The sequence below is a fragment of the Teichococcus aerophilus genome (assembly GCF_014490485.1).
Taxonomy (GTDB): Bacteria; Pseudomonadota; Alphaproteobacteria; order Acetobacterales; family Acetobacteraceae; genus Pseudoroseomonas; species Pseudoroseomonas aerophila.
The window spans coordinates 1-54228 of the sequence record NZ_JACTVA010000021.1; the positions used below are offsets into that span (position 1 = coordinate 1).

Here is a 54228-nt window from a genome sequence, read left to right on the forward strand (position 1 = left end):
CGCAGCCAGCGCCGCCGCCTGGCCGCGCCGCGCCGCCACGCTGGCCATGCGCCAGCCTGCTTCCTCGCGCAGCACGGCACCGGGGGCGCCCGTCGCGACGCCATGCCGGCCCGGCCGCAACAACCCGTCCAGCGGCGAGCGGGCAAGAAGAGCCAGGTCAGCCATGCAGGCGCACTCCTTCCGGATCGACGAAGACCGGCGAGACGATCTCTACCTCGATATCGCCGCCGCGCACCGGGTCCCAGGCCCGCACCACCTCGCCCAGCCGTTGCGGTCCGTGCGCGATCAACCCCAGCCCGATCCAGTGCCCCAGCGTGGGGGAGAAGGCGACGGAAGTCATGTAGCCCTGGTCATGCGCGGCGGTCTTCTCCGCCGCCAGCGGCAGGAAATGCGCGCCCGCCCGCAGCCGTGCCGCACGGTCCACCGGCCGGAAGCCCATCAGCACCGGCCGCGCCGGGTCCACCAGCCCCGGCCGCTGCGCCATCGCCCGGCCGAAGAAGTCCTTCTTCTTGGACATCATGCGCCCGAGGCCGAGATCCCCCGCCGTGGTCTGGCCGTTCAGCTCGTTGCCGGCGGCATGTCCCTTCTCCACCCGCAACACGCCCAGCGCCTCGGTGCCATAGGGGATGATGCCGAAGGGTGCGCCCGCCTGCATCAGCCGCCGCGCCAACGCATCGCCATACCGCGCCGGCACCGCGATCTCGTAGGCACGCTCGCCGGAGAAGGAGAGCCGGAACAACCGACCCGGCACGCCGCCGCAGACCGTCAGCTCGGCGCAGGACATGTAGGGGAAGGCCGCGTCCGAGACATCGAAGCCGGCATCGACGATCTTCTCCATCACCGCGCGGGACTGCGGCCCGGCCACCGCCAGCTGCGCCCATTGCTCGGTGACGGAGACGGTCTGCACATCCAGCTCCGGCCACAGCCATTGCTGGCAGAACTCCAGATGCTGGGCCACCTTGGCGGCATTCACCGTCGTCGTCGTCATGACGAAGCGGTCCTCGGCCAGCCGGGCGGTGGTGCCGTCATCCATCACCATGCCGTCCTCGCGCAGCATCACCCCATAGCGGGCGCGGCCGACCGGCAGATTCTTCCAGCTATTGATGTAGACGCGCTCCAGCAGCGTCGCCGCATCCGGCCCCTGGATGTCGATCTTGCCGAGGGTGGTGACATCGCAGATCCCCACCGCCTCGCGCACCGTGCGGGCCTCACGCGTCACCGTCTCCAGCCAGTCCGCCTCGCCCGCGCGGGGGAAGTACTGCGCCCGCAGCCAGTAACCGGTCTCGACGAAGACGGCGCCTTGCTCCTTCGCCCAGTCATGCGTCGGCGTCAGCCGGGTCGGCTTGAAGTCACGGCCGCGATGGTGCCCGGCCAGCGCCCCCAGCGCCACCGGCGTGAAGGGCGGGCGGAAGGTGGTGGTACCGGTGCGGGCGATGTCCTGGCCCGACAGCTCCGCCATCAGCGCCACGCCGTTGACGTTGGAGGTCTTGCCCTGGTCCGTCGCCATGCCCAGCGTGGTGTAGCGCTTCAGATGCTCGATGGAGCGGAAACCCTCGCGCTGCGCCAGGGCCACATCGGCATCGCCCACATCGTTCTGGTAGTCGACGAAGGCCTTGCCGCGACCACCGCGCACCCGCCACAGCGGCCGCACGGCCGTGCTCTCCTCCTCCGTCGCCGGCAGCGCCGGCAGGCTGGTCTGGAAGCCTGCATCCCCAGCCGCCTCGGCCCCCGCGCGGGCTCCCGCCGCCAGGCACTCGGCCAGCGAGAACGCGCCCGCCGCCGCGCCGGCCACGCCCATGCCGGGCGGCAGCCGCTCCGGCGGCAGGAAGGCGGCACGCGCCTCGTCCCATACCGGCTTGCCGCCGTGATGGGAGGTCAGGTGCACCGTCGGGCTCCAACCACCGGACACTGCCAGCAGGTCGCAGTCCAGCGCATGCCGCCGCCCGGCCGCGTCCGTCACCTCGACGCCGCGCAGACCCAGCCTGCCCTGCACCCGCGTCACCGCCCCGCCGGCGAACAGCGCCGCGCCCGCCGCTTCGGCCATGCGGCGCACCGCTTCCGATGGCTCGGCCCGCGCATCCACCAGCGCCACCACCGCCACACCCGCGGCGTGCAGGTCGGCCACGGTTCCGGTGGCGTCGTCGTTGTTGGCGAAGACCACCGCCCGCCGCCCCGGCGCCACGCCATAACGGTTGATGTAGCTGCGCACCGCGCCCGCCAGCATCACCCCCGGCCGGTCATTATCGCCGAACACCAGCGGCCGCTCGATCGAGCCCGCCGCCAGCACCTGCCGCTTCGCCACGATGCGCCACAGGCGCTGGCGCGGCTGGAACGGGTCCGGCACGGCCAGATGGTCCGCCACTCGCTCCACAGCGCCATAGGCGCCGTCGAACACCCCGAACACGCTGGTGCGGGGCAGGATGCGGCAATCCGGCGTTGCTTCCAGCTCGGCCACCGCTTCGCGCACCCAGTCCAGCGCCGGGCGGCCGTCGATCATGCGCCGGTCGGACAGCAACCGTCCGCCAAGCAGCGCATCTTCCTCGCACAGCACCACCCGTGCGCCGGACCGTACCGCCGCCAGCGCCGCCATCAGCCCGGTGGGGCCGGCGCCGACCACCAGCACGTCGCAATGCGTGGTGCATTTCTCGTAATGGTCGGGATCGTGCACGCCCGCCGCCCGGCCCAGCCCGGCGGCGCGGCGGATCAGCGGCTCGTACACCTTTTCCCAGAACGCTGCCGGCCACATGAAGGTCTTGTAGTAGAAGCCCGCCGCCAGGATCGGCGCGAAGAGCTGATTCACCCCCATCAGGTCGAAGCCCAGCGACGGCCAGCGGTTCTGGCTGACCGCTGCCATGCCCTCGAACAGCTCCGCCATGGTGGCGCGCGTATTCGGCTCCCGCCGTGCACCGCCGCGCAGTTCCACCAGCGCGTTCGGCTCCTCGGGCCCGGCGGAGAGGATGCCGCGCGGCCGGTGATACTTGAACGACCGCCCGACCAGCCGCACTCCGTTGGCCAGCAGCGCCGAGGCCAGCGTATCGCCGCGATAGCCGGTGTAGCCGCGGCCATCGAAGGTGAAGTGCAGCAGAGCGCCGCGATCCACCGACCCGCCCGTGCCCAGGCGGAACAACTGGTTCGCGCCCATCACGCCACGTCCCCGCCGCCGGCCAGCGCGACATCGCGCGCCGGCGTCACGGAAAAGATCTCATGTGTCCTCGTGTCGCGCTCCATCACCAGCCAGGCATGGCAGCCGGCGGCGTGGTACCACAGCTCCCGCTGCCGTCCGGCCGGGTTATCGCGCAGATAGACGTAATCGGCCCAGGCCTCCGGCGCCGCATCCGCCGCCGGCCGCCGCAACGTGGCATCGCCGTGATAGGCGAATTCCTCGGCGCCGCGCACGCCGCAATGAGGACAGTTGATCCGCATCGGCTCAGCTCCTCAATGCAGGTTCGGCTGCGCGCCGACACCCTTCTCGTCGATGACATGCCCGCTGGCGAACCGATCGAGCCTTAACGCCCGCGCCACCTCATGCGGCTCGTCCCGCGCCAGCAGATGCGCGAAGCACCAGCCGGAGGCCGGCGTCGCCTTGAAGCCGCCGTAGCACCAGCCGGCATTGAGATAGAGGCCCTCCACCGGCGTGCGGTCGATGATGGGCGAGCCGTCCATCGACATGTCCATCACGCCGCCCCATTGCCGCAGCAGCCGCAGCCGGCCCAGGCCCGGCATCAGCGCCATGCCGCCTTCGGCCACATCCTCCACCACCGGCAGGTTGCCGCGCTGAGCGTAGGAATTGTAGCCGTCGATATCGCCGCCAAACACCAACCCGCCTTTATCCGACTGGCTGACATAGAAATGCCCGGCACCGAAGGTGACGACGCCATCGACCAGCGGCTTGATCCCTTCCGAGACAAAGGCCTGCAGCACATGGCTCTCGATCGGCAGCCGCAACCCCGCCATGGCGGCGACGCGGGAGGAATTGCCGGCGCAGGCCAGCCCGATCTTCTTCGCTCGGATGAAGCCGCGCCCCGTCTCCACGCCGACAGCCCGCCCGGCCTCGACGCGAATGCCGGTGACCTCGCAATTCTGGATCATGTCGACGCCGCGCCGGTCCGCGGCGCGGGCATAGCCCCAGGCCACCGCGTCATGCCGCACCGTGCCGCCGCGCGGCTGCAGCAGCCCGCCCTGGATGGGGAAGCGGGCATTGTCGTAGTCGAAATGCGGGTACATGCGCCGCACCGCCGCCTGGTCCAGCAACTCGGCATCCACGCCGTGCAGCCGCATGGCATTGCCGCGCCGCGCATAGGCGTCGCGCTGGCCATCCGAATGGAACAGGTTCAGCACGCCGCGCTGGCTGACCATGGCGTTGTAGTTGATGTCCTGCTCCAACCCCTCCCACAGCTTCAACGAATGCTCATAGAAGGGGATGTTGCCCGGCAGCAGGTAGTTGGAACGGACGATGGTGGTGTTGCGGCCGACATTGCCGCTGCCCAGGTAGCCCTTCTCCACCACCGCCACGTTGGTGATGCCGTGCTGGCTGGCCAGGTACCACGCCGTCGCTAGCCCATGCCCACCACCGCCGACGATGACCACGTCGTACTCGGCCTTCGGCTCCGGCTCCCGCCACACCGGCTTCCAGCCCTGCTGGCCCCGCAGCGCCTGTGCCAGCACGGACACGATGGAATAGCGATCAGCCCACATCCCGAGACCCCACCTGCCCTGGCGTCCTCACCAGGTCCGGCTCAGCCTAGGCAGCGCGCCGGCCAAGGCCCATATAGGATTTTCCTATACTCCGGCCGTCCCATGTCCGACCTCGCCGCCCTGCCCTTCGACCTGCGCGCCCTGGAAGTGTTCCTGGCCATCAGCGAGGCCGGCAGCATGGTCGCCGCCGCCCGCCGCCTCGGCATCACCCAGCCCTCCGTCTCCCAGACCGTCACGGAGATGGAAGCGCGCATCGGCGTGAAGCTGTTCGACCGGCAGATCCGCCCCATCGGCCTGACCGCGGCCGGCGCCCTGCTGCGCCAGCGCGCCAGCATGCTGCTGGCCGAAGCCCGGCAGATCGGCCCCATGCTGCGCCGGGTCGGCGAAGGCCGTCTGCCCTTCCTGCGCGTCGGCCTGGTCGACTCGCTCAGCCGCGCCCTTACCCCCACCCTCGCCGGCTTCCTGGCCGAAGTCGCTGAGCAATCCTCCCTGCTCTCCGGCCTCACCGCCAACCACACCGCCGGCCTCATCACCCGCCAGCTCGACCTCTTCCTCGGTGCCGAGGAGGTCGAAGACGCCGAAGGGCTGGAACGCCACTTGCTGCTGCAGGAAGCCTACATCCTGCTCGCTCCCGCCACCCTGCCGCCCCCCACCAGCGTGGAAGACCTCGCCACCCTCGCCGCCCGCCTGCCCCTGGTCCGCTTCAGCGCCCGCTCCCGCACCGGGCTGGAAATCGAACGCCACCTCCGCCGCCTGCGGCTGGACATCCCCCGTCACCAGGAATTTGACACTCCCCTCGGCGTCGCCGCCGCCGTCGCCGCCGGGCTCGGCTGGGCCATCACCACCCCCCTCTGCATGGCCGAAGCCGCCCTGCCGGAGGATGGCACCACCCACTGCCACCCCCTCCCCGGCCCCACCCTCAGCCGCAAGCTGGTCCTCATCGCCCGGCAACGGGAGATGGGAGACCTGCCGCGCCGGCTGGCGGGGCTTTGCCGGGACGCGCTGGGGGGTGTGGGGGAGGCAGGAGACAGGTGAAGGCTGGGGAAGGAATTCCCCATCAAACCTACAGGTTTGATCCTTCTTTTCTTTTTTCGAGTTTTTCGGGCGTGGCTGCTGGAGGGCGCAGTCTTGGGAGACGGCTGGGTGCGCCGGAGGTCCTGGACCTCCGGCGACTGACGGCTCAGCCCGCGTGACCCATTATTAAAATCATCAGGCAGCGCGCGCCCTCAGTCCTGAAGCGCTTCGCAAAACTCGCGGAAGAAAGATGGGGTCCGGGGAATTCCTTCCCCGGCCTTTCTTGTCACCATCCCGACCTTAAGCGGCCGGCAGCAGCGAAGGCTCGGTCTCCGGCAGTTCCAGATCGTCTTCTTCCAGCACTGGCATGGTTTCGAGCGGCGCCAGGGTGGTGACGTTGCTGGTGGGGTAGAAGGCGACCATCCAGGCCTTCAGGGGCGTCTGGCCGGCCGGCTTAGGGAAACCTTTGTCGAGCGAGCGGCGCAGGCGCGGGTCGATCAGCGCGATGCCGAAATCCGGCAGGCTGCGCTTGTGGGTGGAGTAGGCGGCGAGTTCCGCCTTGAATCGGCGCAGGTCCTGCGTGGTGCCGACGCGGTTGCGCAGCTTGGACAGGTTCATGCGGAAGCCGCCGGGCGGGCCGCTGCGGGCGATCTCGTACAGGCGCTTGGCGACCGGCGGCAGCTCGAAATATTTCGGGCTGTAGGTCAGGAAGTGCTTGTCCAGCACCATGGCGCGAAACAGCCAGGCACAGAGCGTCAGCTCGACGGCGCGCATCTGCTTCTGGCCGTCTTTGCCGCGGCGGTAGAGGATCTTGTATTCGTCCAGCCAGCCGAAGCCACGATCCTCGCCTTCGCCACCCGTCTCGATATTGGTGCGAATGAAGGTCGATTTCAGCCGGGCGAGGGATTCTTCCAGCCGCTCGTAGGCGGAGCCGCCGGGGGTGGTGCCGGTGGTGATGAAGAAGTCATGCGCGGTGAAGGTGATGCGCGGCTGTGGGCGCTCACCACGGTTCAGCTTGTCGGCGATCAGGGATGCCGAATAGACCAGCAATTCCTTGTCCCAGATCGAGGCGACGCCGTGCTTGGTGCCGACCACTTCGATCCAGGCCTTGCCGTCGTCGTAGCGCGGCAGCTCCGTCTCCTTCTCCCGGCGGAGGGAGAAGAAGTTGTACCGCATGGTGTTACGGTCGCCCTTGACCTTGCCCACCAGGGGGCTGTCGGTCGGGCCGAACTCGAAGGTCTGCTGCTGATCGTCCATCGATTCGCGCATCCTGTCTTCACGCGGCTGCCTGCTGCGGGACGGTTTTGGCGAAGCCGGCAGCCGGATACCAGCGTGACGGACAGGTTGTCGGCGTGGCGACGAGTTTTTATGGCTTTGGACTCGTCGTGACGCCGACATAACTTCGTCGCGACGCCGACAGCCCCAGTGTGGCGCAGGAGAATCGGCGAACCGCCAAGTTATCCACAGGCGCTGGCTCGTCGTGACGCCGACACCCTGCCAGGCCGTCGTCGCCACGCCGACAGAGACTCGATGTTTGGCCGACGCAGACACGGCGCCACGGCGACGCGATCTCGTCGCCCCGCCGACGCAGACTCGTCGCGAGGCCGACGGGAAAAGGGGTTATCGCGCTGAAATCAAACGGGAATTCAGGCACTATAACTCTGTGACTCTATGACCTTGTGATTCTTTGACTCAGATTCAAAAGGCCAAGGGACGTTACGAGAGACCGGTCCCGCAAGCCCCATCCAGGGACGCCCTTGGCGCGGAAACGCCCTGAAAAGCCATGTCGGCAAAAAGACGAGCCGAGTCAGCGGGATATCGGGCGATTTTATCAACGTATGGTTGATAGACATGGGCTGCGCGAGGGAAAGATTTCGCGTTTGGCAGCTTCGCCCCCAGACTCGTCTTTACGGCGACACCCTTGGCTGAAGAGCCCTCCTCGATACCGCTCATGGACAGGGATTTCTCAAGTCGATACAGCCTCGTAGAGGCATTGAGAGAAACATGCTGGAGGCCCCGCTTAGGCTTAGCCAGACGAGCCACCGCAAAATACCATGGGAAATTAGCGGTTCTGAAACCCTCGTTTTCTATGATCCAGCTGTCGGCCTGAAAGGCTGAAGGTTCCGCTTCCGCGGCCAGATCCATACGGGAGAATCCCATGACCCCTGCGCGCCTCCTCGGCCCACTCACCATGCTGGCCGGCGTCCTGTTCTACGGCTCCTCCTACAGCATCGAGGGTCAGGTCGACCCCTTCGCCATCCAGGCCGCGCTCGCCCTGTTCGCCGCCGGGGCCATCCTGGCGTTGGCGGCCCGGCATGAGCTTGTCATGTCCTGGCTGCGTAGCGTCCTCCCGCAGAAGGAGGGCGATTTCTCCACCGCCCCCCCTGCCCGCCGGGTCACAATCCGCATACGTTGCCACCGCTGAGAAAACCCCAGCAGCAAGACCCATCGGCATGACCGCGCCAGCCCCTTGGCCCGCCTTGCAGGAAGAGGACGACAATGAGCAATTCCACGAACAACCGCGAGATCTGGGTGGTCTGGGGAGGCATCTTCCGCGACACCAGCTTCCAGGAGCTCGAGGCAGGGACAGAGGAATTGCTCGGTCCGTTCCATTCCGCCGAAGCCGCCGAGAAGGCGTGGCTGGAGCGGATGCGCCGCATGGTGGACATCGCCTCCCACCGCCTGTTCGTCATGAAGGCGACGTCCGAGAGCAAGGCCGGCTGAAGCGCGGGCGGGGTGGCGGCCGGCTGGCGGCCATCCTCGCCGCCGGGCGGACCCTGCTCGCGCGTTTTCAGCCTCGTCGTTACGCCGACTCCTCCGCCCGGGCCGCCGCGCTCGAGCATGTGCTGGAGGAGATGACGGATCGCGTCGCCCGGGCCGAACTGGCCGCCGAGCGCGAGACCCGCCGCGCCAGCCAGGAAGCCGGACGCGCCCAGGCCGCCGAAGCCGCGCTTATCCGCCTGCAGGATACGCTGGACCACCTGCGGGCGCGGGACCGGCAAGCCTCCGAAGAAGCCCGCCAGCCCCTGGTATCAGCCGATCGACATCAGGCTCGCATTGCCGCCCGCCGCCGCCGTGTTGGTGCTGACCGAACGCTCGCTGAGCAGCAAGTCGAGCGGATAATCCTCCATACCGGCCGCGAGACCGGCGGGACTGGCACCGAAGACCGGAAGGATCGCACCCTCCTGCCGGGCCAGCCGCACCGAGAGGTCGCGTAGCGCGTCGCTATCGCCCTCGAACAACGCGGCATCGGCGCTGCTGCCGTCAGGGCCTGACAGCAGCGTCACCATCTCGGCCAAGGCAGCGGGCAAGCCGGCCAGCAACTCACGCACCGGTGGCTCGGCCCAGACCAGCGCCTTGTTGCCGGTGGCCAGCGCCGCACCGACCTGCGCATAGGCACCGAAGGCCGAGCATGGCAGGCACAGCAACGATCCCTTCGGTTCCAGCCGGTACAGATTTGTCTCGCCAACCGGCCCGGGCAGTTCCAGCCGCAAGCCAAGCCGGCTGTCGCGGGCGTAGTCGACACACCGCGCGGCCGCCGCCTGCTCGCCACGCCCTTCCAACCAGCTCCGCCAGCTCTCCAGCGCCGCCAAAGGCGTGGGCGCCGGCGGCAGGCCGGTATCGGCCGGGCGCAGGGCCAGTAGGCGGCGCAGATACAGCGGCCCGCCCGCCTTGGGCCCGGTGCCGGACAGGCCGTGGCCCCCGAAGGGCTGCACGCCGACCACGGCGCCGATCAGGTTGCGGTTGACGTAGACATTGCCCGCCTGCACCCGGGCGGTCAGCCGGGCGATGGTCTCGTCGATGCGCGAATGCACGCCGAAGGTCAGGCCGTAGCCGGTCGCGTTCACCGCCTCCAGCAACGCGTCCATCCGGTCCCGGCGGAAGCGCAACACATGCAGCACCGGGCCGAACACCTCCCGCTCCAGGTCGGACAACGCACCGATCTCGATCAACGTGGGGGCGGCGAAGGTGCCGTGGCGGCAGGCATCCGGCAGCTCCAGCGCATGCACCGCATGGCCGCGCTCCCGCATGGCGGCGATATGCCCCTCCAGGTTCCGCTGCGCCTCGGCGGTGATGACCGGGCCGATATCGGTGGAGAGCCGGTCGGGGTTGCCGACCGCCAGCTCCGCCATGGCGCCCTTCAGCATGGTCAGCACCCGGTCGGCCACATCCTCCTGCACGCAGAGCACACGAAGCGCGGAACAACGCTGGCCGGCGCTGTCGAAGGCCGAGGCCAACACATCGCCCACCACCTGTTCGGCCAGGGCGGAGCTGTCGACGATCAATGCGTTTTGCCCGCCGGTCTCGGCGATCAGCGGAATGGAACGCCCCTCCGGGCTCAGCCGCTCCGCCAGCTGCCGCTGGATCAGCCGCGCCACTTCGGTGGAACCGGTGAACATGACGCCACGGGTCCGCGCATCCCCCACCAGCGCCGCGCCGATCTCGCCGGCGCCTGGCAGTAATTGCAGCACGGCACGCGGGATGCCGGCCTCGTGCAGTAGCCGGACGGCCGTGGCGGCGATCAGCGGCACTTCCTCCGCCGGCTTGGCCAGCACTGGGTTGCCCGCCGCCAGCGCCGCGGCCAGCTGCCCGGTGAAGATCGCCAGCGGGAAGTTCCACGGGCTGATGCACACCACCGGGCCGAGCGGCCGATGCGTGTCGTTGTCGAATTTCTGCCGGATCTCGGCACCGTAGTAGCGCAGGAAGTCGACGGCCTCGCGCACCTCGGCGATGGCGTTGGGCAACGACTTGCCGGCCTCCCGGACGATGATGCCGAGCAGCGACGGCATGCGCGCTTCCATCAGGTCGGCGGCACGCGCCAGGCAGGCGGCGCGCTCCTCCGGCGGCGTCGCCTGCCAGATGGGGGCAGCATCCACCGCCTGGGCCATGGCGGCATCGACCAGCTGCGGCGTCGCCAGCACCACCCGGCCGACGATGTCGCGATGGTCGGCGGGGTTGCGGACCTCGGCGGCGGCACCATCCCGCTCGCCATCGCCCAGGATCGGCGCGGCGCTCCAGGACGCATCCGCGCCGGCCAGCAAGGCGGCAGAGAGCGAGGCCAGCCGCTGTTCGTTCGACAGGTCGAGCCCGGCCGAGTTGCGCCGCTCCGCTCCCAGCAGGTCCCGCGGCAGGGCGATGCGCGGATGCGGCGCTCCGACCGGCACGATGGCCGCGGCCTCCTCCACCGGGTCGCGGATCAGCGCCTCCACCGGCACATTGGCGTCGCCGATGCGGTTGACGAAGGAGGAGTTGGCGCCGTTCTCCAACAGGCGGCGCACCAGATAGGCCAGCAGCGTCTCATGCGTGCCGACCGGCGCGTAGATGCGGCAGGGCCGGTTCAGCCTGACGCGGCCGACGACCTCCTCATAGAGCGGCTCGCCCATGCCGTGGAGGCACTGGAACTCGTACTGGCCGACATAGAAATTCTCGCCCGCCATGGCATGGATGGTGGCCAGCGTCCGCGCGTTGTGCGTGGCGAATTGCGGGAAGATCGCGTCCGGCGCCGCCAGCAGCTTGCGGGCGCAGGCGATGTAGGACACATCCGTGTGGATCTTGCGGGTGAAGACCGGGAAGCCCTCCAGCCCGTCCACCTGGGCGCGCTTGATCTCGCTGTCCCAGTACGCGCCCTTCACCAGCCGCACCATCACCCGGCGGCCGCTGCGGCGGGCGAGGTCGATGATGAAGTCCAGCACATGCGGCGCGCGCTTCTGGTAGGCCTGCACCACGAAGCCGACGCCGTTCCAACCCGCCAGGCGCGGGTCGAAGCACAGCGCTTCCAGCAGGTCGAGCGACAACTCCAGCCGGTCGGCTTCCTCGGCATCGATGTTCAGGCCGATATCGTATTGCCGCGCCAGCAGCGCCAGGGTGGTGACGCGCGGTAGCAGCTCGGCCATCACCCGGTCCCGCTGCGCGCGGGCATAGCGCGGATGCAGGGCGGAAAGCTTAATGGAAATACCGGGGCCTTCGTAGATTCCGCGCTTGCCGGCGGCCTTGCCGATGGCATGGATCGCCTGCTCGTAATCCGCGTGGTAGCGGTCGGCATCGGCGGCGGTGGTCGCCGCCTCGCCCAGCATGTCGTAGGAATAGCGGAAGCCCTTGGCCTCCATCTTGCGGCTATTGGCCAGCGCTTCCGCGATGGTCTGGCCGGTGACGAACTGCTCGCCCATCATCCGCATCGCCATGTCGACGCCCTTGCGGATCACCGGCTCGCCACCCCGGCCGATCAACTTGGTCAGGGCGGAGGACAGCCCGGCCTCGCTGCTGGTCCCGGTCAGCTTGCCGGTGACGACCAGGCCCCAGGTGGCGGCATTGACGAACAGCGAGGGCGAGTGGCCGACATGGCTGCGCCAGTCCCCCGTGCTGATCTTGTCGCGGATCAGCGCATCGCGCGTCGCCCGGTCCGGAATGCGCAGCAGCGCTTCCGCCAGGCACATCAGCGCCACCCCCTCCTGGCTGGACAGCGAGAATTCCTGCACCAGTCCTTCGACGCCGCCGCGCCGTGGCTTGGCCCGCAGCGCCTCCACCAACCGGCGGGCCAGATCCTGCGACTGCGCCGCCTGGGCCGCCGGCAAGGTGGCATTGCTGATCAGCAAGGGCAGGCACTCTTCTTCCGGCCGACGATAGGCGCTGGTGATGCGGGCGCGCAGCACGGTCTGCGGCTGAACCCCCTGGGCGAAGTCCAGGAAGGGCTGCGGCGAGACGTCGGTTGCACCCTCCTCCTCCAGCTGAAACACCGGGCCGCCATCATCGGCATGGCCGAGGCTCGCGCCCCGATCCAGCCGGTCCAGCGCCAGCAGAAGCGCTTGCTTCACAATCCAATGCGGCGTCCGCCCCTGGGCCTCGGCCGCGGCCTTGAGGCGGGCGCGCAGTGCGTCATCCACCTTGAGGCCGATTGTCGTGCTCGCCATGGCCAGGGTCTCCTGCTCTCTCGCCCAGGCAGCATGGTTAACCCAAATTTGAATAGGTGCAACCGGTTCGATGGTGTGGGTTGCACCTTTGTGCGTTCGCTTCTGGAGGAAGGCCAGGGGAGAAGGAATTCTCCCCCCGACCACCTCTCCTTTTCGTCTGTCAGCCTGAGAGGCGCGGGGGGCGAGGTGGGGGCTGGGCGAGAGAGGGCGTGGCCGGCCTGAAACCGAAACTCGGCAGCACGACCGTCCCGATTCAGCGCGCGGCGCGATGCGCGCGATCACAGCAAGGCCCGCAGAATACTCCATGAGCGCGCCCTGACTGTCCGCAGCCAGGGGTCCGCGACGTATAAGCTGGAGCACCAAGCCTCCAGCCTTCCCAGGAACGCCGGGAACCACAGCGGCCACGCACCTCCAGGTTCGGGGCCGCTTCGTCGTTCTGGCACAAGCTGCATCAGGCGTCGGCTGCGCGGTGGAGCGGCGGCGGAAACCCGCCGCCGCTCCACTATCCGGCCACCCCTACCGACCCATCCCGCCGGAACACGGCACCGCGCCCGGCCAGGATGCCCTGCACCTTCACCAACGTGCGGCTGGTGACATTGCCCTCGCTCTCGATCCGGCTGAGGGTGTTGACCGATATCCCGGCAATGGCGGCGAGTTCCCGCAGGGTCATTCCCAGGGCCGCGCGCGCCATCCGGCACTGCGAGGCCGTCATCAGCATGGCGGCCACTTTGTTCAACGCCCCGGCGTCAGGTCGATTTCGATCTCCCGCACCTCCAGGCGTGGCGAGGTGCCGATCCGCACCCGGACCTGCCCTCCCCTGGCCAGGCGGCGGATCTCGCGCAGGCAGGCATCCTGGATGCGCTGGGTGATATCCTCACCAAAATTCGCAAGACGGTCGCGACCGATCTGGGCGCGCAGCCGCGCGGCGGCGAGGCTGGCCGACTTGCGGCGATGGTGGATCAGGCTGATCAGAGCGGCGGCCATATGAGGGTTCCTGGGGTCAGGCGTGGCGGAACAGCCGGCGCAGCAAACCGCGCTGCGCCGTTTCCGTCAGGGCGGAAAGGAATCCGGCACCCGCCATCTGCGGGGCACGGTAGGACTGGGCGATGCCGTGGCGGGTCTCGGCCAGGAAGCTCCTGGCGGCGGCCCGGTAGGCGCGGCCGGCATCGGTCTTGCCGTCCAGGCTCGCCGGGCGGCCGGCATTGGAGGATCGCAGCACGCTGTCGCTCTCCGGCACCACCGCCAGCAGCGGCATCACCAGAATGTCCTGGATGGTCTCCAGGGACAGCATCTCCCCCTTCCTCACCCGCTCCTCGCTGTAGCGGGTGACGACCAGGTGCTCCCGCACCGGGGACAGGCCCGCCTGCGCGCGGCGGGAACGGGCGGCGATATAGCCCATGATGCGGTCGGCATCGCGGACCGAGGTCATCTCGGGGTTGCAGACGACGATGGCATGGTCGGCATGATGCAGCGCCATCATCGCGCCGTGCTCGATGCCGGCGGGGCTGTCGCACAGGATGTAGTCGAACTCGCCGCGCAGCAGGTTCATCACATGGTCGATGGCCTCATGCGTCAGTTCCTCCTTGTCCGCGGTCTGCGACGTGGCGAGCAGGAACAGGTTCGGCACCCGCTTGTCGCGCACCAGCGCCTGGGAAAGGTTGGCGGTGCCATGCGCCACATGCAGGAAGTCGTACACCACCCGCTTCTCCACCCCCATGACGAGGTCGAGGTTGCGCAGGCCCATATCGAAATCCACCACGCAGACGCGGTGGCCTTCCAGCGCCAACGCGGCGCCGAACGCGGCGGTGGTGGTGGTCTTGCCCACACCCCCTTTGCCGGAGGTAACGGTGATGACGGTCGCGGACATCGGGATTCTCCCTGAGGTCGGTTGCGGGTGGAAGCGGGTCAGGGCAGCGGGCCGAAGCGTAATGCGCCATCGGCCAGGCTGATCTGGGCCGGGCGCTTGGCCCAGCCGGCGGGGAAGTCGTCGGCGCCGAGATACAGCCCGGCGATCGACACCAGCTCCGCATCGAAGATTTTCGCAAAGATGCGGGCAGAGGCATCGTCGCCCAGCCCGGCGCTGGCCGAGCCCCGCAGCGTGCCATAGACGTGGATGCAGCCATCGGCGAGCAACTGTGCCCCGGGCGAGACCGAATGCAGTACGATCAGGTCAGCCTCCGCCGCATAGATCCGCTGGCCGGAGCGCACCGGCTCGGAGACGATCACCGGCGGCCGGCGGATGCGCTCCGCGGACAGGTTCTGTCGCGGCTCGGCCTCCATCACCCGGCCCAGGCCGCTGGCCAGCGCGGCCTGCTCCACCTCGGCGGAATGTGCCTTGAAGGCGGCGGGCACCAGGCCGCGCTGGCGCAGCAGCGCCACGGCATCCGCCACCCGGGGGGCGGAGCTGGCGGGCAGCGCGGTCAGGTCCAGGATCGCCGGCGTGTGCCGGAACAGCCCGGCGGTCGAAGCCAGCCGCGCCGTCAGCGCCTTGTCCAGCTCCTGCACCGCGACATCGGCGATCTCGACGGTCAGGAAGGGGTGCACCTTGCCGCGCAGGCGCAGCGGAGTGTCGGTGGAGGCTGCCGGTCGCGGCATGGAGATCGTCATGGTCAGGCCCGCCTTCTGTCGGAATCCGCCGGTGGAAGCACTGCGCCACCGGTTCCAGACGCCCGCGTTTCGCGGACCACACCGGGATACGCGGGCTTGGATTTTTTCGCAAGACTTTTCATTTTTCGCCCAACAAACGGATCGCTCAGGCGGCACGGAGGGTGAGCGGCGGCGCGGCGGTCCCCAGCCCGTCCAGTTGCCACAACGCCCGCGCCATCCACAGCCGGAACATGCCCTGCCGCTCGCCGAACGGCCCATCCAGCCGCGCCTGCGCCACGGGCAGGCAGCGCCCTTCCACCTGCGCCAGGGCAGCCCGCCGCAGCGCGGCACGCAGGATTCCGGGCGCTTCCCCCCAACCGGGAAGCCCGGCGGCGGCGGCGAAGGATTCCAGGCTGCAACGGGGCGCCAACGGCGGCTCGGCCGCGCCCTCCGGCAACGGTCGCAGCCGGGTGCCGTCCCACACCAGAAGCTGCAGGTCATGGCGCGGCGCGCCGGCCGGCACGACGAAGCCCGGCACCTCACCGGCTTCCAGCCGCAGGATGCTACCGAGCCAGCTCAGCCCCGCGGCCAGCAGCACTGGGCATGGCGGCAGGCTGCTGGAGACCAGCAGGCGCACCGCGCCATCCTCCTGCACGATGCGGGCGCCGCTGGTCGCGTGGTCCAGGCTCTCCCCGGTCAGCAGCTGTGTCGCCTCGGGGTGACGGAACAGCGCGTGGTCCGGCGTCCGGCGCGGCGCCCTGCCAGACAGCAGGGCGACCAGCGCTTCGGCATCCTCCAGCGGCAAGGGATGGCGCAGCGTCGCGGCCAGCTCCAGCCGGGCATCCCGGCGGCGGATCATGCCGCGCCCCGCCCGGCCAGGCGCAGCCGGCGCTCGGCGGCGGCCAGCGCGGCATCCACCGCAGCCGGGTCCGCCGCCACCTGCTGGCGTTGCAGGCTCAGCGGCGGCTCGTCATGCGGGTCATCCTCGATCAGCACGGCCTGCAGCGGCCGGTCGGCCCGCAGTTCGGCGAACAATCCTTCCCTGTAGTGCACGACCACGCGTGGCAGATGGCCGGCCGGGCTCAGCAGCCCCTCCAGCGCGTCCAGCGCCTGCTCGAATTCCTCCTCGCTGGCTTCGGCCTGCACGAGGTCGAGGATGTCACGGCCATCGAGGACAAGGCAGGCCTCCCCGGGGGCACGACGGCTGATCTCCATCCGGCTTCTCCTGATCTGGTTCCAACCGCTGCCGGTGGTGCCACGCTCAGGCCAGGGCACACAATAGTTTTTCGCATAAGTATGCTCTCGTTTTCGTGATTGACGCCGCCGCGCCACGGTTCGATACGGCAGGAACGCTGGAGGCCCCCGTATGCCGCACTTGCCCCATCAGGACGGACCGCTGGCCCGGGTTGCCAGCTACGACCTGGCTTCTCCCGCCGGGCTCGCGCTGCTGCGGCGCTTTGACGCCCAGTTCCATCGTTTGCCCGTAGCGGCACGGGACGCGGCGGTGCGCGGCCTGCAACTGGCCCTGCCGCTGGCGGCCCGGGCCCAGGGACTGCTGGTGTTGCCGGGCGGCGCCCTGGCATGGCGGGACGGCGAATCGGTGCTGGTCGGAGACCCCGCATCAAGTGTCGGCGTCACGACGAGCCGGGAGGCCTTGCAGAAGGCCGTATCCGACCAGTCCGGCACATTCTTCATCCAGCATGGCAAGAATGGCCTTCAATTGGGTCACGATTCGGTATTTTTCGGCCAATCCGCCACCTGGGCCCCTCAAGCGTCCCTTTACGCCGACATCTTGCCCGCACTGGCCGAGTGGCGGGGCCCGGCGATGATTCACTGGCACGACACCGGCGCCGCGGTGTGGGAAATGGTGCCCGCCCCGCCGCCGCTGGCCCTGGCCGTCAGCCTGGTGGGCGAGGCGCTGGAAGCCGGGCCGCCGCTACCGCGCTTCGTCTGGTCGGTCGCCGGCAGCGACGAGTGCTTCCAGCACCTCTCCTCCGGCCTTGCTGCGCATCTGGACGAATGGCTGGCACCCGAAGTCAGCGATGCATTGCGCTTCGCCCTGATCGCCCATTGGACCGATGGCGAGGACAGTGTCGCCAGCCGGTTGGCCGATGGCCTCGGCTGGCTGCCGCGCGCCTTCGCCGCCGACCCCGGCCGCCCCGCCAGCCTGGACATGCTCACCCACTGGCCCCGCGCCGCCGCCGCCTTGCCGCCGCACGCCGCCCTGCTCGGGCTCGCCGTCGCCGAGGCGGGCGAGGCCTGGAGCCCGCAGCTGCGGCGCGACTTCCTCGCCGCCCTCCGCGCTGAATGGCCCGCCGCCGCCCTTCTGGCCGAATCAGGCAGCGCGGCCCCGACGCCGCTGGATACGCTGGCGGCCGATCGCATGGTCCGCGCCGGCACCCCTGCCCTGGCGGCGCTAGCCCCCCTCGATGTCATCGACACGCCCCAGGGATTGTTGCGCCGGGCCGACTCCGTGGCGCTGCGCCTGGGCGCCCCCGTGTTGCTGGCGGTGCCGGCCTGGGGTCTGTGCCACCAGCTGGACCCGGCCGGGCTGCGTGTGCTGGGCAATGGCGCCGCCTACGGGCTTGGCGCCGGGCTGGAGGCGTTCGAGGCCGAATAGCTGCCATTCATTAATTTTCGCATGAGGCTCAGGAAGCGCTTGCGAAAAAAAACGGGATCGGGAATGTTGGCCACGCCCGCATCAGAAGGGGACCGTGGCGTGAAGATTTTGGTGGTGGATGACTACCCGACGATGCGTCGGATCGTGCGAAACCTGTTGGACCAGATTGGCTTCAAGGATGTCGAGGAGGCCGGCAACGGCGCCGAGGCGTTCGAGAAGATCAAGGTGTCTCGCTACGATATGGTGATCTCGGACTGGAACATGGAGCCCATGACGGGGCTTGAGCTGCTGAAGCATGTCCGTGCCGATGCCGCGCTGTCGAAGACGCCGTTCATTATGGTGACGGCGGAAAGCAAGACGGAGAACGTCATCGCGGCCAAGCAGGCCGGCGCCTCGCAGTACATCGTCAAGCCGTTCACGGCTGAGACGCTGAAGGCGAAAATCGCCTCTGTCGTGGGCTGAGAGGGGCGCGCGGTGACCGTGGCCCCCCAAGCCCAGCCGGCGCCCGAGAAGGGCCTGGCGCGTATCGCCGGTCATGTCGCCGCGATTTCAGGCGAGGTGGACCGGCTGCTCGGAATGCCCATGGGCACCGCGGAGGATGGTGACCGCCTTAGCCAGGTGATGGCGGAGATGCAGGGGATGTCGAAGCTGCTCGCGGATACGCGGGCCGAGATCGTGCATCTCTCGCCGCCGCCCACCGGGCTGGGCGACACGCTGGATGCCGTGGTGGACGAGACCGAGCAAGCCGCCATGGAGATCATGAAGCAGGCCGAGCGTGCGCAGGCGGCGTCCGGCCGGCTGACCAGCGGCGCCTCCACCGACACCAAGGCCGACCTGGCCGAGGTGGACGATGCGGCGACCTGCATCCTGATGGCCTGTGCCTTCCAGGACATTACCGGCCAGCGCATCCGCAAGGTGCTGTCGGCGATGCGCTCCGTCGAGGAACGCATCGCCACGCTGGTGGCACTGATGGGCATCCGCCAGGAAGACCTGCCCCAAGATGCTGGCGGCGCGCCGGCCGGCTCCGATGCCGCCTTGCTGAACGGCCCTAGTTCCTCCGCCGAGGGCGGGCTGGGCCAGAATGCGGTCGACGATCTGTTCAACTGAGACCATGCCCGCCGCCGATCCCGGCGGCGGCCTTGCATCACGAAGCCAGGAAGAATGTCATGGCGCTTTCGGTCGGCACTGAACTGGCCGCCCTGCTGTTGGGCGCCAATGGCGCGGAGGCCGGCCCGCGCCGTGCCCCCGGCGGCCCCACTGCCGCCCTACCGGGCGCGGATGTCCTGCCCGGCTTCGCCGACCTCCTGGCCGCCGCGACGGCGGGCGAGGCTGGGGTAGCAACCGCGCCTGCCGTCATGCCCCAGCCCGGGGCCGAGGCGCCAGCGCCGCCCACCGCCATTCGCCCCAAGCCCGCCATGCCCGCGGCCATGCCATGGGACGCCCTGGCCGCTGCCGCCGAGGCGGCGGATGGCCTGGCGGCGCCGTTCCAGTGGCCCGGCAATGCCCAGCCCGCCCCTGCCCTTGTGCCCGAATCCCTGGCCAGCGTGGCCGAGGACGCTGAACTGCCGACAGAGCCGGCGATGCCTGAGGTGGCGCAGGATGTGCCGCTGCCGCTCGCCATTCCCGTCGCGCCTGCCATGCCTGTTCAGGCTGCCCGGCCTCCTGCGAAAACGCAGCAAAGCGCGACGCTTCCACTGTCGCTCACAACCGAAGCGCCGCTTGAGCCGCAAACGCCTGAGGCCAAGTCCGCATCATTCGCGCTTCCCTCGTCTCCGGAACAGAAGCCTGGGCTGGAGACGCTGGCCACAGCCGACCTGCGCCCCAGCCTTCAGCCGTCCGCGGCGACCCCTGAAACCCCCGCCGCAGGCCAATCCATCGCGACGCCGCAGCCTGCTGACGCCTCGCCCGCGGCGCCGGTGCAGGACGGGAACCAAATCGTTGCGGCCATGGCCACCTCCGTCGCGCCGCGCCCGATCGAGGCCAGGCGCGGCGATACCGCCGCGGCGCCCACACGGCGCGCCGAGACCTCGGCCGAGAAGGCGGTGCCCATCCCGCTGCAGCCCGTCGAGGCCTCCGATCCGGTCCTGGCCGCCACGGCGTGGAAGGAGATGCCGGCAACGCCGCGCGAGTCCGACGCCAAGGGCGCCACATCCTCCGCCCTTGCCCCAGCCGTCGAGCCGGAGCTTCCGGCCGCGGCCCCGCCCGCCATCAGCTTCGAGGCGCAGCGCCCCGCCGAATCCGCCCGCCCGGTAGCCGCAGCGGCCGTGCCTCTGGTGCTGCGGCCCCACCAGGTGGCGGAGGCCGGCCAGCAGATCGTGCTGCGGACCAGCCAGGCGGCAACGGAAGGCGTGGAGACCATCTCGGTCGATCTGCGCCCGCCGGAACTGGGGCGCGTCGAGGTGCGGCTGACTTTCCGCGAGGGCACCGTGCAGGTTTCCATGACCGCCGAGCGGGTGGAAACCTACGAGGCCTTCCGCCACGACCGGGCCAGCCTGGAACAGCAGATGCAGCAGGCCGGCCTGCAACTCGGCAGCGGCGGACTGGATCTCCAGCATGGCCGCCTGCCGCCGCGCGAGGGCGGCGAGCCGGAGCGTCGCACGGCGCAGGCCGCCGAACTGGCGGCCGATGATGCCGCCGATGACACGCTGGCCCCCCTCCGTCCCCGCTCGGACAGCCTGATCGACCTGATCGCCTGATTCAGGGTCTGGATGCCTGACCCTGCCCCGACGCCCCTCTTGCAGGATTTCTTGCCATGGCCACGACCGGCATTGCCGCCACCAGCAGCGTCACCGGCGCCAACACCGCGGCGCCGACGACCAGCCTCAGCAGCTCCAGCCAGGATTTCGACCGGTTCCTGAAGCTGCTGACGGCGCAGATGAAGTACCAGGACCCGATGCAGCCGACGGACCCGACGCAGTTCGTGGCGCAGCTCGCCCAGTTTTCCCAGGTGGAGCAGCAGACCAAGAGCAACACGTTGTTGAATTCCATCCTGGAACAGGTCAGCGGCGCCGGCAGCCTGTCGCAGAATGCAGCACTGATCGGCAAGAGCGTGCAGACCGCCGTCAGTGGCCTGACCCTGCCCGCCAGCGGCAATGCCGCGCCGGTGACGGTGACGGTGCCCAGTACCAGCAGCCTGAAGAACCTGCGGATCGAAGTGCTCGACAGCAACAACAACGTGGCCCGCACGGTCGCCGCCGCCAAGGGCGAGACCACCTTTACCTTCGATGGCAAGGACGCCAACGGCAACCGCATGGCGGCCGGCAGCTACGCGGTGCGCGTGGTTGGCGAAGACGCCAGCAATGTCCGCCAGAGTGCCGGCAGTGTCAGCAGCGCCGGCAAGATCTCTGAAGTCCGGCGCGATACCAGCGGCCAGTTCGTCCTGGCGCTGGAGAACGGCAACACCGTCAGCATCGACAATGTCGCACGGCTGACGCAGTAGCACGCCGCGTCGGCGGTCTCCGGGGCGCAGGGTCTCTTCGCGGCACGGGTTCGGCACGAAGCGCCGGGCACCCGCCGCACCGGGCCAGACCGCCGACGAGCCAGCGCAGATGCGCCGCCAGGACCGGCCTGCAAGCGCAGCCGTCGGGGGCCGCCGGAGCGCGGCCCCCGCGCGCTTCGTCTCAGCTGTGCAGCAGCCGCGTGATGACCACGTCGCGCAGGCCTTCCTCGCGGATCTGGGCGAGGCTGTCATACAGGCTGTCCCGCAACAGGCTGGGATCGGTCTGCCCCGGGCGCAGCTGGTTCCGCTCCGACATCGCCATCAGCCGCCGCAGCACCGCCTGCCGCAGCAAGGGCGAGACTTCCTTGAAGCCCTGGGTCTCCTCGCTGCGCGTCTCCAGCGTCACGGAGACGACGACATAGGCCATGCGCCGGCCGGAGCTCGGCAGGTTCACGGTGAAGTCGCCCAGCGGGACGAATTCGAACTCCTTTTTCGCGGCTTCCGCCGCCTGGGCGCCGGCAAGCGGCGCCAGCACCGAAGCGGCCGTGGCAGCCAGCGCGACCTGGCGCAGGCGAAGGAGAGAGGCGCGGCGCGAGTACAAAGTCGGCATGGGGGATCACTCCGGGTTGTGGGCGCGTGCTGAATTTCGCAGCGCACCATGCCGGCGTCAATCAGTTTGTCTCTTTTTCTGCGACACAGCGCGGATTTCTATCCGCCGTGCTTCAGACCCTTCTGCGCCCAGACGACGCCGATCACCTTGGCCACCGCCTCGAAATGCTGCGGCGGGATAATGTCGCCAACCTCGACGGAGGCGTGCAGCGCCCGCGCCAGCGGCCGGTCCTCAATCACCATGACGCCGGAGGATTGCGCCAGCTCACGGATGCGCTTGGCCAGCGCATCGACGCCCTTGGCCACGCAGACCGGCGCATCGTCCTGCCCGCGCTCGTAGCGCAGGGCGACGGCGTAGTGGGTCGGGTTGGTCAGCACCACCGTGGCGGTCGGCACGTCGGCCATCATGCGCGCGCGGGACGCCTGGCGCTGCCGCTTGCGGCGCGCCGCCTTCACATGCGGGTCGCCCTCGGTGGAGCGGTTCTCCTCCCGCATCTCCTGCACCGTCATCCGCTGCCGGCGGGCGTATTCGAAGCGCTGGAAGCTGATGTCGATCGCCGCAATCACCGCTGCCACCAGGGTGACGGCGAACAGCACCGCCACGATCATCCGCGTCAGGATGCCCGGAAAGGCCGCCGGGTCCAGCGCGGTCATGCCGATGCTCTCGTCGAACAACGGCCGGCCGACCACCCAGCAGGCCAGGGCCACGGTCATGGCCTTCAGCGTGTTCTTGCCGAATTCGAACAGCGCTTTCAGCCCGAACATCCGCTTCAGTCCGGCCATGGGCGAGACGTGGGACCATTTCGGCGCCAGCCGCTCCGTGGTCATCACCAGCGTATTCTGCATCAGGTGCGGCAACAGCGCTCCCACCACCAGCAGGCCGAACACCGGCAGCAGGGCCACCGCCATCGCCTCGATCGCCGCATGGGCCGCGGCGCGGTAGCCCTGCCCGGTCAGTTCCAGGAACGCATCAGGCTGCTCGATCAACGGCAGCAGGATCTCCCCCACACGCCGCGCCGCCAGCCCGCCGGCGAGGCCGACGGACAGCAGCATCGCCGCATACAACCCGACATTGGAGCCTTCCTTCGAGGCGGGGACGTCACCCTTACTGCGCGCCTGCTCCAGCTTGCGGTGGGAGGCGTCGAGGGTTTTTTCCTGGCCGCTATCCTCGGCCATCAGCGCGCCAGCACGAAGACATCGGCATAGGCGCCGAGCAGTTCCGAGACGATGCCGGGCGCCGTCAGTGCCATCAGCTGCAGCCCGGCCAGCAACAGCGCCGGCGCGCCGATCATGAAGACCGGCATGGCCGGCATGGCGCGGTTGATGCCGGCCATGCCCAGATTGAACAGCATCGCCAACGCCAGGAATGGCATGGAGAACTGTATGGCCAGGCGGAAGGATTGTGCCGCCATGGCCGTGATCGCCTCGGCCGAGCCCGCCAGCGGCGGCGGGGCGCCGAGCGGCACCATGGCATAGCTCTCCGCCAGGGCGCGCAGGCCGGTATGGTGGCCCTCCACCGTGAACAGCACCGCCAGCCCGCCGGCATAGAGCGCGGCGCCGAGGATGGCCGAGCTGTCATTGCCCATGCCGAAGATGAAGGCGTTGCCGAGGCCGATGCTCTGGCCGATCACCTGCCCCGCTGTCTGGATGGCGGAGAGCAGCAGGCGGGAGAGTGTGCCCAGCAGCGTGCCGGTCGTCACCTCCATTCCCACGGCGAAGACGATGCTCCAGATGCCGGGCACCGGCACCGCCGGGCCCGCCAGCGGGGCGATGCACAGCGCCGCCGCCATCCCAGCGAGCACGCGGATGCGCACCGGCACCGCGTGCTCGCCGAAGCCCGGCAGCAGCATCAGCGCCGCCGAGATACGGCAGAACACCAGGGCCAGCCGGTAGATCTCGGCCGGCAGCCAGGTGGCCAGGGGAAGCGCGGTCTCCAAGCGTCAGATCTGCCCGACGGTGCGCAGCTTGGCGCGCTGGTGCACCTCGGCATGCGAGATCACGGCGATGGTCGGGTTGATGCGCTCCACCAGGTGCCGCACGAACGGCCGCACCTGCGCCGAGGTCAGCACCGCCGGCCAGTCGCCCTTGGCGGCGGCCTCGGCGATGCGGGTGCGCGTCAGCCCCACCAGGTCCTGGATCTTGCTCGGCGCCATGGCGAAGCTGCGGTGGTCGCCTTCCTCATGGATGGCGGTGCCGACCTCCTGCTCCCATTCGGGGGACAACAGGATGGCGGTGATGTAGCCATCCTCCTGCGCCAGGCCGCGGCAGATCTGCAGGGACAGCCGCTGCCGCACATGCTCGGTCAGCATGGAGACGTTGCGGGTGAAGCCGGCGGCCTCGTGCAGTGCTTCCAGGATCAGCGGCAGGTTGCGGATGGAAACCCGCTCCGCCAGCAGCGTCGCCAGCACCTTCTGCACCGTTGCCAGCGGCAGGATGGCGGGGATGAGGTCGGAGACCAGCTTCTGCTGGTCCTTCTCCAGCCCATCCAGCAGCTTCTGCGTCGCCGCATAGCCCTGCAGCTGGGACATGTAGCCCTTCAGCACTTCGGAGAGATGCGTGGTCAGCACCGTCTCCGCATCCACCACGGTCAGGCCCTGCGCCAGGGCGCCCTCGCGCAGATGCGGCTCGATCCAGCGGGCGCGGATCTTAAAGCTGGGCTCCTGCGTGTCGATGCCGGGCACGCCGATCTCCTGCCCGCCCGGCGCGAAGGCCAGCAACTTGCCGAGCATCAGCGCCTCCCGCGCGATCTCGACGCCCTGGACCTGCACCGAATACTCGCCGGAGCCGAGATCCATGTTGTCCTTGATTCGCACGGCGGGAAGGATGAAGCCGAACTCCAGGCCGAAGGCGCGGCGCAGCTTCTTGATCTTCTCCGTCAGACTGCCCTGCCGGCCAGACGTCAGCGACACCAGCCCCATGCCGAGTTCCAGCCGCACGTCATCCACACGGATCAGCTCGGCCATGGATTCCTCGCGCGGCGCAGCATCAGGCGTCGCGTCCTCGGCCGCTGCGGCGACGGCGCGGCGCTGCACGGCGCGATGCGCGAACCAGCCACCCCCGGCCGACAGCGCCGCCAGGGCGATGAAGGGCAGGAACGGCAGCCCCGGCAGCACCGCGAACAGCGTGGACAGCCCCGCCGCCAGATAGAGAGGCTTCGGCTGCGCCCCGAGCTGGCTGATGAACGCCTTGTCGGTGGAGCCGCGCACGCTGCCCTTGGAGACCAGCATGCCGGCGCCGACCGAGACGATCAGCCCGGGGATCTGCGAGACGATGCCATCGCCGATGGCCAGGGTGACGTAGTTGCCGGCCGCTGCTTCCAGGTTCATCCCATGCCGCAGCGTGCCGACGACGATGCCGCCCAGCACGTTGACGACGGTGACGATGATGGAGGCGATGGCATCGCCGCGGACGAATTTGGAGGCGCCGTCCATGGCGCCGAAGAAGCCGTTCTCGTCCTCCAGCTCCCGCCGGCGGCGCTTCGATTCGGCATCGTCGATGACACCGGCGGCAAGGTCGGCGTCGATCGCCATCTGCTTGCCCGGCATGGCGTCCAGGCTGAAACGCGCCGCCACTTCGGCGATGCGGCTGGCGCCCTTGGTGACGACGATGAAGTTCACCACAATCAGGATGGCGAAGACGATGACGCCGATGATGAAGTCACCGCCGACGACGAAGCTCGCGAAGCCGTGGATGACGCTGCCGGCGGCGTCCAGCCCCTGGTGGCCATGCGCCAGGATCAGGCGGGTGGTGGCCAGGTTCAGCGCCAGCCGCAACAGCGTCGCCACCAGCAGCACGGTGGGGAAGACGGAGAAATCCAGCGGCCGCTCGATCCAGATGGCGACCATCAGGATCAGCACGGAGAGAGTGATGGAGGTAGCCAGGCCGAGATCGACCAGCCAGCTCGGCATCGGCAGCACCAGCACGGCCAACAGCAGCACCATGGCGGCGGCGAAGACCAGATCCTGGTGGCCGATGGCCCGGCGCAGGCGCGTGAGGAAGCTCATCGGCTCAGAGCCCCACGATCAGTTGCGCGATCTCTTCGGTGTAGGATTTCAGCGCGGCGAAGCCGAGCGGCAGCGACAGCATCGCCGCCACCATCGTCACCACGATCTTCGGCACGTAGGAGAGGGTGACTTCCTGGATTTGCGTCAGCGCCTGCAGGAAGGAGACGGCGACGCCGGTGATCAGCGCGGCCAGCAGGGGCGGGCCGGCCACGACCATGGTGGCGAAGAAGCCGTTGCGCAGAACCTCAATGACGTCGCCTTCGTTCATGGCTGCCTCACACTGCCATGCGCAGCACGTCGGTATAGGCACCGACCACCTTGTCGCGCAGTTGCGTCATGGTTTGCACGGTCAGCTCGGCGGCGGTGGCCGCCTGCACCACTTCCTGCACGTCGGCGGTGCCGGCGACGCCGCGGGCGCTGACCAACTCCGCCCGCCGCAGGGTGGCCAGCGAACTGCGGGCGGCATCGCCCACCATGGCGCCGAAATCGCCAGTGTTGGCGGCCGAGGACGCGCCATAGGCGCGCAGCGCGGCGGAGACCGGCGCGATGGCCGGGATGGGGCTGGACATGTGTTTACGACCTCAGGATATCGAGGGTTTTGCCGTAGAGGGCACGGGCCTGCTGCATCACCGCGATGCCGGCCTCGTAGCTGCGCTGCGCGGTGCGGAGGTCCGCCTGCTCGATCAGCGTGTCCACGTTCGGCATGCGGACATAGCCCTGGGCGTCGGCGGCGGGGTGCGCCGGGTCGTATTGCGTGCGGAAGTCCCGCTGATCGTTGGTGATGGAATCGGTCCGCACCAACTGGGCGCCGGTGGCCCGGTCCACGCTCTGCCGGAAGGACATCAGCTTGCGCCGGTAAGGGTCGCCCCCCGGCGTCGCGGCGGTGGAGGAGGCGTTGGCGATGTTCTCGGCCGCCACGCGCATGCGCACCGCCTGGGTGCTCATGCCGGAGGCCGCGGTGGCCATCGCCTGGGTCAGCGGCCCGGTGCCGCCGATGGGCTCGATGCGGATCATCAGCGGCTACTCACGGCGCTGCGCATCAGGGCCGCGCTGCGCTTGTAGACGAGCGCCGCGAGATCGTAATTTTTCGCAACGTCGGATTGCTTCACCATCTGCTCCTCCAGGTCCACCGTATTGCCGGTGGGGTCCTCGCTATAGGAATTGGCACGGTCGGTCGTGACGTCCGCGCCGCCCCGGCTGCCGGTGATGTGCCCGGACTGGGCGCCGGCCAGCCGCAGCGGCGCCACGCCGCCCTGGGTCCGCAGCAAGGCGCTGTCGAACTGGAAGGGCTTCACGTCCCTGGCACGGTAATGCGGCGTGTCCGCATTGGCGATGTTCTGCGCCAGCACGTTCTGGCGCTCGGAGAGCTGGCGCATGCGGGCGCCGGTGATGCGGAAGACGTCGATGCCGTCGAGCATGGTCGATCTGCTCCTGGGTCAGATGCAGGCAGGAATAGCTTTTTCGCATTCTGCCTGTCGAGTGTTTTTCGCATAGACGTCCGAGAACGAAGGCGCGATGATGGCGCCAAGAACGCTTCGCGAACGGGACGATCATGGATTACTTTCGCACGATTGGCACGCCGACGCCCGGCACCCGCCCGGCCGCCGCCCTGGCCGATGCGCCGGTACTGTTGCAGGATCTGCCGCGCGCCAGCCGCTGGGGCCGCCTGGCCGCCGTGCGCGGCGCGGCGCTCTCCATCGAGGGCCTCGGCGGTGGCCTCGCCATCGGAGACCGGATGATGGTGCGGCGCCCCGGGCATCCGCCGGTCCAGGGCGAATTCGTGGCCTTCGAGGGTGACATCGCCGTCGCGGTGCCCGAGGGCCATACCGAGGGCCTGGCACCCGGCGCCCGCGTCTGGCTGGACGAGCCGCTGGCCCTCTCGCCGTCCGATGCCTGGCTGGGCCGGGTGATCGACGGCCAGGGGCAGCCACTGGATGGCAAGGGCCCGCTGCCCGCCGGCCGCCGTGCGGTGCCGCTGCGCCGCCGGGCGCCGGATGCGTTGACCCGCCGGCTGGTCGGCCCGCGGCTGGAGACCGGGCTGCGGGCGCTGGATGTCTTCACCCCCATCTGCCGCGGCCAGCGCATGGGCATCTTCGCCGCCTCCGGCGTCGGCAAGTCGACGCTGATGGGCATGCTGGCGCGCTTCGTGGAGGCCGACGTGATCGTCGTCGGCCTGGTGGGCGAACGCGGGCGCGAGGTGCGCGAGTTCCTTGACCAGACGCTGGGCGAGGAAGGGCGCGCGCGCTCGGTCGTCGTCGTCTCCACCTCGGACCAACCGGCGCTGGCCCGCCGCCGTGCCGCGCAAGCGACGCTGGCGGTGGCCGAACATTTCCGTGCCGAGGGCAAGCAGGTCTTCCTGCTGCTGGATTCCGTGACCCGCCTGGCCCACGCGCAGCGCGAGATCGGCCTGGCGGCCGGCGAGCCGGCGACGGCGCGGTCCTACACCCCCTCGGTGTTCAACGAGTTACCCGCCTTGCTGGAGCGCGCCGGGCCGGGCCCGGAGGGCGAGGGGGATATCACCGCCGTCTTCACCGTGCTGGTGGATGGCGACGACCACGACGAGCCGATCGCCGATGCGGTGCGCGGCATCCTGGATGGCCATATCGTGCTGGACCGGCGCATCGGTGAGCGCGGCCGCTGGCCGGCGATCGACGTGCTGCGTTCCGTCAGCCGTGCCCTGCCGCGCTGCCACTCGGCCGACGAGAACGCTCAGTTGGCCGAGGCGCGGCGCTTACTAGGCGCTTACGCCGACATGGCGGAGATGATCCGCCTCGGCGCGTACCGGGCTGGCAGTGACCCGCTGGTGGACAGCGCCATCCGCCATCAGCCGGCGCTGGAAGCCTTCCTGGGCCAGCAGGTGGACGAGCGCGTCGCGGCGCCGGAGGCGTTTGCCCGCCTCGGCGCCGTGCTGCGGGAGGAAGGCGGGCCGTGAGGCCCGTTTCCATCTACTGGTAGATGATGCCGAGCAGGGCGGAGGCGCTGGCACCGGTAAAGGCATCCCCGCCCCAGGCCACCGGCTGCATCAGGCTGGCGACGCCGGTGCTGCTGGCCATCGCCTGCGCTTCCGCCGTGCTGGACTTGGCGACATAGCGGTCCAGCAGCTTGCCGAGCTTGGCGCTGTCCTGGAAGTCGCTCAGGCTCATGCGCCGCTCGAACATCGCCTTCTGCTGGTCGACATCCAGCCGGCCGAAACTGTCAGGTAGCCCCAGCACCTCCTGCACCACGCCGGCCAGGTTGCGGTCGGCTATGATGCTGTACCAGCTGGTGATGCCGGGCAGGGTCCGCTTGGCATAGATGGCCTTGCGCAGCGTCTCCGACGTCTCGCCGAGCGATTCCTCGAACCGCGCCTGGGTGTAGAGCGACACGATCTGCTCGACCGTCGAGGCATCTCCCACCTTGGCGCCGCCCTGCTGCGCCACCACGGTGCTGCCCTTGGTGTTGCTGGCCAGGCTGGCGCGCGCCGTGCTCTCAGGATCGGCGACGAAGCTGAAATCCACCGCCTCCCCCCGCCCCTTGGCATCGCTGAAGATCAGCTTGCCGCCAAGCGCGGTGACGCTGATATCGCTGTTCTTGCCATCGGCCTTGCGGAAGGCCGCCTGCAACGTCGCCGCGAGATCGATGCGGTTGCCGACATTCTCCAACGCCAGGTTGCTGACCTTGATGCCGCCGAAGGTGCCGCTGAAGCTGGTGAAGCTCTGCCCGCTGCGGATGCCCTCCACCTGCAAGGTGGCGGTGGAGGGGACCGCCGGGATCTCCGGCACCGTCAGGCCGCCATAGTTCAGCGCGGCGGCGAGCTTCTTGTACTTCGCATCGGTCATGCGCGCGGCGACGGAGTTGCTGTCGGACGGGTTGCTCTCCAGCACCTTCTGCATCAGCGCGTTCATGCCGACCTGCGAATCCAGCCCGTAGGCCTTCAGCACCATCTCCTGCAGCCGGCGGTCGGCCAGCAGGTCCTTGGCTGTGGCCTTGGTGGGCAGCGTGTCGCGCAGATAGGCCAGGTCGCGCTGCAGGATCGGGTCCTTGGTGAAGGCCTTGAAGTCCGATACGCTCTTGTTCTGCAGCAGCTTCCAGCCGGCGACGCCGGTCGGTAGGCCGACGCTGATGGCATTGACGGTCATGCTTCGAACGACGTCCCTGGTGAGGGCGGGTTCTTCCGCGCGTCATCCTGGTAGACGGCGGGCAGCCGCATCAGCACGCGATCCGTCTCCGGGTCGCGCAGCTCGGTATAGAGCCGCATGGTTTCTCCATCGAGGTGGACTTCCAGCACCGGGTCCTGCGGCGGCACCGGTTTCGGCCGCTCGGTGGCCGCCGCTTCGGGCTCCACGACGCCGGCTGCCTCGCGGTCCCGCGCGATCTCGGGGCGGGGTGGCGGAAGGGCGTTCGGGTCGCCCGCTTGCCGCTTGCTGATACCTTGGGTGGGATCGATCATCTCGCTAACTCCGGGGCTTTGCCATGGTGTGCGGCGAGACGATCTCGCCAGGAAAGGGGCCGCTTCCTGGCGCTAGAGGGCGCTAGGAAGTGACAGGGATGCACTGCCCGGGCGCGGGGGGATGGGCCGCCGGGGCGGCGCATCCTCGGCCTTGGCGCTGTCGCGCCGGAACCGCTCCGGCGGGTGCAGGCCCAGCAGCGCGGCCTCGTACAGGACCAGCTCGCGCAAGGCGGACAGCGCGCGGTAGGTGTTGCCCTCCCGCATGTGCGCTTCGGCTTCGTCCAGCAGGTTCAGGTGCTCCGGCTTCAGGAACACGCCGCGCAGCCGCGCCACCTGTTCGGTGAAGGCGCCGCTGGAGCCCAGAACCGGCTGTGCGTTCAACAGCACGCCCTGCGCGGCAAAATAGGCACGCCGCACCGGGGTGGAGGCATCCTCCAGCAGCAGCACGTCCTTCTCGCGCACGATCTGCGCCTTGGTCTCCACCATCAGGTAGGCGCGCCGGTCACCATTGGTGACGACGGCGCCGTTGATGAACAGCCTTTCGCCCGGGGCGAGCTTCAGAATCAGCGACATCACACGGGGTCCGGCTGAGCGGTGGTGGCGGGCTGCAGGCCCAGCATCACCGCGCGGTTGACATCGATCAGGGCCTGGGGGCTTTTCTTCTCACGCAGCACCCGGTCGCTTTCCGCGAAGACCCAGCGGGCCAGGGAGAGCAGGCGGGCCCGCAGGGTCATGTCCCAGGCATTGCCGTCCTCCGCCAGGTCGGCGGCGAAGGCGGTCCAGACCATGCGGTTCTCATGGATGGCCGTCGGCATGGCGGCGGGGCCGGCGGAGGGCGCGGTCGCGCGCTCCAGCATCGCGCTCATGCGGGCCAGGAGGCGGTACTCGATCGTCCGCGGAGTCTCAGTGCTGCGGATGACGTCGCCATAGGCCGCCAATGCGCCGCTGGGGCGTTGCGGCGGGGCGTGCAGGATGTTGTCGGTGGTCGCGCTCAACATCGGATTCTTCCTTGGTCATTCGCAGGCTATTGCCACCTGGCGGGACCTGGGCCCGAGGTGGAAAGAGCCGGGAAACGCAAGCGGCCTGCCGCCGGCGTTTCCCGGTGCGGGGCGCGGCCGAAGCCGCGCCCCAGGGGCTTAGCGGAACAGCGACAGGATGCTCTGCGGCGCCTGGTTGGCGATGGAGAGCGCCTGCGTGCCCAGCTGCTCCTGCACCTGCAAGGCCTGCAGTCGGGCGGCTTCCTCGGACATGTCGGCATCGACCAGGGCGCCAAGGCCCGTGGTCAGCGTGTCAACCAGCTTGTCCAGGAAGTCCTTCTGCAGATCGATACGGGTGGCAGCCGTACCGAAGGAAGCCGCCGCGTTCGCGACATTGGCCGTGGCGGAGTCCAGCTTGCTCAGCAGCACGTCATAGTCGGTCTTGGAGGAGCTGAAGCCCACCAGGCTGTCCGTCGCGTCCGCGCTGGTCAGGCGCAGCGTGCCGGTCGCCGTATCGACCTCGACACCGTAGTTGGTGCCGGCCGAAGCGGCGGCGCCGAGGAAGTTACCACCGGCCAGCGTCGTCGGCGTGGTGATGGCGGCGATGTTCCACTTGGTGGCGCCGGTGCCGGTGACCAGCGCGTCCTTCAGCTTGTTGGCGATGTCCTTGCCGGTGACGTTGGCGCCGGTCACGTCGGCGGCGGCAACGGCGATGACGAAGACGCGGTCAACAGGGCTGCTGCCGTCGAAGATCTGGTCGCCGGTCTTGTAGTCACCGCCGACCACCTTCAGCTTGTAGGTGATGTCGCCCTTGTCCGTCGTGACGGTACCCGGGGTCATGTCGAGCTTGATGGAGAACTCGTCACCCATCACCAGCGGCTTGTCGCCGAAGGTCATTTCCAGCACCGAGGCGGCGCCGGCGACGGCGGCGGTCGCGGTGCCGAGCACGTTGGAGGTGACGGCGACGCCGTTGTCACCAGCCACGGCCTTCAGCACGTCGGTCAGCGCGATCGCGGTGGTGCCGCTGTTGCTGCCGAGGCGAACCGTCGAGTCACGGTCCTTGGTGCTCAGCATGATCTTGGTGTTGGCGGTCACGCCGTTGACGATGCTCTGGTCTGCCTGGAACTTACCGGCGAAGCCAGCGTCCTTGTTCAGGTAGTCGACCAGGCCCTTGGTGGTGGTGATGTTCTCGGTCACCTTCACCGTCAGGGTGCGATCGGTGCCGGTCTCGTCGATATACTTGACTTCCAGCTTGTTGCCGGCCTTCAGGTCCACCGCGCCGCCCGCGATGGCGACTTCCAGCTTCTGCACGCCGTCATTCTGCTTGGCCAGAGTCTGGTCGGCGCGGGACAGCACCGTCAGGTTCTTCAGGTCGGACAGCATGGAGCCGTCTTCGACCTTCAGGTTCTGCTTGGCGATGTTGGCATAGGCGCCGGTGGACACGCCGTTGACCGAGTTGACGGAGGTCAGCACGTTCTGCGTGCCATCGCCGTTGATGAGGTTCACGCCCTTGAAGGACGCGGCATCGACGATGGAGGAGATCTGCGCCAGGTAGCCGTCGATATCGGCCTGCACCTGCTTCTTGTCGACCGCGGGATTCTGCGCGGACGTCACCTTGGTGCGGACCTGCTTCACCAGGTCGGCAATGGTCTCGGCCGCCGTCTCCGCCGTCGCGACGATGGAGGAGGAGACCGACAGGTTCTCGCTGACCTGCTTGGTGTTGGCGATGTCAGAGCGCATCGAGGTCGCCACGGCCCAGGTCGCGGCGTTGTCCTTGGCGGTGGCCACCTTCAGGCCGGTGGAGATGCGGTTCTGCGTGTTCAGCAGGCTCTTCTGCGTCGCCTTCAGCGACTGCAGAGCAGTGAGTGCACCGTTGTTGGTGAGAATCGAGCTGACCATGATTGCGCCCTTCAAGGGTTCCGGTTCGGGGAGCGCCTTCTGACGCGGTCATCGCATTCATCAGCCTGTGTTCCAGGCCAATCGCGATGGGGTTTTTCTATCAGAGGCGAATTATTTTTCGCAAGCGCTGCGTGTGCCGAAGCGAAGTTTTTTCGCATGATTCTGCAGCCGGGGTGCCACGCGCGCCGAAAATTCCCGCCAGGATTCGCCGCGCCGCTGACGCGACAGGTGCAGGCTGGGGTACCAGGGCGAATCCGCGCGCCCCACCATCCAGCGCCATTCCGCGACGGCTGGCAGCATCACATGGCACGCCACGCCCAGGGCCCCGGCGAAGTGCACGGTGGAATTATCGATGCTGACAACACAGTCCATGCAGGCGACCTGCGCCAGCGCATCCTCGGCGCTGCTCAATGCATCCACCTGCGGGTCGACCAGCAGGGGGAGGCCGGCCGCTTCCGCGGCGATCTGCGCCGCGTCGCCATATTGCAGGCTTACGAAGCGGAAGCGCTGGTCCGCCAGCAGGGGCATCGCGTCCGCCAGCGTCATGGAGCGCGGGGTGGCCGATGCGGCGTTCAGGCTCCGCCAAGCCAAGCCCACCAGGGGGCGGCCATCGTCGTAACGCTGGCGCAGCGCCGCGCGGAGCTGCGCATCCGCGCGCAGATAAGGTTGCGTGGCCTGGGCGAAGGCGGCTTCGTCCCGCCTCAGCAGGCGCGGCAGGTCGCCCATCGGGATCTGCGCCCGCAGGTCACCCAGCGGGGCGCCGGAAGCGTGGAAGGCGAGCGTGGGGAATGCGCGCGCGAAGACGCTGCGCAGCCGGGGGTCGCAGAGCAGACTGAGCCGGTGCCCGGCCGCCAGCAACTCCGGCAGCAGGCTGGCGAACATGATTTCGTCGCCGATGCCCTGCTCCCGCCAGATCAGGATGCGGCCTTCCGGCAAGGGCTGGCCGTCCCATAGGGGCAGGCCTTCATCGTAGAGCTGGTCCTCAGGCCGCCAGCGGCCGCTGGTGAGGTCCCAGCCCGCGCCCAGCCGGCCCAGCATCAGCCGTTGCCGCGCGCAGCCGATCCGCGCCGCTTCGTCCTCCGGTGCCACGGCGACGGCGCGCTCATAGCAATCGAGCGCCCGTTCCGGCATCCCGGTCGCCGTCAGCAGGTTGCCGAGCTGCGTCAGGGCCTGTGCCTCCTCCGGCGCCAGGGCGCAGGCGCGCAGTGCGGCGGCCTCGGCCTCTTCGAAATGGTGCCGCTCGCCCGCCAGGCGTGCCAGGTGGTACTGCGCTTCCCATCCGTCGGGCCGCAGGTGGGCGGCAAGTGTGAAAGCGTCATGAGCCTCCTCCAGCAGGCCTTGCGCCTGCCGGGCCAGGCCCAGGCCCAGCCATGCCTCCGCCTTGTCGGCGGCGGCGCCGGTGGCCACCGAGAACGCCTCGCCGGCGCCCCGCCAATCCTCCATCCGGATCAGGCAATGGCCGAGATGCAGCGCGCTTTCGATCTGGAACCCGCCCAGTCCCAGCGCCGCCCGGAATGCCGCGATGGCGTCCGGCCAGCGCCGCAACTGCTCCAGCGCCAGGCCCAGATTATGCAGGGATTTGGGCTGCCCGGGCTCGCGCTCCAGCCCGGTCCGCAGGGCCTCGACCGCCTCCCCCGGCCGCCCGGCGGCGATCAGCGCGGCGCCGAGATTGTGCCAGCTGCCACCATGCGTGGGCCTCAGGCGCAACGCGGCGCGGAAGGCCAGGATGGCCTCCTCCGGCCGCCGCATCTGCGCCAGCAGGTTGCCGGTATTGAAATGCGTCTCCGGCGCCTCCGGCTCGCTGGCCAGGGCCCGCCGGTAGGCGGCCAGCGCCTCTTCCAGCTTGCCCTCGGCCCGCAAGGCCATGCCCAGGTTGCGGCAGTATTCCGCAGCGGGGTGCAGCGCCACCGCGCGCCGCAGCGCGGCGGTTGCGGCGGCGTGGTCGTGCCGCTGGTAGCAGCACAGGCCAAATAGGTTATGCGTGGCGCTATCCCGTGGCCGTTGCCGCAACGCCGCGCGGTAAAGCCGTTCCGCCGCCGCCAGGTCGCCGGCCCGGTGGTGTCGGAGGGCGGTCTCCAGCGGCGAGGAAATCGTGGCGTCCTGCCGCATCCCTCAGGCCTTGCTGTCCAGACTGGCCGCGAGGGTGTGGCGGAGCGGCTTGCGGCGCGGCCCGGGGAAAGGGCTGCCCTGCGGGCCATAGGTGCCTGGGTTGGCGGCGTCGGCCAGGTCGGTCCGCAGCCGCTCCCGCACCATGTCCAGCGCATCGGTCACGGCGCCGAGGACGAGGGCGTTCTCCTCCGCCGCCGCCATCATCGCGCGCAGGGCGGCGCGCTCGGCCGGGTTGCCGGGCGGGCCGGCCAGGGTCAGGCCGGACAGCGCCTCCCGCTTCTCATCCATCAGGGCTTGCAGCATCGGCAGCGCGGCGGTGCCGGCGGCCTCGGTCTCGCGCCACAGCACGGCCTGCAGGCGGGCGGCGGCTTCGATCAGCGCGCTCACCGGCCAGTCCCCCGGCTGGCGCGGCCGGTGATCAGCGATTCGATCGTCGAGGTCAGGCCCAGGCCGCCACGCTGCACCATCGCATCCCCCATCGCATTGTCCATGAAGCTGTCGAAGGCGCCGGCGCCGGTGCCGCCATCGAACATCCCTTCCCGCTTCTGCGGCCGCGCGGCGCGCAGCATCTCCGAGGCGAAGGTCGATTCGAGCTGGCGCGCCACGCGGCGCTCCGGCGTCGGGTGCGCGGCCGACCGGCTGGGGCCGGTGGCGGTCACGGAATCCATCATCGGGGGTCCTCCAAAAAAATGTGCGCCGGGGCGCCGACACGGCCCGCATCTTAGCGAGCTGTCAGGAAATTTTCGCATAATGACATTCCACAACCCGCCACCAGAACGGATGGCTCCCCCGATCTCCAGAAGGAGCCACACCGGCCACGGCGAAACGCCGTGGCGAAGCAGGACTGGCCGCCATGGGCGAGGCAAACGGCGAGATGTGGAACGACGACATCGACGATATGGAGGAGGCGGACCACGCCCCGGGCCGCCGCCGGCAGCAGGTCCGGCGCCGTGCTCTGGCGGCGGAGCTGCGCGGCGAATTCGATGCGCGCCTGCTGGCCGGGGAGGACATCCTGACCCTCTCCCGCGCCTTCGACATCGAACCCTGGTACGCGCAGCGCCGTGCCAAGCGGGTACTGAGCCGTGCCAGCCAGGACCGGCAGATGTCCCCGTTCCTCTCCCCGCTGTCGGAGATGGAGGAGGACATGACGCCGTTGCAGTATGCCTGCGGCCTGCTGGGGCCGCGGGTGCGGCCGCTGCGGAACGGCTACTACGTCCTGGATGGTCACGAGGCCGGGCCGAAGGAAGTCACCCGCGCCGCCAACCGCGTTCTGCGGGAGCGCGGCCAGAGTGAGATCCCCTATCCGGGCCTGAACCCGCTGTATCGCTGACCGGGGCCGGGGAGGCTTCTGCCATCCCCGGCCGCCGGCTTCCCGATGGTTGGATGCTCCGCCCAAGGCCTGTCCGCCGCAGATCGATGCGGTGGGCGGACCCTGGCCTTCATGCCTGCACACGCCTGCCGCCGATGCGACCTGCGACGATCACGCTCTAGCGGGCGCCTTCGGCCATTGGCAGGCGGGCGGCGGTGTCCCGCAGCTCGTCCTCCAGCGCCACCAGGCTGGCCACGCCGTCCTGCGCCAGTTCGGCGGAGGCGCCGGCGGCGGCCTGGGCGACTTCGGCCAGCTCCTGCAAGGCGGCCTCGGCGGCGGCCACCAGCGCTGCGGTCTGTGCCGTGGCTTCGGCCTCGATGGCTGAGGTCACGGAGACGGAGAGCGCCTCGGGCTCCGGCTGGGGCTCCGGCTCCCGGCGGCGGTGCAGGCCACGCACGCGGGCGCCACGCTCGATGCCGATTTCCTCATAGACCAGCTCGGCCTCGACCAGCGCGGTGCGGGCGATCTCGATATCTTTCGCAACGACGCTGCCGCGCAGCGTGCCGTTCAGCTGGGCATGCTCGACGGTGACGAGACCCTCGATCAGCCCGCCGGGCTCCAGGATCAGGGAGGCCGCGTGCAGTTCACCGCGCAGCACGCCCTCGACCCGGACGGCGCCGCGGCTGCGGAGGCGGCCTTCCATCTCGCTATCGGCGGCGATCAGCATTGGCGGCTGCTCGGCGCCCTTGGCGCGCACCACCGGAGTGCTGGCCGGCGGCGCGGCGCGCAGCACGGGCGGCTGGCGGATCGTGGGCTCCGGCCGGCTCGGCGGCAGGACGGCGCCATCGGCCGTGAGGTCGATGCGCTCATAAGTGATGCGGGGCTCCCCGCCGGTGGGCTTGCCGAAGAAGCTCATGGTGCATCCCATTCTAGGAGGACGGGCCGGCCCGGCAGTCAGGCCGGCAAACGCCGGTTCCCCCTTCTACAAATTTCGCATAAGCGTTGCAACAGTTTCGCACGCTATGGCGCGCAAAATCCTTTGCATGGTGATTTTGTCTCTCAGGCGGTGGGATCGGCCCGGTGCAGCCCGGCCAGGGCGAGGGCTTCGTCCAGGTGGCGTCCATCGCGCAGCGCCACGCGCAGCCCGGCCAGCCAGAGACCCGGCAGGCTCAACCCGCCGCCGATTCGCAGCACCGCCGGCGCCAGGGACGCGGTGGTCAGCTCGCCCAGCAGCGCCGAATCGGCGGAGCCGTCCGGCGTGGCGAGGCCTCCGGGCCAGGCCAGTTCCAGACCCTGGGCCCGCAGGCACTGCGTCCGCGCATTCCAATCGCTGGTCCGGCATGCCAGCAACACCGAGGGCGCGATACCAGTCGTCAGGACCAGCCCGACCGCGCGGCCCAGCACCGCATCCTGTGCCAGGGTATGGGAGATCACGGCGGCACAGCCGGCATCATCCGGCAGCAGCAGCCCGTCAGGCGCCTGGCGGTGAAAAGGCTGTTCCAGGCTAGGAAGATGCAGCGACGCGAGGTCATCGATCGCCGCGGCGAGTGCTGCCTGCTCGACCAGCATGGCCGCCGGGTCGCCAAGGACCGCGAGGCGGCGCGCGCGCAGGCTGGCCAGATCCTCCGGCGCCAGCGCCGCCAGCGGCAGGGCGCAGGCCGGATCGTCCATCAGCGGTTGCAGGCGGGCCAGCGGTGCCAGGTGGGTGCCGCCTTCGGCACGGGGCAGCGTGCCCTGGTCGATGGCCCAGCGGCGCAACGCCTCGGCCCCGGTGCCGACGATGCGCTTCGGGCCGATGCGAATCGTGGAGACTTTCAACGCGGCGCTGGCCATCTCGGCCCACTCCGAGGCTGCTTCGGCGGTGGGGAAGCCGTCGCGGCCGAAGGCGGCGGCGCCCTTGCCGAGCTCGACCGACCAGCCGCCTTGTGGCCTCGGCTGCGGGCGCGTTGTCATGGCCGGGGGTTCCCTCGCGCTGCGCCGCCAAAAAAGCCGGTGGGCAGCCCGAAAGCAAGGCGGGTCAGGCCCGCCTTGCTCCTATCATATTTCGCTGGTTAGTGGCGCGGCTCAGACGAGCGCGGGCTCGGCCTGCGCGGGCGCCGGCGGGCCATAAACGGTGGCCGGGCTGGGCCACGCATTGCCCTGCCGCAGCAGCGGCGCGAACTCTTCCGGCAGCCGCGCCTCGATGGCGACGGCGGCGCTGTCGATCTCGACACTGCCGCTGGCCTGCAGGCGGGTTTCCAGTTCCACGCTGCGGGCCGAGGGGTCGGCCAGGCGCAGCGTCTCCCGCACCTGCGCCAGGGCGGCGCTGCGCAGGGCTTCCAGCACCTCGGCGCGGCTGAGGCGGATGGTGTGGCTGATGAAGAAGGGGGAAGGACGGGTCATGAGGCTTCTCCTGATGCCTGGTCGGTTTTCGCGGAGCCGCCCGCGAGGCGCGGCCTGCCGGATTTGGCGGCACCGCCTTCCTAGCATCGTTTCGCAGAAACTGCCATATTTCGCTTCGAGACAATGATGAACCCATTCCGACTTTCTGCGGCGCCCTGGGCTGCCCCTGACCTCGCCCGGCCGCCGCGCTGCCGGCAAGGCGTGCGCGGCCCCGTGCGGAAAACTTTCGCGAAGGGCCGGAGTTGGGTCGGGATGTCGTCGATTTTTGCGTCTATGCGGAAAAGCGAAAAAAGGGTAAACGAACGCCACGCCCCCGGATGCACGATGTCGGTGGGCGATTCGAGGCCCGGTCACCGGGCCGGACGATGGGAGAAGGCATTCGATGGCACGCGCGAAAGCAGCCGCCGCCCCGGCGGGCCGCAAGACAAGCGGCAAGGCCCCGGCAACGCCGGGCCTCTCGCAAGGATTGCTGCAAGGCGGCCGGATCGTGCAGATCCAGGGCGGCGACCCTGACGTGCCCGCCTTCTCGATCGAATTGGTGACGCCGGAGAGCGCGACCGAGCTGCTGCAGCGCAAGCGCCCCAGCGCCGCCGAGAACCCCGCCGCCATCAACGCCTATGCCGAGGCGATGCGCGAAGGCCGCTGGGTTCTCAACGGCATGCCGCTGATCCTCTCCCGCGCCGGCGTGTTGCTGGATGGCGTGCAGCGGCTGCGTGCCTGCATCAAGGCCGGCGTGCCGTTCCTTACCGTGCTGGCGCAGAACATCCCGGACGACGTGCTGCACACGATCGACCAGCAGCGCCGCCGCTCCTTCGCCGGTGTGCTGGAAACGCGGGGCATCCCGCACGCCCATGCCTTGCAGTCGGCCCTGGTCAAGCTGATTCGCTACGACGACGGCAAGATGTTGCGCGGTGCCGGCACTGCTTCCTGGTCCCGCATGGACCGAGTGCTGCGCGCCAACCCGGACCTGGAGCTGGCGGTGAAGATGTCGCTGGAAAGCGATGCCAGCGTGTTGTCGGAAGCCGTGCGGACGCCACTGTTGTTCATGGGCTTCCGGGTCGACAAGGCCGCGACCCGCCGCTTCCTGGACGCCGTAGCGAACCCCGAGAAATACACCCCGATGGAGCCGGGCGCGCGGGTGCGCGACCTGATCGACATCACCCGCGGCGACCCGACGACGCGGTTGAAGCCGGTCACGCTCTTCGCCGTCTGCATCAAGGCCCTGAACGCGACCTTCAGCGGCGAGCACCTGCGCAGCTACGCCTGGCTGGACAAGAGCGTGAACCCGACCAAGGGCGAGGACTTCCCCGCCCTCGACGGCTATGGCGGGCTGAACGACCCCGGCCATGCGGACGAGACGGAAGAGACCGCCCACCAGCTGCGCGAGGCGGTGGAGCGGCTGGCCGCCGAGGAAGGCGTCTACCCTCTGGCCATCGAGACGGTGACGCCGGAGATGGCGGAGGACTACCTCACCCACAACACGCGCAACCGTAAGATCGTCGCCGCGCATGTGGATGCCATTGCCCGCGACATCCGTGCCGGCAACTGGATGATGAACGCGCAGCCCATCTGCTTCGCTCGCGACGGCCGGCTGCTCAACGGCCAGCACCGGCTCTCTGCCGTGCTGCAGGCCGGCGAGGCGATCGAGGTGCCGGTGATGCGCGGCCTGCCGGAGGAGGCCTATGCCACCTACGACATCCACGCCAAGAAGGGCCCGCAGCTGGGCGCCGCGCTGGACAATTTCGGCGACAAGCCGCTGGTGGCCGCCGCCGCCGTCCTCCTCTGGAAGCGCGAACTGAAGCCCAGCGGCATCCGCAACGCCAAGCCCACCCCTTCCGAAGTGATGAAGATCGTCGAGCAGCACCCGCGCCTGCTGGAACTGCGGACCTTCGGCCGCAAGATGATCGAGTTCGGCCGTGGTTCCGTCCTGACCTATGCCGCCTATTGCATCGAGCGCGACGATCCCGAACTCGGCCGCGTGTTCCTGGAGCGCTTCGAAACCGGCGCCGACCTGCCGCGCGGCCACCTGATCCTGGAACTGCGCAAGCGCATGCAGATCATGCGGCGCGAACGCACCAGCCAGGATGAGCAACTCAAGGAGCTGCTTGCCGCCTGGGAGCGCTTCAAGGAAAAGCCCGATCTGGAACGGCTGGCCCGCGCGTCTTGATACGGTACTGCCCGGATGGGTGCGCTCTCGTCCTGGTATGTCGTGTTGGAGCTGTTCGAGGGGCGGAGGTTTAGATGAAGGCAAGGCCGGGGAATGAATTCCCCGGACCTCTTCTTTTTTCTACAAGTTTGGCGTCAGGCTTCAGGACTGAGAGCGGACGCCTTTGAAGATTTCGATCATGGGCCACGCGGGGCTGAACTGTCAGTCGCCGGAGGTCTGAGACCTCCGGCGCACCCAGCCGTATCCCAGACCAGACCCTTCAACAGCCACGCCCGAAGAACTCGAGCAAAGAAAAGATGGAGTCCGGGGAATTCTTTCCCCGGCCTTCCCTTCCGCTCCCCTCAAGCGTGCTGGCGTGGCCGGCGAAGCTCGGTGTCCTCGGCTTCCTGCTCCTTCCTCCGTTGCACTTTGCGCTTTGCCGTGGCTTCGGCGGCCTCCAGGGCGATTTCCAGGCGCTTGATCTCGGCGAAATTTTCTCGCAGCGCGTCCCGCGCCACGGCTTCCTGCTGCTGCAATTGGCCGGCGGCCCAGGCGAGTTGACGGCGTTGACGGGTGTGGATGTGGGCCCAGGTGGTCCAGAGCGCCATGTCTTCGGCCTGGCCGCGGGCGTGCTCGGTTTCCTGCCGGGCCTTGGCGTCGTGCTTGGCCAGGGCTTCGGCGCCAAGCAGGGTCTGACGCTCGGCTTCCGCCAGCGCGACGCGCTTGTCGTCGGCCTGGCGGCGGGAAAGGCGGATCAGGGTGGCAAGGCCGCGCATGGATGGGTTCCATCGATCTCTGGCCCTGCAGAGCGGGCCGTGTTACATCAATATCCGTTTTTCGCATAAAGATCGAGAGCGCGGATGCAGCGATGGATGCGGGGCCTGCTGGCGGCCGGGGTGGTGATGATCGGGGTAGGTGCCGCGGCATCCGCCTGGCCGTCGCGGCCGGCGCCCGCTTCGGTCATGCAGGGGGTGTCTGGCACAGCGTTCGGCGTGGCGCCCGGGGTGTTGGTGACGAATGCGCATGTGGCGCTGCGGTGCCAGGCGCAGGGGCGGGCGCTGCATCTCATGGGCCATGGTGGCGGCTGGGCGGTGCTTTTGCTGGACGCGGATGCCGACCTGGCCTTGCTGCGTGGGCCGGTGACGGGCGAAGCGGTGCTGCCGCTCTCCACCGCCGCGCGGCTGCCACGGGGCGCGCCGGTGCTGGCGATGGGCTACCCAACGGAAGGTGTGGACAGCCGCGCCGCCGGCTTGCTGCGCAGCGCGCGCGGCGATGTGCTGCGCGCCACCCTGACGGTGCATGACCCGGAGGGCGGCCGTGCCGCCAGCTTCGTCATGACCGACCGGCAGGGGCGTGAGGTCGAGCCCGGCTGGGAGGATGGCCTGCGCTATTTTGGTGCCGACAAGGCGGCGCGGCTGCGCTGGCGGGTGGAGATCGGTGCGCCGGCCGGTGGCGGCAGCTCCGGCGGGCCGGTGCTGGATGCGGCGGGGCATGTGGTCGGGGTGGTCTATGCCGGCGGGCGCGGGCTGACGGCGGCGATACCGCTGGAGGATCTGCGCGGCCTGCTGGCCCGTGCCGGTATCGTGCCGGTGTTACGCGCCGCCTCGCTACGCCTGGACCCGGATTGGGCTGGCGTGGAGGCTGATGCGGCGCGGGCTTTGTACCGGATTACCTGCTGATCAGGCGGCGACGGGCGTCTGGTCAGTGCGGCTCTGTTGCGCCGGCGCATCCGGCAGCGGGGTGGCGTGGCCGAGCTGGGCCACCTGGAGTGCTAGCGCATCGGCGCCGGCGTCCCGCAATTGGCCGAGCAGGTCCAGCATCGCGGCGGTGAGGGAGAGGCTGTCCGGCGCGTTGTCGCTGGTCAGCAGCGGCGCTTCGGCTGGCCATGTGCGGCCGTCGGCGGCGGGGTGGCCGGCCGGCAGGCACCAGAGCTGTTCGTTGAAGGTGCGCATGGCATGCGGGGCGTGCCGGGCGGGCGCGCCGGGCTGGCTGGCCAGCAGATAGACATGGCCACCCGCACCGCTGCGGCGGTGGATTTCCCCGCCACCGGGCAGGCGGGCGGTGGAGGTCCATGGCCCTGCCCCGGCCAGCGCCAGCAGCGCGGTTTGGCGACGGCCCTGCATGTCCTGGTCGAGGATCGCCTGGGTGGCGGCCACTGGCCCGGCGGCCTGGAATTGCCGCACCACTTGAGCGAGCGTCTGGCGGGATGCGGCCTCCCCATCACATGCGGCGCCTTCCAGGGTCAGACACAGCGAGGGGTCCAGATACTCTGGCGTGAGGACCCCGAGATCCCGTTGCATGCGGGACAGGCAGAGCTGGTCCAGGGCCGTGGCGGCGGTGGTCAACAGCAGTGTCAGTCCCAGCATGCGGCACATTCCTGTTGCAGGGCGAAGGGGCTACTCGCGTTTTGCGAGTGTCAGACTTCGCGTAATGCGTGTGTTGAAGTGGTATTACTCTCTTTTTTGACGATGTCACGCGCTGATGAAGATACTTCAAATTCGGTTAAAACCGTTGTTTTCTAGTAATTTAAAGAAGAATCTCGGCAATTTATCGCCGCCGATATCGCGTAGTGGTTGAATTTTCTCGTGTCTCTATCGAGATTATCGGAAGAAAAAGATATAAAATGAGACAAAGTCACGATTGTGAGGACGATATGCGCCTGTTCCCTGCCACTCTTGCCGTCCTGCTATCCGTCTCAACCGTCGCGTCCGCCCAGGGGTGGCAGGGGCGGCCTGAGCCGGGACGCCGCTCTGGCGCGCTGAATAGTTCGAACCCCCACCGCCCGGCCAATGCCTTCGACGGTGTACAGATCGATGCCAGCGCGCTGCTGGCCGAGCCCGCCCCGCCCAGCGCGGCGGAACGGGAGCCCGCACCGGTCAACCGGCCGATGTTCAGCAATGGCTGGACGCGGGACGGCTTCGGGGGCCGGCCGGGTGGCTGGCGTTGAGGAACTGTCGCATGAGCCTGCATGCCAAGGGCTTCGTCGTCATCCACCGGGACCTGGGCGTCTATGTCGGCCGGGCGCCGAACCTGTCCTGTTGGTCCAAGCTGAATGCGGCCGGGCGGGTCGCGGTGGCGACCTTCCCGACCGAGGCGAAGGCGCGCTGGCATGTTGATCTATGGGAGGGCGGCTGGCCGGACGACCAGGGAGCGGTCGGGCTGAGCCTGCACGCGGTGGAGGTGGATTTGCCGGATGGCTGGGCCAGCATCGCCGCGCTGCGCGCGGCCGGGCTGGAAGAGCATCTGGGGGAGCTGGCCCATGCCGGTTGGGACAACCGGCATGGGCGCTGTTAGCTAAGCTTAGAGAGCGTCCCGTTCGATCACGCCCTAGATGAATTGCAGGTCGGCATGCAGGGCGCCGCTGGCCTTCAGGGCATTGAGGACCGAGATCAGGTCTCGCGGCGCCAGCCCCAGCGCGTTCAGGCCATTGACCAGGTTCTGCAGCGTGTTGGCGCGTGGCAGCACGGCGAGGCGGCGGCCACGCTGGTCATCCACCTCCACCTGCGTCCGTGGCAGCACCACCGTCTCCCCGTTGGAGAAGGGTCCGGGCTGGCTGGCAATCGGGCTCTCCGTAACGCGGATGACCAGGTTGCCGTGGGTAATGGCCACCGGCTCCACCCGCACATCGGCGCCGACGACGATGGTACCGGTCCGTTCGTCCACCACCACGCGGGCGGTGGTTTCGGGCCGCACCTGCAGCGCCTCCATCTGCGCCACCAGGGCCGGCAGGCGGTCCCGCAGGCCGAAGGGTACCTTTACCTCCACCGTGCCGAGATCCAGCGCGGTGGCGGTGGCGGGGCCGAAGCGCGCGTTCAGCACTTCCTCGATCCGGATGGCGGTGGTGAAGTCGGGCGATCGCAGCGCCAGGCGGATGGTGTCCGCATTGCGCAGGTTCACCGGCACCTCGCGTTCCACCAGCCCGCCGCCGGGCACGCGGCCCTGGGTGGTGACGCCGCTGGAAATGGTCTGCGCCTGCCCGCCGGCCTGGAAGCCGCCGACGACGACAGGGCCCTGCGCGACGGCATAGACCTCGCCATCCGCGCCGAGCAGCGGCGTGACGATCAGCGTGCCGCCGTTCAGGCTGCGGCTGTCACCCAGGGAGGAGACCTGGACGTCGATCGGCGTTCCCTGCCGCGCGAAAGGCGGCAGGGTGGCGGTGACGATGACCGCCGCCGTATTTCGCGTCTGCACCCGTGAATCGGCGACGTTGATGCCCATCCGCTCCAGCATCGCGGCCAGGCTCTGCTGGGTGAAGGGCGTGTTGCGCAGCTGGTCCCCGGTGCCTTGCAGGCCGATGACGAGGCCGTAGCCGACCAGCTGGTTTCCGCGCACCCCTTCGATGGTGACGATATCCTTCAGGCGCACCTGCGCCATCGCCGGCACGGCGGTGAAACAGGCGCAGGCGAGCATGAAGGCCCGGAGGAAGCGGCGCGGCATGGCAGCCTTCCCTTTCCGGCTTCAGACAGCGTAGCGCAGGCCGGCCTCGGCCAGCGCCGCATGCGGCATCAGGCGCGGGTCCAGGCCCAGCAGCGCCCGCAGCGTGCCCAGCGCATCCTGCAGGCGCAGGCTGCCGGCGGCACCGCTGACCGGCATCAGCGCCACGGCGCCGCGCCACAGCAGCACGGCGGCATCGCGCGCCAGCGGCGTCGCCAGCATGAAGCCCTCGCCACATTCCTCGGGCGTGCAGCCCAGGGCGTCGGCGATGGCGGCGTAGGTGGCGATGTCCTCTTCCTCCAGCGCCAGCGGGATGAAGGCGTTGGCGGTCATGGGAGCGGTGATGGCGTTCACGTCGGATTCTCCGTTGTCCAGCTGGGGATCAGAGGTAGTTAACGAGGCTCAGCGTCTGCAGCTGCGCCGTGATGGAATAGGTTGCCTGCAACTGGATCTTCAGCATGCCGACCCGGTCGGACAGAGTGTAGTAGTCGGCACCTTCCAGAGTATTGATCTGCGCGGTCGCGGCGCTCACCGTGCGCTCCTGGATGGTCGAGACATGCTCCAGCCTGGCTTCCTTGGTGCCGAGCGTGCCGGCCAGGGTCGTCAGGTTGCTTTGCGCGCCGCGCATCAGTTCGCCGGCGCGGCTGGCCAGGGCCGTCTTGGCCTCCTCGGTCAGCTTGCTGTTGTCGCCGCCGAGCAGCGAGGTCAGCGCCAGCGCGTGCATGGCATCCTTGAACGCCGCGTTGTCGCCGCGCACGTCATAGGCCAGGGTCTGGCCTTCGCCGATGCGGACCAGGTTGGGCGTGCCGTCGCCGGTCTTGCTGGCCGAGGTGTAGTAGTCGGCATAGAAGCCGGCGCCGCCGAAGACGTCGTCGATCTGGTCCATGACGTCCTGCACCGCCGCCGCGTCCAGCGCCGTGCCGGCATTGGCGGCCACGGCGGCATCCAGGATGGCCTTCATCTTGGTCGGCATGTCAGCGATATTACTGATCGGCCGTGCCGCGCTGTCCGTGCCGCCGAATACCTTCTGACCCTGGAAGTCGATGTTCAGCAGGTCGGCGATGGAGGCGAGGATATCCGGCGTGTCGGCGCCCAGCGTGTTGTAGCTCTGCTGCTTCAGCGCATCCGATTGCAGGATCTGCGCCGAGGTATCCTCGAGGATCTTGCCAATCGAGGTCATGGCGGTCTGCATGGTCTTCATGCGCTCGCCAGCCAGGGCGGTGGTGTTCTTGATCGCGTCGCCCTGCTGGATATCGTCGTAGAGTCGATACAGCAGCGAGGCGCCAACGCCCATCTCGCGCGCCGGGTCGCTTTTGCGGCCGGAGGCGATCTCGGCGGTCGACTGGGCGATCTGGCTTTGCAGCGACTGCAGGCTGGCCTGGCGGCCAATGGTGATGCCGGCGCCTGATACGCGGTCCATCATCTCGAACTCTCCTTCAACGGATGGTGCCCAGTTCCTCGAGCATCTTCGACGCGGCCTGGATGATCTGCACGGAGGCGGAGTAGGTCTGCTGCACCATCATCAACCGGGTCAGCTCCTCGTCCACGTTCACCGCCGTCTTGTTGGTGAGGTCGGCGCGGGCCTGCAGCGCGATGCTGGAGCGGGTGGTGGCGCGGTCCGTCCAGGTCGCGCGCTCGCCCTGCATCAGGCCGATGGCCTGGGCGGTGGCCTGGGACAGGCTCATCGAACCCGGCAGGCCGGTGCTGGTGTCGTAGCCACGGTTCTTGTCCATCGCATCCAGCCAGGACAGGATGCCGGTATTGTCGGAGGCGTTGCCCTCCACCGTCGCCCTCATGCCATCCCGCATGCGCCAGATGTCGCCGCCGGCGTCGGGGTCGACCCTGGCATTGATGCCGATGGTGCGCGCCATGCCGACGAAGGGCTGGGTGGCATCGAAGGTCGCGGCGCCATCCCGGGTGAACAGGCCGGCCTGGTTGCCGGTGACGGAGAGGTCGCCCTTCTGGAAGCTCTCGGCCACGCGGCCGGCGACCTGGTCCAGCATATCGGCGAAGCGGGGCATGGTCTCGTCGCGCATCTTCAGCCCGGCGGCGATGCTGCCACTGTCCGAGATACGGATGACGCGGCCATCGACCGTGACGTCGGACAGGCCATCGGTGTACGGCGTGCTGCCGCCATGCCGGACATCGGACGGGATCTCCGGCACATGGGTGAAGACCAGCTTGTGCACCGTGCCGCTGTCGAACAGCGTCGTGCCGCCATCGGTCATCACCAGCAGCTTGCCGGGGCCGTTGTCGTAGATGCGCAGCGGCAGCGTCTGCGACAGGCCGGCCAGGATGCTCTCGCGCTGGTCCTCGTACTCGGCGGTGGAGGCACCGCGTGCCGAGGCCTGGGCCAGCTTCTGCTCGACCTCCTTCAGGCTGTCGAGCGCCGTGTTGACCGACTTCACGTCCTGCGCGACGCCGAGATCCGCCTGGGTGCGGATGTTGGAGACGGCGGCGTCCATATCGTGGAAGCCGGCCACCAGGTCCTGCGCGGCCGAGAGCGCCTGGCTCTGCGCGACCGCGTTGTTGGGTGCTGAAGACAGCGTGGTCAGCGCATCCTTCAGCGAACCCATGAGGGAGGAGAGCGAGCGCTCATCCGCCGGCTGGCCGATGGCGCTGGTATAGGCCTCCAGCAGCGCCTGCATGCGGTCCGCATAGGCCTCGGCCCCATCGGCGCCGCGCGAGGCCGCGGCCAGCACGGCATCGCCCGCCCGCTGCGTGACGCCGGTTGCGACGCCGGCACCGGTGCCGGCCACCAGGTTCTCGCTGCGCGGCAGGTCCCGCCGCACATAGCCCGGCGTCTGGGCATTGGCGACGTTGTTGGAGATGAGCGCCGCCGCCCGCTGTTCCGCCGCGAGTGAGCTGAGCGCGTTGAGCATGGCGCCTTGGATGGACATGATTCAGATTCCGCTTTTTCTCTCGCCCGGTGATCGTGTTTCGCAGCTTGCGGGGCGCGCCTCGGCGGCCCCGCCTCACCGGCTCAGCGCTTCAGGTTGGTAGCCTCTTCCAACATCTGGTCGGCCGTGCGGACGACCGAGGCGTTGGAGCTGTAGGCGCGCTGCGTCTCGATCAGGTTGGTCAGCTCCGTGCCGATATCGACGTTGGAGGCTTCCAGCGCACCGCCCGAGGTGGTGCCGGCCGAGCCCTCGCCCGCCGTCAGCAGGCGCGGGGCGCCGGCGGCGCGGGACATCTCGTAGGCATCGCCGCTGACCGGGTTCAGCCCGTCCGCATTCGGGAACACCGCCAGCTTCAACTGGTAGATCGGCCGGGACTGGCCGTTGGAGAAGGTGGCGATGACCTTGCCGTCATCCTCGATCGACACGCGCTCCAGCAGGCCGAAGGAGGAGCCGTTCTTCTCGATCTTGGTGGCGACATAGTTGCCGCTGAGCTGCGTCACGCCCTCGAAGCTGTCGAGGTTGCCCATCTTGATCGGCAGGCTGGCGGTGCCGTTGCCGAGGGAGAGGGTCAGCGTGCCATAGGTCCTGTCGTAGGAACCGATGCCTGCGACGACATCCGGCGTGCCGTTGGCGTCGCCGTCCCGGCCATAGACGGCGGGGTCCGGCACCTTCGCCGTGGCATCCACCGGGGCGCCGGTGACGAACTTGCCCGAGGCATCGGTGATGGACTTGATAGTGCCGGCATTCGGGCCGGTGCTCCAGAACTCCATCGCGATACGGCCGACCAGGCGGTCCGGGCTGGTCGCTTCCTTGCCCGGGTTGACCGGCGCGGCCACGCCCTTGTCCGTGGCGCTGTCGAAGATCTCGACGGTCCAGGTGTTGCTGTTGGTGGCGGAGGCGTTGTCCGGCACCATCGGCACGAAGCGGTAGGTCAGCGTCTGGGTGCCGCCCAGCGCATCATAGTAATCCACGCTGCTGATGAAGCTGTCCTGGTCCGGTGGCGGCGAGGCATAGGCGGTCTGGCCGCTGGGCAGGTTGGCCCAGAAGGTCATCTCCGTGGTGGGGGCGGAGGCGACGCTGATATTGTTGACGTTCACCGTGGTCAGGCTGTCCACGTTGTTGTCGCCCGCAGTGCCGACCGGCTGGCCGTCGGCGCCGAGCTTGACGCCCTGCAGGTAGTAGCCGGCGGCATTGACCAGGTTGCCATTGGCGTCCGGGCGGAAGGAGCCGGCGCGGGTGGCCAGGTACTTGCCGCTGCTGCCCGCGGTCTCGTTCACCACCAGGAAGCCGTTGCCATTGACGGCGACATCGGTGTCGATGCCGGTCTTTTGCACCTGGCCGACCGAGCTGATCTCCACGCGGTTGGTGGCGGCGGTACCGGCGAGGGCGGAGCCGCCGCTGCTGGAACCTTCCAGCACCAAGCTGGAGAATTGCGTATCAACCCGCTTGTAGCCCACGGTGGAGCTGTTGGCGATGTTGTTGGAGATGCCGGAGAGCTTGGTGGCCTGGGCATTGAGGCCCGAGACGCTGGTCCGGAGTGCGTTGATGGCCGTCATCGGCGGTCCCTGCTATGGCTATGGGTCTTGGGGGATGGCAGGCACGGGGCCTGCCGTTTGCAGTCAGGCTGCGGGCAGCCTGGCCCGTTTTGGGCGGGACCGGTGCCGGCTTCTGCCGGTTGACCGGTGAAGGCTGGCGGTTTCACCGCCGGGGTTCCTGCGCGGTGCTGCGGGTGGCCTGTGCCGCGCGGGCGGCGGCCACCACATCGGCGCGCATGACGGTAATGGCGATGCGGCGGTTGCGCGGATCGTTCGGCGCTTCCTGCATCAACGGCTCGACCGAGGCCTTGCCCTCGACCCGGTACATCCGCGCCGGCGGCACGCCGTTCTGCTCCAGCACCCGGCGGGTGCTGTTGGCACGGTCCGAGGACAGCTCCCAGTTGCCGTAGCTGTTGCGGTTGAAAGCCTGCGCATCGGTATGGCCGGCGACGACCACGGCGTTCGGCACGGTGGCCAGGATGTTGCCCAGCACCTGCAGGATCTTGTTCAGGCGCGGCGTCGGTTCCGTACCGCCGGGCGCGAACATCGGCGTGCCGTCACGGTCGAAGATCTGCAACCGCAGGCCTTCTGGCGTCATCTCCACCTGGATGTTCTGGGCGAAGTCCCGCAAGGCACCGTCGGCGGTGCCGAGCTGGCGCTCGATCTCCGCCTTCATCGCCTCGAAGCGCTGGCGCTCGATCGGGTCGCGCAGGCCGCTGGACTGGCCGGCGGCGGACGCGGCCTGGGCTGCCTCGCCCTGGTTCGCCGTCTCGCCGCCCTCGCTATCCTCGCGCAGGCCGCCATCGCTGACGGTGGTCAGCGAATCCTCGCGGGAATCACCGGCCACGAGCATGGAGCGGCCGCCATCCAGCGCCCCGTTGCCGGAGGGCATGTTGAGGATCGAGGAGGCGTTGAAGAACTGCGCGATGCCGTCCTTCTGCGCCTCGGTGGTGGAGGACAGCAGCCACATCACCAGGAAGAACGCCATCATCGCCGTCACGAAGTCGGCGTAGGCGATCTTCCACTGCCCACCATGGTCGTCATCATGCGGCGCATGATGCTTCTTGATGATGATGGGCCGCTTGTTGGGGTCGGTGCTCATGCGGTGGGGAAACCCGATCTCATGCTCGCCAAGACATTATCCTGAGCATTTTTCGCATTCAAGTGCGGCGGTCCTGTTCCGTGTGCCTCATGGTGAGGCTGCCGGCGAGGTTGAGGCGGTACAGCACGGCATCGAAGGCCTCCGCCACCTCGGCGGCGACGGGGCGCGGCAGGGCCTGGGCGGTCTCCATCACCGCATCCAGCCTGGCATCTTCCAGCCGTCCGCGCAGCTCGATGCGCCCGGTGGCCGGCAGGGCCAGCCGGATGGCGAAGGCACCGCGGGCGGCCTGCGCCGCCGGCGTGGACTGTGCCGGGTGGTCCCGGTCCGGCCGCCAGAACAACTCGATCCAGCTCATATCGTCTGAATTTCGCAAAGGCACGCGCTGGCCGGACCAGAGCGAGGCTTCCCCCAGCGAAGCCGGTGGCTGCGGCGCGGCGCCCAGCAGGGCCAGCAGCGCCTTCTCCGCCAACCCCACCCCCGCCGCCATGCGCGCCAGCCGCTCGTCGCCCAGCCAGCGGCGGATGTCGGGGCGCAGCGCGGCCAGGGCCAGCGGCAGAGCCAGGCCGGCCTCGCCGCCCGGCATCAGCGCCTCCAGCCCGGTGATGGCGGGTGGCGGGTCCGGCACGGGTGGCTCCTCCGGCCGGCTGCCGCGCGCGGGCACCGGCCCGACGATGCGCGCGGCGGCGGCGTAGCCGGCCTCCGCCTCCCACCCCGCCGTGCCGTGACGGGGTGGCGTGGCCGGGTCGATGGGCTCGGCTTCCGGCATCAGGCGGCGTCGCTGTTGCCGACCTCATCCTCGTCGAGGATGAAGATGCGGCCCTCATCCGCCAGCCGCTTGGCGATGGTGATGATGTCGGTCTGCGCTTCCTCGATGGCCTTCTTGCGCTGGGCGGGCATGTTCTCGATCTCGTCGCGCATGATGGTCGCGGCGCGTTCGGACATGCTGCCGAGGAACAGCTCGCGCAGCTCCACGCTGGCGGCGGTGAGCGCGACCTGCAACCGGTCCGCCGGGCATTCGGCTACCAGGGTGGCGAAGGTCGTGCGGTCGACGCGGATCAGGTCGTCGAAGGTGAACATGATGCGCTTGATGCGGCTGGCCGCATGCGGCTCGCGCGCCTCGATATGTTTCATCAGGTGCTCGACCAGGCCCTTGTCGGCGCGGTTCATGATCTCGGCGACGATCTGCGAGCTGTCGCGCTCGTAGCTGCGGCTGAGATTGGTGATGAATTCCTTCTGCAGCGTCTGCTCGATATCCTGCAGCACGCCCTTCTGGATGCTGTCCATCCGCACCATGCGCAGCACGATCTCGTCCACCGAGGTGTTGGGCAGCAGCGCCAGCACGCGCGCCGCGTGCATCGCCGGCAGCTTGGCCAGGATGACGGCGGCGGTCTGCGCCAGCTCGGTGCGCAGGTAGGTGGCGAGCACCTCGGGCGAGATATTCGCCAGCTTTTCCCACATGGTCTTGCCTTCGGGACCACGGATCTCGTCCATGATCTCGCTGACCTTCTCGTTGGGCAGCAGGCGCTTCAGCAGGCGCTCGGTCGTCTCGGCGGTGCCGATGACGCTGCCGGTGCGGCCGACCTCGGCGCGGAAGCGCATGATGACGCGCTCCACCGTGTCGATATCGACCTTGCCGAGATTGGCCATGGCACGGCTGACGCGGCGGATTTCCTGCTCCTCCAGCCGGCCGAACAGGTTCTGGATCCGCTCCTCGTCGAGCGTCATGAACAGGACGGCGACGTCGGAGAGAGGGTCGGCCTTGGCGTTGCTCGCTTCGACGGGGCGGATGGCGCGGCGCGCCTCGGGGGCTCTCATCGTTCGGTGCTCCGGGCAAGCAGGGTTTGCAGGGGTGTCAGGATGGCGGCGAGCATCGCCACCACTTCCGGTGGCATGGCGCCGCCGTGGTCGAGCCGCGCGAGGCGCTCGGGTAGGTCGGCGCCGGTGGAGGGCGGGCGGTCCTGGCTGGCGGCGATGGCGTCCAGGCGCTCCTCCAGCGGTGCCAGCGCCGCCCTGGGGCGGGGGGCTTCCTGCGCTACCGCCCAGCGCAAGGCGGCGGCCAGGCGGCGGCGGCGGCGGATGCGCAACAGCGTGCCGCTCATGTCGAGAAGCCCCGCACCAGCGCGCCGGCCACCAGCGACCAGCCGTCGATCAGCACGAAGAAGATCAGCTTGAACGGCAGGCTGACCACCACGGGCGGCAACATCATCATGCCCATGCCCATCAGGACGGAGCTGATGGCCATGTCGATCGCCAGAAAGGGCAGGAACAGCAGGAAGCCGATCTGGAAAGCCTTGGTCAGTTCCGACACCAGGAAGGCGGCGGCGAGGATGTGCAGCGGGACTTCGGCGCGCTGGGCACGGGAGAGGGCGCTGGGCTGCGTGCCGCCGGGCGGCTGCCACTTGGCGATGTCGATGAACAGCGCCAGCTCGCGCTCCCGCACATTCAGTTCCATGAAGTCACGGAACGGACGGATGGCGCGCTCGGCGGCCTGTTCCTCGGTGATGCTGCCCTCGATCAGCGGACGGCCGGCATCGTTCCAGGTCTTTTCCAGAACGGGCGCCATGACGAAGGCGGAGAGGAACAGCGCCAGGCTGACGATGACGGTGTTGGGCGGCGATTGCTGCAGGCCCAGCGCCGTCCGCAGCAGGGAGAGCACGACGACGATGCGGGTGAAGGCCGTCGCCACCACCAGGATGCCGGGCGCGATGGCCAGCAGCGTGGTGATGACGATCAGGCCGACCACATTGGTCGTCAGGCTCTGTCCGCCGCTGGCGACGGCGTTGGCCCCCTGCGGCCCCAGGTTGAGCGAGACGCTCTGCGCCAGGGCCGGGGATGCCGCGAACGACAATGCGAGCACCGCCAGGGCGATTCGAAGACGCGGCATTCTGCCTGCTATTCCGTGAAGTTGCTGTCAGGCGGCCGAGGAGACGATCTCGGTGATCGAGATCGAGAGGCGGCCGTCATCGGTGATCTGGATCTCGCCGCGCGCGATCAGCCGCTCATTCGCCAGCAGGTCGATCGGCTCGCCGACCTTCTTGTCGAACTCGATGACGGAGCCGCGGCTGAGATTGAACAGCGCCGCCATCGGCAGGCGCTTGTTGCCCAGCACAACCTGCACATTCACGGGGATG

Annotated in this window: 57 protein-coding genes (1 of these 57 only partly in view); 14 read left to right on the top strand and 43 right to left on the bottom strand. The window is 69.0% G+C overall.

The features are described 5' to 3' along the window. Positions 1–157 precede the first annotated feature (157 nt). From IBL26_RS12740 to IBL26_RS12750, 3 genes are read right to left on the bottom strand one after another with little or no spacing between them, the layout of a single operon-like run. Complete coding sequence (locus tag IBL26_RS12740; RefSeq protein ID WP_187784948.1) at positions 158–3142, bottom strand: sarcosine oxidase subunit alpha family protein; 2985 nt, start codon at positions 3140–3142, stop codon at positions 158–160. After that, positions 3142–3423, bottom strand: a complete 282-nt coding sequence (locus tag IBL26_RS12745; RefSeq protein WP_187784872.1) for a sarcosine oxidase subunit delta — start codon at positions 3421–3423, stop codon at positions 3142–3144. Before IBL26_RS12745 ends, IBL26_RS12740 begins: the two co-directional genes overlap by 1 nt. 12 nt (positions 3424–3435) lie before the next feature. Further along, positions 3436–4695: a sarcosine oxidase subunit beta family protein gene (locus IBL26_RS12750; RefSeq protein WP_187784873.1), complete on the bottom strand. Its 1260-nt coding sequence runs from the start codon at positions 4693–4695 to the stop codon at positions 3436–3438. A 102-nt stretch (positions 4696–4797) separates the two neighbouring features. Between IBL26_RS12750 and IBL26_RS12755 the strand changes: the two genes are divergently transcribed. After that, positions 4798–5730 (top strand): LysR family transcriptional regulator, encoded by a 933-nt coding sequence (locus tag IBL26_RS12755; RefSeq protein ID WP_187784874.1) that lies wholly within the window; start codon positions 4798–4800, stop codon positions 5728–5730. A gap of 279 nt (positions 5731–6009) precedes the next feature. Here the strand turns inward: IBL26_RS12755 and IBL26_RS12760 are convergent, their stop codons facing one another. Continuing rightward, positions 6010–6966 (bottom strand): replication initiator protein A, encoded by a 957-nt coding sequence (locus tag IBL26_RS12760; RefSeq protein WP_241749324.1) that lies wholly within the window; start codon positions 6964–6966, stop codon positions 6010–6012. Positions 6967–7867: 901 nt separating this feature from the next. Here IBL26_RS12760 and IBL26_RS12765 point away from each other — a divergent pair. Continuing rightward, complete coding sequence (locus IBL26_RS12765; RefSeq protein WP_187784876.1) at positions 7868–8134, top strand: hypothetical protein; 267 nt, start codon at positions 7868–7870, stop codon at positions 8132–8134. A gap of 74 nt (positions 8135–8208) precedes the next feature. Continuing rightward, positions 8209–8433, top strand: coding sequence for a DUF4170 domain-containing protein (locus IBL26_RS12770; protein WP_187784877.1), 225 nt, complete (start codon positions 8209–8211; stop codon positions 8431–8433). A gap of 308 nt (positions 8434–8741) precedes the next feature. Here the strand turns inward: IBL26_RS12770 and putA are convergent, their stop codons facing one another. The 7 genes from putA to IBL26_RS12805 form a co-directional block, all read right to left on the bottom strand. Next, a complete protein-coding gene (putA, locus tag IBL26_RS12775; RefSeq protein ID WP_187784878.1) occupies positions 8742–12617 on the bottom strand; it encodes a trifunctional transcriptional regulator/proline dehydrogenase/L-glutamate gamma-semialdehyde dehydrogenase in 3876 nt (1291 codons plus the stop codon). 502 nt (positions 12618–13119) lie between these two features. Beyond that, complete coding sequence (locus tag IBL26_RS12780) at positions 13120–13344, bottom strand: helix-turn-helix domain-containing protein (protein WP_367615425.1); 225 nt, start codon at positions 13342–13344, stop codon at positions 13120–13122. A 5-nt stretch (positions 13345–13349) separates the two neighbouring features. Next, positions 13350–13601 carry a hypothetical protein gene (locus IBL26_RS12785; protein ID WP_187784879.1) on the bottom strand — a complete coding sequence of 84 codons (252 nt, stop codon included), beginning with the start codon at positions 13599–13601 and terminating at the stop codon, positions 13350–13352. A gap of 16 nt (positions 13602–13617) precedes the next feature. Next, a complete protein-coding gene (gene minD, locus IBL26_RS12790) occupies positions 13618–14484 on the bottom strand; it encodes a septum site-determining protein MinD (protein ID WP_187784880.1) in 867 nt (288 codons plus the stop codon). A 38-nt stretch (positions 14485–14522) separates the two neighbouring features. Then, complete coding sequence (minC, locus tag IBL26_RS12795; RefSeq protein WP_241749327.1) at positions 14523–15212, bottom strand: septum site-determining protein MinC; 690 nt, start codon at positions 15210–15212, stop codon at positions 14523–14525. Positions 15213–15369: 157 nt separating this feature from the next. Continuing rightward, positions 15370–16062, bottom strand: a complete 693-nt coding sequence (locus tag IBL26_RS12800) for a hypothetical protein (RefSeq protein WP_187784882.1) — start codon at positions 16060–16062, stop codon at positions 15370–15372. After that, a complete protein-coding gene (locus tag IBL26_RS12805) occupies positions 16059–16418 on the bottom strand; it encodes a hypothetical protein (RefSeq protein WP_187784883.1) in 360 nt (119 codons plus the stop codon). The genes IBL26_RS12800 and IBL26_RS12805 overlap by 4 nt, the downstream gene beginning before the upstream one ends. Positions 16419–16569: 151 nt before the next feature. Between IBL26_RS12805 and IBL26_RS12810 the strand changes: the two genes are divergently transcribed. From IBL26_RS12810 to IBL26_RS12830, 5 genes are all read left to right on the top strand, one after another. Next, positions 16570–17823 (top strand): hypothetical protein, encoded by a 1254-nt coding sequence (locus IBL26_RS12810; protein ID WP_187784884.1) that lies wholly within the window; start codon positions 16570–16572, stop codon positions 17821–17823. A 63-nt stretch (positions 17824–17886) separates the two neighbouring features. Then, positions 17887–18285 carry a response regulator gene (locus tag IBL26_RS12815; RefSeq protein WP_187784885.1) on the top strand — a complete coding sequence of 133 codons (399 nt, stop codon included), beginning with the start codon at positions 17887–17889 and terminating at the stop codon, positions 18283–18285. Positions 18286–18297: 12 nt separating this feature from the next. After that, the gene (locus IBL26_RS12820) at positions 18298–18930 is read left to right on the top strand and encodes a protein phosphatase CheZ (RefSeq protein ID WP_367615424.1); all 633 of its coding nucleotides are present in this window, start codon (positions 18298–18300) and stop codon (positions 18928–18930) included. Positions 18931–18989: 59 nt separating this feature from the next. Next, entirely contained in the window at positions 18990–20519 is a 1530-nt protein-coding gene (locus tag IBL26_RS12825) for a flagellar hook-length control protein FliK (protein ID WP_187784886.1), read from the top strand. A 56-nt stretch (positions 20520–20575) separates the two neighbouring features. Next, positions 20576–21262 carry a flagellar hook assembly protein FlgD gene (locus tag IBL26_RS12830; RefSeq protein ID WP_187784887.1) on the top strand — a complete coding sequence of 229 codons (687 nt, stop codon included), beginning with the start codon at positions 20576–20578 and terminating at the stop codon, positions 21260–21262. Positions 21263–21443: 181 nt separating this feature from the next. Here IBL26_RS12830 and IBL26_RS12835 read toward each other — a convergent pair whose 3' ends face one another. The 8 genes from IBL26_RS12835 to IBL26_RS12870 all read right to left on the bottom strand — a co-directional run bounded on the left by IBL26_RS12835 (position 21444) and on the right by IBL26_RS12870 (position 27293). After that, entirely contained in the window at positions 21444–21872 is a 429-nt protein-coding gene (locus IBL26_RS12835) for a flagellar basal body-associated FliL family protein (protein WP_187784888.1), read from the bottom strand. Positions 21873–21970: 98 nt separating this feature from the next. Next, a complete protein-coding gene (locus IBL26_RS12840) occupies positions 21971–23047 on the bottom strand; it encodes an EscU/YscU/HrcU family type III secretion system export apparatus switch protein (protein WP_187784889.1) in 1077 nt (358 codons plus the stop codon). Beyond that, positions 23047–23808, bottom strand: coding sequence for a flagellar biosynthetic protein FliR (locus IBL26_RS12845; protein ID WP_187784890.1), 762 nt, complete (start codon positions 23806–23808; stop codon positions 23047–23049). The genes IBL26_RS12840 and IBL26_RS12845 overlap by 1 nt, the downstream gene beginning before the upstream one ends. 3 nt (positions 23809–23811) lie before the next feature. After that, positions 23812–25875 carry a flagellar biosynthesis protein FlhA gene (gene flhA, locus IBL26_RS12850; protein WP_187784891.1) on the bottom strand — a complete coding sequence of 688 codons (2064 nt, stop codon included), beginning with the start codon at positions 25873–25875 and terminating at the stop codon, positions 23812–23814. Between the two features lie 4 nt (positions 25876–25879). Beyond that, positions 25880–26143: a flagellar biosynthetic protein FliQ gene (locus IBL26_RS12855; RefSeq protein WP_187784892.1), complete on the bottom strand. Its 264-nt coding sequence runs from the start codon at positions 26141–26143 to the stop codon at positions 25880–25882. A 7-nt stretch (positions 26144–26150) separates the two neighbouring features. Then, the gene (locus IBL26_RS12860; RefSeq protein ID WP_187784893.1) at positions 26151–26444 is read right to left on the bottom strand and encodes a flagellar hook-basal body complex protein FliE; all 294 of its coding nucleotides are present in this window, start codon (positions 26442–26444) and stop codon (positions 26151–26153) included. A gap of 4 nt (positions 26445–26448) precedes the next feature. Continuing rightward, positions 26449–26889, bottom strand: a complete 441-nt coding sequence (flgC, locus tag IBL26_RS12865; RefSeq protein ID WP_187784894.1) for a flagellar basal body rod protein FlgC — start codon at positions 26887–26889, stop codon at positions 26449–26451. Next, positions 26889–27293, bottom strand: a complete 405-nt coding sequence (locus tag IBL26_RS12870) for a flagellar basal body protein (protein WP_187784895.1) — start codon at positions 27291–27293, stop codon at positions 26889–26891. The genes flgC and IBL26_RS12870 overlap by 1 nt, the downstream gene beginning before the upstream one ends. Before the next feature lie 134 nt (positions 27294–27427). Here IBL26_RS12870 and IBL26_RS12875 point away from each other — a divergent pair, with 134 nt between their 5' ends. Further along, positions 27428–28807, top strand: coding sequence for a FliI/YscN family ATPase (locus tag IBL26_RS12875; RefSeq protein WP_187784896.1), 1380 nt, complete (start codon positions 27428–27430; stop codon positions 28805–28807). A gap of 13 nt (positions 28808–28820) precedes the next feature. On the opposite strand, the gene IBL26_RS12880 is transcribed toward IBL26_RS12875, so the two are convergent. The 8 genes from IBL26_RS12880 to IBL26_RS12915 all read right to left on the bottom strand — a co-directional run bounded on the left by IBL26_RS12880 (position 28821) and on the right by IBL26_RS12915 (position 35960). Next, a complete protein-coding gene (locus IBL26_RS12880; RefSeq protein WP_187784897.1) occupies positions 28821–29993 on the bottom strand; it encodes a DUF1217 domain-containing protein in 1173 nt (390 codons plus the stop codon). Further along, positions 29990–30304: a hypothetical protein gene (locus IBL26_RS12885; RefSeq protein WP_187784898.1), complete on the bottom strand. Its 315-nt coding sequence runs from the start codon at positions 30302–30304 to the stop codon at positions 29990–29992. The genes IBL26_RS12880 and IBL26_RS12885 overlap by 4 nt, the downstream gene beginning before the upstream one ends. Positions 30305–30376: 72 nt before the next feature. Next, positions 30377–30877 (bottom strand): flagellar biosynthesis repressor FlbT, encoded by a 501-nt coding sequence (locus tag IBL26_RS12890; RefSeq protein ID WP_187784899.1) that lies wholly within the window; start codon positions 30875–30877, stop codon positions 30377–30379. Then, entirely contained in the window at positions 30877–31302 is a 426-nt protein-coding gene (gene flaF / locus IBL26_RS12895; RefSeq protein ID WP_187784900.1) for a flagellar biosynthesis regulator FlaF, read from the bottom strand. The genes IBL26_RS12890 and flaF overlap by 1 nt, the downstream gene beginning before the upstream one ends. A gap of 138 nt (positions 31303–31440) precedes the next feature. Continuing rightward, entirely contained in the window at positions 31441–33180 is a 1740-nt protein-coding gene (locus IBL26_RS12900; RefSeq protein ID WP_187784901.1) for a flagellin N-terminal helical domain-containing protein, read from the bottom strand. Positions 33181–33291: 111 nt separating this feature from the next. Continuing rightward, positions 33292–35289 carry a tetratricopeptide repeat protein gene (locus IBL26_RS12905; RefSeq protein WP_187784902.1) on the bottom strand — a complete coding sequence of 666 codons (1998 nt, stop codon included), beginning with the start codon at positions 35287–35289 and terminating at the stop codon, positions 33292–33294. Between the two features lie 3 nt (positions 35290–35292). Further along, positions 35293–35676, bottom strand: coding sequence for a hypothetical protein (locus IBL26_RS12910; RefSeq protein WP_187784903.1), 384 nt, complete (start codon positions 35674–35676; stop codon positions 35293–35295). After that, positions 35673–35960 (bottom strand): rod-binding protein, encoded by a 288-nt coding sequence (locus IBL26_RS12915; RefSeq protein ID WP_187784904.1) that lies wholly within the window; start codon positions 35958–35960, stop codon positions 35673–35675. Before IBL26_RS12915 ends, IBL26_RS12910 begins: the two co-directional genes overlap by 4 nt. A 182-nt stretch (positions 35961–36142) precedes the next feature. On the opposite strand from IBL26_RS12915, the gene IBL26_RS12920 reads away from it, so the two are divergent. Beyond that, positions 36143–36619: a hypothetical protein gene (locus IBL26_RS12920; protein WP_187784905.1), complete on the top strand. Its 477-nt coding sequence runs from the start codon at positions 36143–36145 to the stop codon at positions 36617–36619. A gap of 157 nt (positions 36620–36776) precedes the next feature. Here IBL26_RS12920 and IBL26_RS12925 read toward each other — a convergent pair whose 3' ends face one another. The 3 genes from IBL26_RS12925 to IBL26_RS12935 form a co-directional block, all read right to left on the bottom strand. Further along, positions 36777–37514, bottom strand: a complete 738-nt coding sequence (locus tag IBL26_RS12925; protein WP_187784906.1) for a bactofilin family protein — start codon at positions 37512–37514, stop codon at positions 36777–36779. A gap of 143 nt (positions 37515–37657) precedes the next feature. Further along, positions 37658–38551, bottom strand: coding sequence for a hypothetical protein (locus tag IBL26_RS12930; RefSeq protein WP_187784907.1), 894 nt, complete (start codon positions 38549–38551; stop codon positions 37658–37660). A gap of 111 nt (positions 38552–38662) precedes the next feature. Beyond that, on the bottom strand, positions 38663–38980 hold the full coding sequence (locus IBL26_RS12935; RefSeq protein ID WP_187784908.1) for a methionyl-tRNA synthetase: 318 nt from the start codon (positions 38978–38980) through the stop codon (positions 38663–38665). A 382-nt stretch (positions 38981–39362) separates the two neighbouring features. Between IBL26_RS12935 and IBL26_RS12940 the strand changes: the two genes are divergently transcribed. After that, positions 39363–41147, top strand: a complete 1785-nt coding sequence (locus IBL26_RS12940) for a hypothetical protein (protein WP_187784909.1) — start codon at positions 39363–39365, stop codon at positions 41145–41147. A gap of 341 nt (positions 41148–41488) precedes the next feature. Here the strand turns inward: IBL26_RS12940 and IBL26_RS12945 are convergent, their stop codons facing one another. Further along, on the bottom strand, positions 41489–41902 hold the full coding sequence (locus IBL26_RS12945) for a hypothetical protein (RefSeq protein WP_187784910.1): 414 nt from the start codon (positions 41900–41902) through the stop codon (positions 41489–41491). A gap of 96 nt (positions 41903–41998) precedes the next feature. On the opposite strand from IBL26_RS12945, the gene IBL26_RS12950 reads away from it, so the two are divergent. Beyond that, positions 41999–42805, top strand: coding sequence for a trypsin-like peptidase domain-containing protein (locus IBL26_RS12950; protein WP_187784911.1), 807 nt, complete (start codon positions 41999–42001; stop codon positions 42803–42805). Here IBL26_RS12950 and IBL26_RS12955 read toward each other — a convergent pair whose 3' ends face one another. Next, entirely contained in the window at positions 42806–43492 is a 687-nt protein-coding gene (locus tag IBL26_RS12955; RefSeq protein ID WP_187784912.1) for a hypothetical protein, read from the bottom strand. It lies immediately after the preceding gene. Between the two features lie 287 nt (positions 43493–43779). Here IBL26_RS12955 and IBL26_RS12960 point away from each other — a divergent pair, with 287 nt between their 5' ends. Further along, positions 43780–44073, top strand: a complete 294-nt coding sequence (locus IBL26_RS12960) for a hypothetical protein (protein ID WP_187784913.1) — start codon at positions 43780–43782, stop codon at positions 44071–44073. An 11-nt stretch (positions 44074–44084) separates the two neighbouring features. Then, on the top strand, positions 44085–44420 hold the full coding sequence (locus IBL26_RS12965) for a hypothetical protein (RefSeq protein WP_187784914.1): 336 nt from the start codon (positions 44085–44087) through the stop codon (positions 44418–44420). Positions 44421–44453: 33 nt separating this feature from the next. Here the strand turns inward: IBL26_RS12965 and IBL26_RS12970 are convergent, their stop codons facing one another. The 11 genes from IBL26_RS12970 to IBL26_RS13020 all read right to left on the bottom strand — a co-directional run. Then, positions 44454–45563: a flagellar basal body P-ring protein FlgI gene (locus IBL26_RS12970; RefSeq protein ID WP_241749329.1), complete on the bottom strand. Its 1110-nt coding sequence runs from the start codon at positions 45561–45563 to the stop codon at positions 44454–44456. Between the two features lie 21 nt (positions 45564–45584). Next, positions 45585–45914: a polysaccharide deacetylase gene (locus IBL26_RS12975; protein WP_187784915.1), complete on the bottom strand. Its 330-nt coding sequence runs from the start codon at positions 45912–45914 to the stop codon at positions 45585–45587. Positions 45915–45942: 28 nt separating this feature from the next. Further along, entirely contained in the window at positions 45943–46983 is a 1041-nt protein-coding gene (locus IBL26_RS12980) for a flagellin (RefSeq protein ID WP_187784916.1), read from the bottom strand. Between the two features lie 13 nt (positions 46984–46996). Beyond that, a complete protein-coding gene (gene flgK, locus IBL26_RS12985; RefSeq protein WP_187784917.1) occupies positions 46997–48460 on the bottom strand; it encodes a flagellar hook-associated protein FlgK in 1464 nt (487 codons plus the stop codon). Positions 48461–48543: 83 nt separating this feature from the next. Beyond that, a complete protein-coding gene (locus IBL26_RS12990) occupies positions 48544–50016 on the bottom strand; it encodes a flagellar hook protein FlgE (RefSeq protein WP_187784918.1) in 1473 nt (490 codons plus the stop codon). A gap of 142 nt (positions 50017–50158) precedes the next feature. Beyond that, positions 50159–51097, bottom strand: coding sequence for a flagellar motor protein MotB (locus tag IBL26_RS12995; protein WP_187784919.1), 939 nt, complete (start codon positions 51095–51097; stop codon positions 50159–50161). 58 nt (positions 51098–51155) lie between these two features. Continuing rightward, entirely contained in the window at positions 51156–51863 is a 708-nt protein-coding gene (locus IBL26_RS13000; protein ID WP_187784920.1) for a hypothetical protein, read from the bottom strand. Further along, complete coding sequence (locus IBL26_RS13005; RefSeq protein ID WP_187784921.1) at positions 51863–52912, bottom strand: flagellar motor switch protein FliG; 1050 nt, start codon at positions 52910–52912, stop codon at positions 51863–51865. Before IBL26_RS13005 ends, IBL26_RS13000 begins: the two co-directional genes overlap by 1 nt. Next, positions 52909–53196: a hypothetical protein gene (locus IBL26_RS13010; protein WP_187784922.1), complete on the bottom strand. Its 288-nt coding sequence runs from the start codon at positions 53194–53196 to the stop codon at positions 52909–52911. Before IBL26_RS13010 ends, IBL26_RS13005 begins: the two co-directional genes overlap by 4 nt. Continuing rightward, positions 53193–53981 (bottom strand): flagellar type III secretion system pore protein FliP, encoded by a 789-nt coding sequence (fliP, locus tag IBL26_RS13015; protein WP_187784923.1) that lies wholly within the window; start codon positions 53979–53981, stop codon positions 53193–53195. The genes IBL26_RS13010 and fliP overlap by 4 nt, the downstream gene beginning before the upstream one ends. A gap of 27 nt (positions 53982–54008) precedes the next feature. Further along, positions 54009–54228, bottom strand: the 3' portion of a protein-coding gene (locus IBL26_RS13020) for a FliM/FliN family flagellar motor switch protein (RefSeq protein ID WP_187784924.1). Its footprint extends 74 nt past the window's final position; 220 of the gene's 294 nt are visible here — the last part of the coding sequence; the start codon falls outside the window, past its right edge; the stop codon is at positions 54009–54011.

What these genes read in the sequence shown, in the direction of transcription:
- IBL26_RS12740 (WP_187784948.1), bottom strand. Translation starts at nt 3,142, where the DNA reads ATGGGCGCGAACCAGTTGTTCCGCCTGGGCACGGGCGGGTCGGTGGAT.
- IBL26_RS12745 (WP_187784872.1), bottom strand. Translation starts at nt 3,423, where the DNA reads ATGCGGATCAACTGTCCTCATTGCGGCGTGCGCGGCGCCGAGGAATTC.
- IBL26_RS12750 (WP_187784873.1), bottom strand. Translation starts at nt 4,695, where the DNA reads ATGTGGGCTGATCGCTATTCCATCGTGTCCGTGCTGGCACAGGCGCTG.
- IBL26_RS12755 (WP_187784874.1), top strand. Translation starts at nt 4,798, where the DNA reads ATGTCCGACCTCGCCGCCCTGCCCTTCGACCTGCGCGCCCTGGAAGTG.
- IBL26_RS12760 (WP_241749324.1), bottom strand. Translation starts at nt 6,966, where the DNA reads ATGGACGATCAGCAGCAGACCTTCGAGTTCGGCCCGACCGACAGCCCC.
- IBL26_RS12765 (WP_187784876.1), top strand. Translation starts at nt 7,868, where the DNA reads ATGACCCCTGCGCGCCTCCTCGGCCCACTCACCATGCTGGCCGGCGTC.
- IBL26_RS12770 (WP_187784877.1), top strand. Translation starts at nt 8,209, where the DNA reads ATGAGCAATTCCACGAACAACCGCGAGATCTGGGTGGTCTGGGGAGGC.
- putA (WP_187784878.1), bottom strand. Translation starts at nt 12,617, where the DNA reads ATGGCGAGCACGACAATCGGCCTCAAGGTGGATGACGCACTGCGCGCC.
- IBL26_RS12785 (WP_187784879.1), bottom strand. Translation starts at nt 13,601, where the DNA reads ATGGCCGCCGCTCTGATCAGCCTGATCCACCATCGCCGCAAGTCGGCC.
- minD (WP_187784880.1), bottom strand. Translation starts at nt 14,484, where the DNA reads ATGTCCGCGACCGTCATCACCGTTACCTCCGGCAAAGGGGGTGTGGGC.
- minC (WP_241749327.1), bottom strand. Translation starts at nt 15,212, where the DNA reads ATGCCGCGACCGGCAGCCTCCACCGACACTCCGCTGCGCCTGCGCGGC.
- IBL26_RS12800 (WP_187784882.1), bottom strand. Translation starts at nt 16,062, where the DNA reads ATGATCCGCCGCCGGGATGCCCGGCTGGAGCTGGCCGCGACGCTGCGC.
- IBL26_RS12805 (WP_187784883.1), bottom strand. Translation starts at nt 16,418, where the DNA reads ATGGAGATCAGCCGTCGTGCCCCCGGGGAGGCCTGCCTTGTCCTCGAT.
- IBL26_RS12810 (WP_187784884.1), top strand. Translation starts at nt 16,570, where the DNA reads ATGCCGCACTTGCCCCATCAGGACGGACCGCTGGCCCGGGTTGCCAGC.
- IBL26_RS12815 (WP_187784885.1), top strand. Translation starts at nt 17,887, where the DNA reads ATGTTGGCCACGCCCGCATCAGAAGGGGACCGTGGCGTGAAGATTTTG.
- IBL26_RS12825 (WP_187784886.1), top strand. Translation starts at nt 18,990, where the DNA reads ATGGCGCTTTCGGTCGGCACTGAACTGGCCGCCCTGCTGTTGGGCGCC.
- IBL26_RS12830 (WP_187784887.1), top strand. Translation starts at nt 20,576, where the DNA reads ATGGCCACGACCGGCATTGCCGCCACCAGCAGCGTCACCGGCGCCAAC.
- IBL26_RS12835 (WP_187784888.1), bottom strand. Translation starts at nt 21,872, where the DNA reads ATGCCGACTTTGTACTCGCGCCGCGCCTCTCTCCTTCGCCTGCGCCAG.
- IBL26_RS12840 (WP_187784889.1), bottom strand. Translation starts at nt 23,047, where the DNA reads ATGGCCGAGGATAGCGGCCAGGAAAAAACCCTCGACGCCTCCCACCGC.
- flhA (WP_187784891.1), bottom strand. Translation starts at nt 25,875, where the DNA reads ATGAGCTTCCTCACGCGCCTGCGCCGGGCCATCGGCCACCAGGATCTG.
- IBL26_RS12855 (WP_187784892.1), bottom strand. Translation starts at nt 26,143, where the DNA reads ATGAACGAAGGCGACGTCATTGAGGTTCTGCGCAACGGCTTCTTCGCC.
- IBL26_RS12860 (WP_187784893.1), bottom strand. Translation starts at nt 26,444, where the DNA reads ATGTCCAGCCCCATCCCGGCCATCGCGCCGGTCTCCGCCGCGCTGCGC.
- flgC (WP_187784894.1), bottom strand. Translation starts at nt 26,889, where the DNA reads ATGATCCGCATCGAGCCCATCGGCGGCACCGGGCCGCTGACCCAGGCG.
- IBL26_RS12870 (WP_187784895.1), bottom strand. Translation starts at nt 27,293, where the DNA reads ATGCTCGACGGCATCGACGTCTTCCGCATCACCGGCGCCCGCATGCGC.
- IBL26_RS12875 (WP_187784896.1), top strand. Translation starts at nt 27,428, where the DNA reads ATGGATTACTTTCGCACGATTGGCACGCCGACGCCCGGCACCCGCCCG.
- IBL26_RS12880 (WP_187784897.1), bottom strand. Translation starts at nt 29,993, where the DNA reads ATGACCGTCAATGCCATCAGCGTCGGCCTACCGACCGGCGTCGCCGGC.
- IBL26_RS12885 (WP_187784898.1), bottom strand. Translation starts at nt 30,304, where the DNA reads ATGATCGATCCCACCCAAGGTATCAGCAAGCGGCAAGCGGGCGACCCG.
- IBL26_RS12890 (WP_187784899.1), bottom strand. Translation starts at nt 30,877, where the DNA reads ATGTCGCTGATTCTGAAGCTCGCCCCGGGCGAAAGGCTGTTCATCAAC.
- flaF (WP_187784900.1), bottom strand. Translation starts at nt 31,302, where the DNA reads ATGTTGAGCGCGACCACCGACAACATCCTGCACGCCCCGCCGCAACGC.
- IBL26_RS12900 (WP_187784901.1), bottom strand. Translation starts at nt 33,180, where the DNA reads ATGGTCAGCTCGATTCTCACCAACAACGGTGCACTCACTGCTCTGCAG.
- IBL26_RS12905 (WP_187784902.1), bottom strand. Translation starts at nt 35,289, where the DNA reads ATGCGGCAGGACGCCACGATTTCCTCGCCGCTGGAGACCGCCCTCCGA.
- IBL26_RS12915 (WP_187784904.1), bottom strand. Translation starts at nt 35,960, where the DNA reads ATGATGGATTCCGTGACCGCCACCGGCCCCAGCCGGTCGGCCGCGCAC.
- IBL26_RS12920 (WP_187784905.1), top strand. Translation starts at nt 36,143, where the DNA reads ATGGGCGAGGCAAACGGCGAGATGTGGAACGACGACATCGACGATATG.
- IBL26_RS12925 (WP_187784906.1), bottom strand. Translation starts at nt 37,514, where the DNA reads ATGAGCTTCTTCGGCAAGCCCACCGGCGGGGAGCCCCGCATCACTTAT.
- IBL26_RS12930 (WP_187784907.1), bottom strand. Translation starts at nt 38,551, where the DNA reads ATGACAACGCGCCCGCAGCCGAGGCCACAAGGCGGCTGGTCGGTCGAG.
- IBL26_RS12935 (WP_187784908.1), bottom strand. Translation starts at nt 38,980, where the DNA reads ATGACCCGTCCTTCCCCCTTCTTCATCAGCCACACCATCCGCCTCAGC.
- IBL26_RS12940 (WP_187784909.1), top strand. Translation starts at nt 39,363, where the DNA reads ATGGCACGCGCGAAAGCAGCCGCCGCCCCGGCGGGCCGCAAGACAAGC.
- IBL26_RS12945 (WP_187784910.1), bottom strand. Translation starts at nt 41,902, where the DNA reads ATGCGCGGCCTTGCCACCCTGATCCGCCTTTCCCGCCGCCAGGCCGAC.
- IBL26_RS12950 (WP_187784911.1), top strand. Translation starts at nt 41,999, where the DNA reads ATGCGGGGCCTGCTGGCGGCCGGGGTGGTGATGATCGGGGTAGGTGCC.
- IBL26_RS12955 (WP_187784912.1), bottom strand. Translation starts at nt 43,492, where the DNA reads ATGCTGGGACTGACACTGCTGTTGACCACCGCCGCCACGGCCCTGGAC.
- IBL26_RS12960 (WP_187784913.1), top strand. Translation starts at nt 43,780, where the DNA reads ATGCGCCTGTTCCCTGCCACTCTTGCCGTCCTGCTATCCGTCTCAACC.
- IBL26_RS12965 (WP_187784914.1), top strand. Translation starts at nt 44,085, where the DNA reads ATGAGCCTGCATGCCAAGGGCTTCGTCGTCATCCACCGGGACCTGGGC.
- IBL26_RS12970 (WP_241749329.1), bottom strand. Translation starts at nt 45,563, where the DNA reads ATGCCGCGCCGCTTCCTCCGGGCCTTCATGCTCGCCTGCGCCTGTTTC.
- IBL26_RS12980 (WP_187784916.1), bottom strand. Translation starts at nt 46,983, where the DNA reads ATGATGGACCGCGTATCAGGCGCCGGCATCACCATTGGCCGCCAGGCC.
- flgK (WP_187784917.1), bottom strand. Translation starts at nt 48,460, where the DNA reads ATGTCCATCCAAGGCGCCATGCTCAACGCGCTCAGCTCACTCGCGGCG.
- IBL26_RS12990 (WP_187784918.1), bottom strand. Translation starts at nt 50,016, where the DNA reads ATGACGGCCATCAACGCACTCCGGACCAGCGTCTCGGGCCTCAATGCC.
- IBL26_RS12995 (WP_187784919.1), bottom strand. Translation starts at nt 51,097, where the DNA reads ATGAGCACCGACCCCAACAAGCGGCCCATCATCATCAAGAAGCATCAT.
- IBL26_RS13000 (WP_187784920.1), bottom strand. Translation starts at nt 51,863, where the DNA reads ATGCCGGAAGCCGAGCCCATCGACCCGGCCACGCCACCCCGTCACGGC.
- IBL26_RS13005 (WP_187784921.1), bottom strand. Translation starts at nt 52,912, where the DNA reads ATGAGAGCCCCCGAGGCGCGCCGCGCCATCCGCCCCGTCGAAGCGAGC.
- IBL26_RS13010 (WP_187784922.1), bottom strand. Translation starts at nt 53,196, where the DNA reads ATGAGCGGCACGCTGTTGCGCATCCGCCGCCGCCGCCGCCTGGCCGCC.
- fliP (WP_187784923.1), bottom strand. Translation starts at nt 53,981, where the DNA reads ATGCCGCGTCTTCGAATCGCCCTGGCGGTGCTCGCATTGTCGTTCGCG.